Source organism: Roseobacter sp. N2S (assembly GCF_031454055.1).
Classification (GTDB): domain Bacteria; phylum Pseudomonadota; class Alphaproteobacteria; order Rhodobacterales; family Rhodobacteraceae; genus Amylibacter.
This window is the reverse complement of sequence record NZ_JAVDQB010000006.1, coordinates 171,020-227,518: the sequence shown is the minus strand read 5'-3', so window position 1 is coordinate 227,518 and position 56,499 is coordinate 171,020. Positions and strand designations below refer to the sequence as shown.

General features: G+C 56.1%; 54 protein-coding genes (1 of these 54 running past the window's edge). 22 read left to right on the top strand and 32 right to left on the bottom strand.

The window, feature by feature from the left end; translation table 11 throughout:
* The 4 genes from clpA to gloB all read right to left on the bottom strand — a co-directional run.
* Positions 1-2,198, bottom strand: partial view of an ATP-dependent Clp protease ATP-binding subunit ClpA gene (gene clpA, locus GGE09_RS15390; RefSeq protein WP_309747043.1) — the 5' portion only. Its footprint begins 124 nt before the window's first position; only the first 2,198 of its 2,322 coding nucleotides appear in the window; the start codon lies at positions 2,196-2,198; its stop codon lies off the left edge, out of view.
* A gap of 279 nt (positions 2,199-2,477) precedes the next feature.
* Complete coding sequence (locus tag GGE09_RS15385; RefSeq protein ID WP_309747042.1) at positions 2,478-3,254, bottom strand: hypothetical protein; 777 nt, start codon at positions 3,252-3,254, stop codon at positions 2,478-2,480.
* 53 nt (positions 3,255-3,307) lie between these two features.
* Positions 3,308-3,862, bottom strand: a complete 555-nt coding sequence (locus GGE09_RS15380; RefSeq protein ID WP_309747041.1) for a pyridoxamine 5'-phosphate oxidase family protein — start codon at positions 3,860-3,862, stop codon at positions 3,308-3,310.
* Positions 3,863-3,899: 37 nt separating this feature from the next.
* Positions 3,900-4,667: a hydroxyacylglutathione hydrolase gene (gloB, locus tag GGE09_RS15375; protein ID WP_309747040.1), complete on the bottom strand. Its 768-nt coding sequence runs from the start codon at positions 4,665-4,667 to the stop codon at positions 3,900-3,902.
* Positions 4,668-4,732: 65 nt separating this feature from the next.
* On the opposite strand from gloB, the gene GGE09_RS15370 reads away from it, so the two are divergent.
* The 8 genes from GGE09_RS15370 to GGE09_RS15335 all read left to right on the top strand — a co-directional run bounded on the left by GGE09_RS15370 (position 4,733) and on the right by GGE09_RS15335 (position 12,708).
* Positions 4,733-5,500 (top strand): methyltransferase domain-containing protein, encoded by a 768-nt coding sequence (locus GGE09_RS15370; RefSeq protein ID WP_309747039.1) that lies wholly within the window; start codon positions 4,733-4,735, stop codon positions 5,498-5,500.
* Positions 5,501-5,654: 154 nt separating this feature from the next.
* Entirely contained in the window at positions 5,655-6,839 is a 1,185-nt protein-coding gene (locus GGE09_RS15365; RefSeq protein WP_309747038.1) for a multidrug effflux MFS transporter, read from the top strand.
* A 510-nt stretch (positions 6,840-7,349) separates the two neighbouring features.
* The gene (locus tag GGE09_RS15360; protein ID WP_309747037.1) at positions 7,350-7,910 is read left to right on the top strand and encodes a F0F1 ATP synthase subunit delta; all 561 of its coding nucleotides are present in this window, start codon (positions 7,350-7,352) and stop codon (positions 7,908-7,910) included.
* Entirely contained in the window at positions 7,910-9,445 is a 1,536-nt protein-coding gene (atpA, locus tag GGE09_RS15355) for a F0F1 ATP synthase subunit alpha (protein ID WP_309747036.1), read from the top strand. The genes GGE09_RS15360 and atpA overlap by 1 nt, the downstream gene beginning before the upstream one ends.
* Positions 9,446-9,478: 33 nt before the next feature.
* A complete protein-coding gene (locus tag GGE09_RS15350) occupies positions 9,479-10,351 on the top strand; it encodes a F0F1 ATP synthase subunit gamma (RefSeq protein ID WP_309747035.1) in 873 nt (290 codons plus the stop codon).
* A 17-nt stretch (positions 10,352-10,368) separates the two neighbouring features.
* A complete protein-coding gene (gene atpD / locus GGE09_RS15345) occupies positions 10,369-11,793 on the top strand; it encodes a F0F1 ATP synthase subunit beta (protein ID WP_309747034.1) in 1,425 nt (474 codons plus the stop codon).
* A gap of 67 nt (positions 11,794-11,860) precedes the next feature.
* Positions 11,861-12,250, top strand: coding sequence for an ATP synthase F1 subunit epsilon (gene atpC, locus GGE09_RS15340; RefSeq protein WP_309747033.1), 390 nt, complete (start codon positions 11,861-11,863; stop codon positions 12,248-12,250).
* 98 nt (positions 12,251-12,348) lie between these two features.
* Positions 12,349-12,708 (top strand): H-type lectin domain-containing protein, encoded by a 360-nt coding sequence (locus GGE09_RS15335; protein ID WP_309747032.1) that lies wholly within the window; start codon positions 12,349-12,351, stop codon positions 12,706-12,708.
* Positions 12,709-12,735: 27 nt separating this feature from the next.
* Here GGE09_RS15335 and GGE09_RS15330 read toward each other — a convergent pair whose 3' ends face one another.
* Positions 12,736-14,127 carry a PLP-dependent aminotransferase family protein gene (locus GGE09_RS15330; RefSeq protein WP_309747031.1) on the bottom strand — a complete coding sequence of 464 codons (1,392 nt, stop codon included), beginning with the start codon at positions 14,125-14,127 and terminating at the stop codon, positions 12,736-12,738.
* A gap of 92 nt (positions 14,128-14,219) precedes the next feature.
* On the opposite strand from GGE09_RS15330, the gene GGE09_RS15325 reads away from it, so the two are divergent.
* Complete coding sequence (locus GGE09_RS15325) at positions 14,220-14,453, top strand: DUF1127 domain-containing protein (RefSeq protein WP_309747030.1); 234 nt, start codon at positions 14,220-14,222, stop codon at positions 14,451-14,453.
* 66 nt (positions 14,454-14,519) lie between these two features.
* Here GGE09_RS15325 and GGE09_RS15320 read toward each other — a convergent pair whose 3' ends face one another.
* Positions 14,520-15,530, bottom strand: a complete 1,011-nt coding sequence (locus tag GGE09_RS15320) for a ribose-phosphate pyrophosphokinase (RefSeq protein WP_309747029.1) — start codon at positions 15,528-15,530, stop codon at positions 14,520-14,522.
* Between the two features lie 149 nt (positions 15,531-15,679).
* Here GGE09_RS15320 and GGE09_RS15315 point away from each other — a divergent pair, with 149 nt between their 5' ends.
* On the top strand, positions 15,680-16,276 hold the full coding sequence (locus tag GGE09_RS15315; protein ID WP_309747028.1) for a 2-hydroxychromene-2-carboxylate isomerase: 597 nt from the start codon (positions 15,680-15,682) through the stop codon (positions 16,274-16,276).
* A gap of 5 nt (positions 16,277-16,281) precedes the next feature.
* On the top strand, positions 16,282-17,073 hold the full coding sequence (locus GGE09_RS15310) for an alpha/beta hydrolase (RefSeq protein WP_309747027.1): 792 nt from the start codon (positions 16,282-16,284) through the stop codon (positions 17,071-17,073).
* An 87-nt stretch (positions 17,074-17,160) separates the two neighbouring features.
* On the opposite strand, the gene GGE09_RS15305 is transcribed toward GGE09_RS15310, so the two are convergent.
* Positions 17,161-18,213, bottom strand: a complete 1,053-nt coding sequence (locus tag GGE09_RS15305; RefSeq protein ID WP_309747026.1) for a low specificity L-threonine aldolase — start codon at positions 18,211-18,213, stop codon at positions 17,161-17,163.
* Positions 18,213-18,683, bottom strand: coding sequence for a YcgN family cysteine cluster protein (locus GGE09_RS15300; protein WP_309747025.1), 471 nt, complete (start codon positions 18,681-18,683; stop codon positions 18,213-18,215). Before GGE09_RS15300 ends, GGE09_RS15305 begins: the two co-directional genes overlap by 1 nt.
* 62 nt (positions 18,684-18,745) lie before the next feature.
* Between GGE09_RS15300 and GGE09_RS15295 the strand changes: the two genes are divergently transcribed.
* The gene (locus tag GGE09_RS15295; RefSeq protein WP_309747024.1) at positions 18,746-19,417 is read left to right on the top strand and encodes a DUF2161 family putative PD-(D/E)XK-type phosphodiesterase; all 672 of its coding nucleotides are present in this window, start codon (positions 18,746-18,748) and stop codon (positions 19,415-19,417) included.
* A gap of 38 nt (positions 19,418-19,455) precedes the next feature.
* Here the strand turns inward: GGE09_RS15295 and GGE09_RS15290 are convergent, their stop codons facing one another.
* The 3 genes from GGE09_RS15290 to GGE09_RS15280 all read right to left on the bottom strand — a co-directional run bounded on the left by GGE09_RS15290 (position 19,456) and on the right by GGE09_RS15280 (position 21,898).
* Entirely contained in the window at positions 19,456-20,400 is a 945-nt protein-coding gene (locus tag GGE09_RS15290) for a bifunctional riboflavin kinase/FAD synthetase (RefSeq protein ID WP_309747023.1), read from the bottom strand.
* Positions 20,401-20,425: 25 nt separating this feature from the next.
* Positions 20,426-20,881, bottom strand: coding sequence for a MaoC family dehydratase (locus tag GGE09_RS15285; RefSeq protein ID WP_309747022.1), 456 nt, complete (start codon positions 20,879-20,881; stop codon positions 20,426-20,428).
* A gap of 138 nt (positions 20,882-21,019) precedes the next feature.
* Entirely contained in the window at positions 21,020-21,898 is an 879-nt protein-coding gene (locus GGE09_RS15280; RefSeq protein ID WP_309747021.1) for a TIGR01459 family HAD-type hydrolase, read from the bottom strand.
* Between GGE09_RS15280 and GGE09_RS15275 the strand changes: the two genes are divergently transcribed.
* The gene (locus tag GGE09_RS15275; protein ID WP_309747020.1) at positions 21,897-22,853 is read left to right on the top strand and encodes an enoyl-CoA hydratase; all 957 of its coding nucleotides are present in this window, start codon (positions 21,897-21,899) and stop codon (positions 22,851-22,853) included. The two genes, GGE09_RS15280 and GGE09_RS15275, sit on opposite strands and share 2 nt — an antisense overlap.
* Positions 22,854-23,018: 165 nt before the next feature.
* Here the strand turns inward: GGE09_RS15275 and GGE09_RS15270 are convergent, their stop codons facing one another.
* From GGE09_RS15270 to GGE09_RS15250, 5 genes are all read right to left on the bottom strand, one after another.
* On the bottom strand, positions 23,019-26,153 hold the full coding sequence (locus GGE09_RS15270; protein ID WP_309747019.1) for a Hint domain-containing protein: 3,135 nt from the start codon (positions 26,151-26,153) through the stop codon (positions 23,019-23,021).
* Between the two features lie 471 nt (positions 26,154-26,624).
* The gene (locus GGE09_RS15265; protein WP_309747018.1) at positions 26,625-29,315 is read right to left on the bottom strand and encodes a sensor histidine kinase; all 2,691 of its coding nucleotides are present in this window, start codon (positions 29,313-29,315) and stop codon (positions 26,625-26,627) included.
* Positions 29,312-29,560, bottom strand: a complete 249-nt coding sequence (locus tag GGE09_RS15260) for a hypothetical protein (protein WP_309747017.1) — start codon at positions 29,558-29,560, stop codon at positions 29,312-29,314. The genes GGE09_RS15265 and GGE09_RS15260 overlap by 4 nt, the downstream gene beginning before the upstream one ends.
* A gap of 9 nt (positions 29,561-29,569) precedes the next feature.
* Positions 29,570-29,935, bottom strand: coding sequence for a response regulator (locus GGE09_RS15255; RefSeq protein WP_309747016.1), 366 nt, complete (start codon positions 29,933-29,935; stop codon positions 29,570-29,572).
* Between the two features lie 49 nt (positions 29,936-29,984).
* Entirely contained in the window at positions 29,985-31,241 is a 1,257-nt protein-coding gene (locus GGE09_RS15250; protein ID WP_309747015.1) for a short-chain fatty acyl-CoA regulator family protein, read from the bottom strand.
* Between the two features lie 233 nt (positions 31,242-31,474).
* Between GGE09_RS15250 and GGE09_RS15245 the strand changes: the two genes are divergently transcribed.
* From GGE09_RS15245 to GGE09_RS15225, 5 genes are all read left to right on the top strand, one after another.
* A complete protein-coding gene (locus tag GGE09_RS15245) occupies positions 31,475-32,833 on the top strand; it encodes a substrate-binding protein (RefSeq protein WP_309747014.1) in 1,359 nt (452 codons plus the stop codon).
* 87 nt (positions 32,834-32,920) lie between these two features.
* Entirely contained in the window at positions 32,921-33,967 is a 1,047-nt protein-coding gene (locus tag GGE09_RS15240; protein WP_309747013.1) for a branched-chain amino acid ABC transporter permease, read from the top strand.
* Between the two features lie 4 nt (positions 33,968-33,971).
* Positions 33,972-35,159 carry a branched-chain amino acid ABC transporter permease gene (locus GGE09_RS15235; RefSeq protein WP_309747012.1) on the top strand — a complete coding sequence of 396 codons (1,188 nt, stop codon included), beginning with the start codon at positions 33,972-33,974 and terminating at the stop codon, positions 35,157-35,159.
* A gap of 14 nt (positions 35,160-35,173) precedes the next feature.
* On the top strand, positions 35,174-35,929 hold the full coding sequence (locus GGE09_RS15230) for an ABC transporter ATP-binding protein (protein ID WP_309747011.1): 756 nt from the start codon (positions 35,174-35,176) through the stop codon (positions 35,927-35,929).
* Positions 35,930-35,941: 12 nt separating this feature from the next.
* Complete coding sequence (locus GGE09_RS15225) at positions 35,942-36,682, top strand: ABC transporter ATP-binding protein (RefSeq protein WP_309747010.1); 741 nt, start codon at positions 35,942-35,944, stop codon at positions 36,680-36,682.
* A 136-nt stretch (positions 36,683-36,818) separates the two neighbouring features.
* On the opposite strand, the gene GGE09_RS15220 is transcribed toward GGE09_RS15225, so the two are convergent.
* The 14 genes from GGE09_RS15220 to GGE09_RS15155 all read right to left on the bottom strand — a co-directional run bounded on the left by GGE09_RS15220 (position 36,819) and on the right by GGE09_RS15155 (position 50,045).
* Positions 36,819-37,202, bottom strand: coding sequence for a VOC family protein (locus tag GGE09_RS15220; RefSeq protein ID WP_309747009.1), 384 nt, complete (start codon positions 37,200-37,202; stop codon positions 36,819-36,821).
* 173 nt (positions 37,203-37,375) lie between these two features.
* A complete protein-coding gene (locus tag GGE09_RS15215) occupies positions 37,376-37,810 on the bottom strand; it encodes a universal stress protein (protein WP_309747007.1) in 435 nt (144 codons plus the stop codon).
* Positions 37,811-37,949: 139 nt separating this feature from the next.
* A complete protein-coding gene (locus GGE09_RS15210; RefSeq protein ID WP_309747006.1) occupies positions 37,950-38,351 on the bottom strand; it encodes a RidA family protein in 402 nt (133 codons plus the stop codon).
* Between the two features lie 30 nt (positions 38,352-38,381).
* Positions 38,382-39,071: an ABC transporter ATP-binding protein gene (locus GGE09_RS15205; RefSeq protein ID WP_309747005.1), complete on the bottom strand. Its 690-nt coding sequence runs from the start codon at positions 39,069-39,071 to the stop codon at positions 38,382-38,384.
* Entirely contained in the window at positions 39,068-39,826 is a 759-nt protein-coding gene (locus tag GGE09_RS15200) for an ABC transporter ATP-binding protein (protein ID WP_309747004.1), read from the bottom strand. Before GGE09_RS15200 ends, GGE09_RS15205 begins: the two co-directional genes overlap by 4 nt.
* Positions 39,819-40,802 (bottom strand): branched-chain amino acid ABC transporter permease, encoded by a 984-nt coding sequence (locus tag GGE09_RS15195; RefSeq protein ID WP_309747003.1) that lies wholly within the window; start codon positions 40,800-40,802, stop codon positions 39,819-39,821. Before GGE09_RS15195 ends, GGE09_RS15200 begins: the two co-directional genes overlap by 8 nt.
* Positions 40,799-41,719, bottom strand: coding sequence for a branched-chain amino acid ABC transporter permease (locus GGE09_RS15190; RefSeq protein WP_309747002.1), 921 nt, complete (start codon positions 41,717-41,719; stop codon positions 40,799-40,801). Before GGE09_RS15190 ends, GGE09_RS15195 begins: the two co-directional genes overlap by 4 nt.
* Before the next feature lie 55 nt (positions 41,720-41,774).
* On the bottom strand, positions 41,775-42,923 hold the full coding sequence (locus tag GGE09_RS15185) for an ABC transporter substrate-binding protein (RefSeq protein WP_309747001.1): 1,149 nt from the start codon (positions 42,921-42,923) through the stop codon (positions 41,775-41,777).
* A 47-nt stretch (positions 42,924-42,970) separates the two neighbouring features.
* Positions 42,971-44,593, bottom strand: coding sequence for an AMP-binding protein (locus GGE09_RS15180; RefSeq protein ID WP_309747000.1), 1,623 nt, complete (start codon positions 44,591-44,593; stop codon positions 42,971-42,973).
* Positions 44,594-44,607: 14 nt separating this feature from the next.
* Positions 44,608-45,759, bottom strand: coding sequence for an acyl-CoA dehydrogenase family protein (locus GGE09_RS15175; protein ID WP_309746999.1), 1,152 nt, complete (start codon positions 45,757-45,759; stop codon positions 44,608-44,610).
* On the bottom strand, positions 45,759-46,559 hold the full coding sequence (locus GGE09_RS15170) for an enoyl-CoA hydratase family protein (protein WP_405048562.1): 801 nt from the start codon (positions 46,557-46,559) through the stop codon (positions 45,759-45,761). Before GGE09_RS15170 ends, GGE09_RS15175 begins: the two co-directional genes overlap by 1 nt.
* A gap of 2 nt (positions 46,560-46,561) precedes the next feature.
* On the bottom strand, positions 46,562-47,017 hold the full coding sequence (locus GGE09_RS15165) for a MarR family transcriptional regulator (protein WP_309746997.1): 456 nt from the start codon (positions 47,015-47,017) through the stop codon (positions 46,562-46,564).
* Complete coding sequence (locus GGE09_RS15160; RefSeq protein ID WP_309746996.1) at positions 47,014-47,754, bottom strand: SDR family NAD(P)-dependent oxidoreductase; 741 nt, start codon at positions 47,752-47,754, stop codon at positions 47,014-47,016. Before GGE09_RS15160 ends, GGE09_RS15165 begins: the two co-directional genes overlap by 4 nt.
* Positions 47,751-50,045 (bottom strand): bifunctional salicylyl-CoA 5-hydroxylase/oxidoreductase, encoded by a 2,295-nt coding sequence (locus GGE09_RS15155; protein ID WP_309746995.1) that lies wholly within the window; start codon positions 50,043-50,045, stop codon positions 47,751-47,753. The genes GGE09_RS15160 and GGE09_RS15155 overlap by 4 nt, the downstream gene beginning before the upstream one ends.
* Positions 50,046-50,161: 116 nt before the next feature.
* On the opposite strand from GGE09_RS15155, the gene GGE09_RS15150 reads away from it, so the two are divergent.
* On the top strand, positions 50,162-50,710 hold the full coding sequence (locus GGE09_RS15150; RefSeq protein WP_309746994.1) for an REP-associated tyrosine transposase: 549 nt from the start codon (positions 50,162-50,164) through the stop codon (positions 50,708-50,710).
* 60 nt (positions 50,711-50,770) lie between these two features.
* Here GGE09_RS15150 and ettA read toward each other — a convergent pair whose 3' ends face one another.
* Complete coding sequence (gene ettA, locus GGE09_RS15145; RefSeq protein WP_309746993.1) at positions 50,771-52,426, bottom strand: energy-dependent translational throttle protein EttA; 1,656 nt, start codon at positions 52,424-52,426, stop codon at positions 50,771-50,773.
* Between the two features lie 157 nt (positions 52,427-52,583).
* On the opposite strand from ettA, the gene GGE09_RS15140 reads away from it, so the two are divergent.
* The 3 genes from GGE09_RS15140 to dacB all read left to right on the top strand — a co-directional run bounded on the left by GGE09_RS15140 (position 52,584) and on the right by dacB (position 55,213).
* Positions 52,584-52,994, top strand: a complete 411-nt coding sequence (locus GGE09_RS15140; protein WP_309746992.1) for a hypothetical protein — start codon at positions 52,584-52,586, stop codon at positions 52,992-52,994.
* Positions 52,994-53,644, top strand: coding sequence for a nicotinate-nucleotide adenylyltransferase (locus tag GGE09_RS15135; protein ID WP_309747109.1), 651 nt, complete (start codon positions 52,994-52,996; stop codon positions 53,642-53,644). The genes GGE09_RS15140 and GGE09_RS15135 overlap by 1 nt, the downstream gene beginning before the upstream one ends.
* Positions 53,645-53,719: 75 nt before the next feature.
* Positions 53,720-55,213, top strand: a complete 1,494-nt coding sequence (gene dacB, locus GGE09_RS15130; RefSeq protein ID WP_309746991.1) for a D-alanyl-D-alanine carboxypeptidase/D-alanyl-D-alanine-endopeptidase — start codon at positions 53,720-53,722, stop codon at positions 55,211-55,213.
* 41 nt (positions 55,214-55,254) lie between these two features.
* Here dacB and rsgA read toward each other — a convergent pair whose 3' ends face one another.
* Positions 55,255-56,340 (bottom strand): ribosome small subunit-dependent GTPase A, encoded by a 1,086-nt coding sequence (rsgA, locus tag GGE09_RS15125; RefSeq protein ID WP_309746990.1) that lies wholly within the window; start codon positions 56,338-56,340, stop codon positions 55,255-55,257.
* Positions 56,341-56,499: the final 159 nt, after the last annotated feature.

Below are 56,499 nucleotides of genomic sequence, written 5' to 3'. Positions count from 1 at the left end.
CCAAACAACAATTCCTCGGCCAGCGGTTTTTTGACGTGTTCTTGAATGACACGGGCCAGCGGGCGTGCGCCCATCTTGTCGTCATAGCCTTTTTCACCCAGCCAAGCGGATGCAGCAGGGGTCAGTTCAAAGACTACGTTGCGGTCCATCAGCTGTGCTTCCAGTTGCAGGATGAACTTATCGACCACTTTGGAAATGGTTTTCTTACCCAGCGGTGCAAAGGAAATAATCGCATCCAGACGGTTGCGGAATTCTGGCGTGAACAGCTTTTCAATCGCTGCGGTGTCTTCGCCTTCGCGACGCCCCCGTCCAAAGCCGATGGATTCCTTCGCCGCATCCGCAGCACCGGCATTCGAGGTCATGATCAGCACCACATTGCGGAAATCCGTTGTGCGCCCGTTGTGATCTGTCAGCTTGCCGTGATCCATCACCTGCAACAGGATGTTGAACACATCTGGGTGGGCTTTTTCGACTTCATCCAGCAACAGCACGCAGTGGGGGGTCTTATCCACGCCATCCGTTAGCAGGCCGCCCTGATCGAACCCCACATAGCCCGGAGGGGCGCCGATCAGTCGGGAAATCGCGTGTTTCTCCATGTATTCCGACATATCAAAGCGCAGCAGCTCTACACCCAGCGTATCAGCCAGTTGTTTTGCTACTTCGGTTTTACCTACACCGGTTGGACCTGCGAACAGGTAGTTGCCGATGGGTTTTTCCGGCTCGCGCAGACCGGCGCGGGACAGTTTAATCGCCGAGGTCAAAGCCTCGATTGCGGGGTCTTGGCCGAAGACAACCCGTTTCAGGCTGGCATCCAGATCCCGCAGCACTTCGGCATCATCCTTGGAAATGGTTTTCGGCGGAATACGTGCGATTTTGGCGACCACGGCCTCGATCTGCGGCACGTCGATGACTTTGGTGCGTTTTTCCTCCGCGATGATGTGCTGATGGGCACCTGCCTCGTCGATTACGTCGATGGCTTTGTCTGGCAGCTTGCGGTCGTGGATATAACGCGCGGCCAGTTCCACGGCAGTACGGATCGCCTCGGGGGTGTAGGTAATCTGGTGGTGCTCTTCAAAATGCGGCTTCAACCCTTGCAGGATTTGCACAGCATCTTCGACAGAAGGTTCATTCACGTCGATTTTCTGGAACCGGCGGGACAGGGCGCGGTCTTTTTCAAAGTGCTGGCGATACTCTTTATAGGTGGTGGACCCCATGCAGCGCAGTTTGCCACCCTGTAGGGCTGGTTTCAGCAGGTTCGACGCATCCATCGCCCCGCCAGATGTGGCACCAGCACCAATAACCGTGTGGATCTCGTCGATGAACAGAACGGCGTCTTCATGCTCTTCCATTTCATTCATCACCGCTTTCAGGCGCTCTTCAAAGTCGCCGCGATAGCGGGTGCCTGCCAGCAATGCGCCCATATCAAGGGAATAGATTGTGGCACCGGACAGAATTTCAGGGGTCTCACCCTTGATGATCTTATTGGCCAGACCTTCGGCGATGGCGGTTTTGCCGACACCGGGATCGCCTACAAGGATCGGGTTGTTTTTACGGCGGCGGCACAGCACCTGGATGCAGCGTTCAACTTCGTGGTCGCGGCCGATCAGCGGGTCGATATCACCTGCTGCGGCTTTGGCGTTCAGGTCCACACAGTATTTTTGCAGCGCGGTTTCTTCTTTGGCTGGCTCGTCGCCGTCAAAGTTCAAATCCTCGATGTCATCGGACCCTGTGATCGGGCGGCTGTCGCCGAAGCTGGGGTCTTTGGCAACGCCGTGGGAAATATAGTTCACCGCGTCATAGCGGGTCATGTCCTGTTCTTGCAGGAAATACGCCGCGTGGCTTTCCCGTTCGGCAAAGATCGCGACCAGCACGTTTGCGCCTGTCACTTCGTTGCGCCCTGAAGATTGCACATGGATTGCAGCGCGCTGGATGACCCGCTGAAAGGCGGTGGTCGGCGCGGCTTCTGATCCGTCAATTTCGGAAATCAAACTGTCCAGTTCGGTATCCAGAAATTGCGTTACGGTGGTGCGCAATCCAACCAGATCCACCTCGCAAGCGCGCATCACCTGCGCGGCGTCGGTTTCATCAATCAGCGCCAGAAGCAGATGTTCCAGCGTGGCAAGTTCGTGTTTGCGCTCGTTGGCATGGGCCAAGGCTGCGTGGATTGCATTTTCTAGGCTGCTCGAAAAAGATGGCATACGATCTAGACTTTCATTTTTGCAGCGCTCTGCGAAACGCTGATTACCCCATTGCCCTAGACTTCGGCGAGAATACAAAACCTTCAAGGGTTTTTTGTAAAATTAACCGTAAAAGTTTCGTAACAGAGTCTTTTTAGCCGCGTTTGCGGGCTGTCGGGCCTGTTTGCGTGACACAAAAATCTAGGGTGCGCGTTGCACGGGGCAAGGCGCAATTTGCCGATTTTAACGAACGGTGACGCTGCTGGGTACCGTTCGGTAATAGTTCGGGGCCAGTCAGCCCTAGCGTTTCACAGGCACCAGCAAGGTTTCGGGGCGCACGCGTTCGGCGTCTTTGAACAGCGAAAACGATTGGTTCACATAGTTCACTGCGGCGGATGTATGGTCGATGAAACCTTCCAACTCGGGGGTGAGCTGGGCTTCGACCATAGAGACCGACCGGTCCTGCGGATTTGTTTCAAATTGTACATAGAACCAAGGCTGCCCCCGTTTCAGGATCAGGTCCTGCGCGGTGTCATGCCATTCAAAGGCCCACATCAAGGGGCGTGGCCAGTTGTTAATGGCAAAGCGCCCGCCAAAGATGGTGCCGGGCAGGGGCGTTTTGGTGTAATGCATAAAAGCCGAAAGCTGGGTCATGTAGACAGGTTCATCTGCGATAAACGTATAGGGCAGGGAAATCTGCACTGTCGGGCGATCCGGATAGCGCCATTCGTGTTCGGCCGTCAGATGCAGTTTCTTGGACAGCACATTGCCACGCACGGGGCTGGCGTCACCGTTCATATTGCGCAGACCGGGTTTGCCTTTGTCATCCCGCACAAATCGCAGGTGCAGATCATAGGGCACGCGGATCATAAAGTAGCGGCTTTCCATGTTGATGATCGCAGGACAGCGCGAGGCGGATTTGGCGTGGTTGCGGTTCACTTCAGCCGATCTGATCCGTTCGGGCGGGGCATAGACAACCCCCGAGCGTTGCTCGTTCAACAGCCAGCCCACACGGACAGGGCCAGAGCGGGGGGCGGGATGGGCGTCTTTGGGGTCGAACCAGTCTTTAAGGGCCAAAGCGGTGTGTCTTTCTGTTCAATCGGGCTGTTGAGCAGGCAGTCTAAACAGGGTCAGGCCCCTGTCAAACCTGTATCAAACCCGTCAATGCTGGTTGTGTTTTTAAGGCGGCGGTAGTCTGCCAGTTCGGCGTCGGATTTATGATCGGCCCAACGGGTCAGGTTTTCCCGTTCCCCCTGATAATCAAACAAGGGCACGCCGTAACCGCAGGAGGTTTGCACCAAGTCGATGTCCAGCACAACAATCTGGCGGGCGTTTCGCGGGGCGGTGCCATCGTAGTGGGCATCCAGCAGGGCGTTATATTCAGGGGTGTCGCGCTGATGCACGCTTCCCTGCCCATACAGGCGCAAAATGCGCGGCGGCCCGTCAAAGGCACAGGTCATGATGGTCATGCGCGGCGACAGACGTGTCAGCGCGGCGGTTTCATTGCCAGAGCCGATGTAATCCAGATAGGCCACCTGATTTGCGTTTATAATGCGAAACACATCTGTCGGGCGGGGGGAAATATTCACCCGTCCCGTAGGCGCTGCGGCCCCTGTGAAAAAGATGTTCTGACGGCTCAGGAAATCCTGATGCTTGTCAGACAGGCAGTCAAATTGTTCAGCCATGAAATGCTCGTGTTTAAAGGGTCGGTTTAAAAGTCGGTTAAAAATTGTCTTTGCGGGTGCGGATTTCGGCGAATACCTGTGCGTCTGTCGCGGTTTCCATGCCAAGGGCGGCTTTGACCTTGGGGTGGTTGGCGCGCAGGAACGGGTTGGTCGCCAGTTCCAGCCCCAGATTGGACGGCACCGTGGGTTCACCTTTGGCGCGGGCTTCTTCGGTCGCTTTCATCCGTGCGATATAGCTTTCGTTGTCGGGTTCAATGGTCATGGCGAATTTACCGTTGCTGGTGGTATATTCATGGCCGGAATAAATGGTCATGGCGCGGGGCAGGGCGTGGAATTTATGCAATGTGGCCCATTGCTGATCCATCGTGCCTTCAAACACGCGACCACAGCCCCAAGCCATCAGACTGTCGGCAGTGAAGGCGGCCAAGGCCTCGTCAAAGATAAAGGCGATATGGCCAAGAGTATGACCCGACACATCCATCACGCGGCAGGTTTCTGCGCCCAGTTGAAATGTATCCCCGTCTGACAGCTGCGATTCCAGCGGTGGCAGGCGATAGGCATCAGGCGCGCCCCCTGAAACAGAGGCACCGGTGGCCGTGCGCAATTCTTCGACGCCCATGATGTGATCGTCGTGGTGGTGGGTCAGCAAAATGTGATCCAGCGACCAGCCTTTTGCATCCAGAACCGCCAGAATGGGTTTGGCGTCTGGTACGTCTACAACTGCAACCTGATCGGTTTCGGTTTCGCGCAGGATAAAAGCGTAATTATCCGACAGACAAGGAACGGTAATGATCTCTAAGGGCATGGCGTTTTGTTCCTCATCATGATTTAACTTCGAGTTTAGTCTGGCCGAACTTGCAGGGCGATGCAATGCACTTGGATGTGGTTGATCTTCATTCCTTCTATTACCGCACCAAACTGGGGCGGATCGCGCAGCGTGCCTTGCGTGAACGTATTGTGGCGCTCTGGCCCAATACCAAGGGGCAAACCGTGGCGGGATTCGGGTTTGCGGGGCCGATGTTGCGCCCGTTTCTGGTGGACAGCCGGCGGGTGATGAACCTGATGCCGGGGCAACAGGGTGTGATGCCCTGGCCCGACGGTCTGCCCAATCATTCGGTGATGATTGAAGAAACCCAATGGCCTGTGGCCACTGGCCAGATCGACCGTCTGATCGTGCTGCACGGCTTGGAAACCTGCGAGCGGCAGGCGGAGCTGTTAGACGAAATCTGGCGTGTGCTTGGACCGGGGGGGCGGGCTTTGTTTGTGGTGCCCAATCGTACGGGGCTGTGGGCGCGGCGGGACAAGACGCCGTTCGGCTTTGGGCGGCCTTATAGTTTCAGCCAGTTGGAATCCCAGTTGCGCAAACACGGGTTTGTTCCGGGTCGACAGATTTCAGCGCTGTTTTCGCCGCCCAGCCACCGCGCATCCGTGGTGCGTTCGGCGCAGGTGTTTGAACGGTTCGGCGCGAAATTGTCGTGGATTTTACCCGCAGGTGCGGTGATGGTCGAGGTGACGAAACAGGTCCACGCTCCCACACGCCCCGGTTTGGGCGAAGCCGTGCGTAAACCCCTAGAGGCACTTGAAGGGATCACCAAACCTGTCGGTAAACCTGTGCGCGGCCGCGACGGCTTGATCTAACCCCGTCCTGAACAAACTGTCCCGAACAGGCGCCACTGCTGACAAACTGGGTCAGTAGGGTCTGGCATCGGACCTTTCACTGTCTGTTTGCGGTTGGCAATCGCGGGGGGCTTTGTATAGGTGGGGCAACTCTAAAAATACACTGGATGATAAGATGTTCCGGATTGCTCTGATCCTCGGCCTGATGTCGGCCGTTGGCCCGTTTGCCATTGATATGTACCTGCCTGCCTTGCCGCTGATTGCGCAGGATCTGAATGCCTCTGTTGCGGCGGTGCAAGGCACAATTACCGCGTTTTTTCTGGCCTTCGGCCTGTCGCAACTGATCTATGGGCCGTGGTCCGATCAGGTGGGGCGCAAACTGCCGATCTATTTCGGCATGGTGATTTTTGTTCTGGGGTCGCTTGGCTGTATTTGGGCCCCGACCATCGAATTGCTGACTGGTTTCCGCTTTATGCAAGGCTTGGGGGCTGCGGTTGTGATGGTGCTGCCCCGCGCGATTATCCGTGATCTGTATACTGGCAATGATGGCACCAAAATGATGGCGATGATTATGCTGGTGATCAGCGTCTCGCCGATGCTGGCACCTTTGGCGGGCAGTCTGCTGCTGTTGATGTCTGGCTGGCGTCTGTTGTTTGGCGTTTTTGTGATTGCCGCTTTGTCCAGTCTGGCGATGGCCCGCTTTGCGCTGCCCGAAACCCTGCCCCCTGAAAAACGCGTGGCAGTGAACGGGGCGAATCTGCTGCGGGGCTGTAAGACCCTGCTGACAGACCGCAGCTTTATGGCGCTGACCTTCGTGGGGGCCTTTGGCATGGGGTCGTTCTTTGTGTTCATCGCTAGCGGATCGTTTGTTTATACGGGGGAATTCGGCCTGTCGCCCATCGGGTTCAGCATCGCTTTTGCGGTCAATGCGATCGGCTTTTTCGGGGCATCCCAACTGGCCGCACCAATCGGTGCGCGTTTGGGGATGCTGCGGGTGGTGCGCATCGGGGTCTTTGGTTTTGCCGCTGTGACGGTGATGTTGTTGGCGCTTGGGCTGGCAGGTTTGGTGAACCTTTACGTTCTGGTCGCCATGCTGTTTTGCGCTAATGCCTTTCTGGGGGTGGTCATCCCCACAACCATGGTTCTTGCACTGGAAGAGCACGGCGACATTGCCGGGCTGGCGTCATCCTTGGGGGGGATGTTGCAGATGCTGACTGGGGGATTGATGGTGACGTTGGTGGGGCCGTTTTTCGACGGAACCTCGCTGCCAATGATCGCAGCGATTGCAGTCTGTGGCGTAATGGCGCTGGTGATTTGTCTGGCGATGATCCGGCCCCAGCGGATGCCCGCTGCAACCTGACTTTACGCGCAAACTGAACGCTCTGCGGGCGGAGTTGATTCCGCCTGCAGATAGTGTCCTTGGCATCTGGCCGTAATCGGCAAATTTTCTACAGAATTGACGGATCAAATCTGGGCCCCATATCCCTTTGATCGAACGAAAAGCACCGATGTGGATTTGATCTGCTGCATGGGATACAGGCCTCCGGTACTGCGCAGGTACGGTGCAGGTACGGTGCTTACCATGATTTCCGTCGGATAAGATTCGACAAATAACCGACTAAATGCGTCCAAAATCGTCAAAGACGGCGCAAAAAATGCTCAAAATCGGGCGCAGATTGTCGCGTTTTTGGTTAAGTTGTTGAAAGGTAACGATATTCCATCGGATGGGGTGCGCAATGGGTTGTTGCGCCAAGAGGATACCTTTGCTATCACCGCGCTGATTTGAAGGGGTAGGCATTTGCTTGCCTCTGACTTGTGCAAATCTGATGTCGCCGATGAGCGGTGGCAAGACAAAATCGGAAGGGTTTTCGTGTCTGACAAAGGTTCGATATCGTCAGGGATTGCTGTGCGCTACGCCACAGCCGTTTTTGAGCTGGCTAAAGAGGCCAAAAAACTCCCCGCTTTGGAAACTGATCTTGACGCGTTGACAGCAGCGTTGGAAGACAGCACCGACTTTGTCGAGCTGATTTCCAATCCCGTCTACACGCGCGACGAGATGGCCGCTGCGGTTGCCGCCATTGGCAAAAAAATGAAACTGACACCAATTGTTGTGAACACACTGGGCTTGATGGCGCAAAAACGCCGTCTGTTTGTGTTGCCCGCATTGGTTACTGCCGTAAAAGGCATGATCGCTGACGAAAAAGGCGAAGTCAGTGCCGAGGTAACAGCTGCCAAAAAGCTGACCAAAGCACAGGAAGACAAACTGACCAAGACGCTGAAAGCGTCTATTGGTAAGGAAGTAATCGTAAATGTAACCGTCGATGAAGGTCTTATCGGCGGTTTGATCGTTAAAGTGGGCTCAAAGTTGATTGATACATCGATCAAATCCAAGCTCTCCAATCTTCAAAATGCAATGAAAGAGGTCGGATAATGGGTATCCAAGCTGCAGAAATCTCTGCGATCCTCAAGGACCAGATCAAAGGCTTTGGTAAAGACGCCGAAGTGGCCGAAGTTGGCCGTGTTCTGTCCGTGGGTGATGGTATCGCGCGTGTACACGGGCTGGACAATGTTCAGGCTGGTGAGATGGTTGAGTTCCCCGGTGGTATCCGCGGAATGGCGCTGAACCTTGAAAGCGACAACGTTGGTGTTGTTATCTTCGGGTCCGACCGCGACATTAAAGAAGGCGATATCGTCAAGCGCACGAACTCTATTGTGGACGTGCCTGTTGGTCCGGAACTGCTGGGTCGTGTTGTTGACGGTCTTGGCAATCCTATTGACGGCAAAGGCCCGATCAAAACCAAGAAGCGTATGCAGGCGGAAATCAAAGCGCCGGGTATTATCCCGCGTAAATCGGTTCACGAGCCGATGCTGACAGGTCTGAAATCTGTAGACGCCCTGATCCCCGTTGGCCGTGGCCAGCGCGAATTGATCATTGGGGACCGTCAAACAGGTAAAACAGCCATCGCGCTGGACACAATCCTGAACCAAAAATCCTACAACGACGCAGCAAAAGACGATTCAGAAAAACTGTTCTGTATCTATGTTGCGATCGGTCAAAAGCGTTCAACTGTTGCCCAGCTGGTTAAAAAGCTGGAAGAAACAGGCGCGATTGAATACACAATCGTTGTTGCTGCTACCGCGTCCGATCCTGCACCTATGCAGTTCCTGGCCCCTTATGCAGCCACATCCATGGGCGAGTATTTCCGTGAAAACGGTATGCACGGCCTGATGATCTATGATGACCTTACAAAACAAGCTGTGGCCTATCGTCAGATGTCCCTGCTGCTGCGTCGTCCACCCGGACGTGAAGCCTACCCAGGGGATGTTTTCTACCTGCACTCTCGCTTGCTGGAACGCTCTGCGAAAATGAACGAAGAAAACGGCTCCGGCTCGCTGACAGCTTTGCCAGTGATCGAAACCCAAGGCGGCGACGTTTCTGCGTTTATTCCAACCAACGTGATTTCCATCACCGACGGTCAGATCTTCCTGGAAACCGAACTGTTCTACCAAGGCATCCGCCCTGCGTTGAACACAGGTCTGTCCGTTTCCCGTGTGGGGTCTTCTGCACAAACAAACGCGATGAAATCTGTTGCGGGTTCGATCAAACTGGAATTGGCCCAGTATCGTGAAATGGCTGCCTTCGCGCAGTTCGGTTCCGATCTGGACGCATCCACACAGCAATTGCTGAGCCGTGGTGCCCGCCTGACCGAACTGTTGAAACAAGCGCAATATTCGCCGCTGACCAACGCAGAGCAAGTTGTTGTTCTGTATGCTGGTACAAACGGGTTCCTCGACAAAATCGCCGTAAGCGATGTGGGTCGTTTCGAATCCGGTTTGTTGGCGCATATGCGTGGCGCTGCCAAAGATGTTCTGGACTTCATCGCGAATGAAGACCCGAAAATCAAAGGCGAAGCCGCTGACAGAGTGAAAGCCGCCGTCGAAGCCTTTGCAAAAGACTTCGCTTAAACATTGGCCCCTTAGGAACAAGGAGTTTGCTGGATGGCAAACCTTAAAGACCTAAAAATGCGGATCGAGAGTGTCAAAGGCACTCGGAAGATCACCAAGGCCATGCAGATGGTTGCGGCTGCAAAGCTGCGCCGTGCCCAAGAAGCTGCCGAAGCGGCCCGCCCTTATGCGGAACGTATGAACGCAGTGATGGGAAATCTGGCTGGTGCCGCGGCGGGCTCTGAGAGCGCGCCACGGCTGCTGGCAGGCACTGGTAAAGACGATGTGCATTTGCTGATCGTTGCAACCTCCGAACGGGGGTTGTGCGGTGGGTTCAACGCGTCGATTGTTAAAAAAGCCCGTCAGGATGCTCAAAAGCTGATCGCCGCTGGTAAAACCGTTAAAATTCTGACCGTTGGCAAAAAAGGCCGCGAGCAGTTGAAACGGGACAATGCTGACAAGATGATCAATCACGTCGATATGTCTGAAGTGAAACGTCTGGGGTATGTGAATGCCCTGGATATCGCCAATGACGTAATGGCCCGTTTCCAAGCGGGTGAATTCGACGTAGCGACGATCTATTTCAGTGAATTCCAGTCGGTTGTGACGCAAGTCCCAACAGCCTTGCAGCTGATCCCGGCCAAGTTCGAAGTGGACGAGTCTGCCGAGAAACCGTTTTACGATTACGAACCCAGTGAAGAAGAAATTCTTGCTGATCTGCTGCCTCGTGCTTTGACAACGTCGGTATTTGCCGCGCTGTTGGAAAACGCTGCATCAGAGCAGGGCGCACGGATGTCCGCTATGGACAACGCGACGCGCAATGCGGGTGAAATGATCGACAAACTGACAATTCAGTACAACCGTAGCCGCCAAGCCGCGATTACGAACGAACTGATCGAGATTATCTCGGGCGCTGAAGCGCTCTAAGAACGGAGAAACACATTATGGCAAATGCTGTAGGTAAAATTACTCAGGTGATCGGGGCGGTTGTTGACGTTCAGTTCTCTGACGAACTGCCACAAATCCTGAACGCGCTGACCTGCGACAACCACGGGAACACATTGGTTCTCGAAGTTGCGCAGCACCTTGGCGAAAACACCGTACGGACTGTTGCGATGGACGCGACCGAAGGTCTGGTCCGCGGTCAAGACGTTACAGACACCGGCGGTCCGATCATGGTTCCGGTTGGAACGGCCACTTTGGGCCGCATCCTGAACGTTGTTGGGGAACCAGTGGACGAACAAGGTCCGGTGAAAACCAAAACAACACGTTCGATCCACCAACCTGCACCAGACTTTGCAGAGCAGTCCACTGCTTCTGAAATTCTGGTAACAGGCATCAAAGTTGTAGACCTGCTGGCTCCTTACACAAAAGGTGGTAAAATTGGTCTGTTCGGTGGTGCGGGTGTTGGTAAAACAGTTTTGATCATGGAATTGATCAACAACATCGCGAAAGTGCACTCTGGTCTGTCCGTATTTGCGGGTGTGGGCGAGCGGACACGTGAAGGGAACGATCTGTATCACGAGATGATCGAATCCGGCGTTATTGTTCCTGACGATCTGGAAAAATCCAAAATTGCGCTGGTTTACGGCCAAATGAACGAACCTCCGGGTGCGCGTATGCGGGTTGCCCTGTCCGGTCTGACACTGGCTGAACAGTTCCGTGACGAAACCGGTGCTGACGTTCTGTTCTTCGTGGACAACATCTTCCGCTTCACACAAGCGGGTTCCGAGGTGTCTGCGCTTCTGGGTCGTATCCCGTCTGCTGTGGGCTATCAGCCGACACTGGCAACCGACATGGGCGCCATGCAGGAACGGATTACATCCACCAAATCCGGTTCGATTACTTCCGTACAAGCGGTTTACGTGCCTGCGGATGACCTTACCGACCCTGCGCCTGCGACATCGTTTGCCCACCTTGATGCGACAACCGTTCTGGACCGTTCGATTTCGGAAAAGGGTATCTACCCTGCTGTGGACCCGCTGGGTTCCACATCCCGTCTGCTCGATCCCCTGATCATCGGCGAAGAGCACTACAAAGTTGCGACCGACGTTCAGCAAGTTCTGCAACGCTACAAGTCCCTGCAAGACATCATCGCCATCCTTGGGATGGACGAGCTGTCCGAAGACGATAAACTGGCTGTGGCCCGTGCGCGTAAGATTGAACGCTTCTTGTCCCAACCGTTTGACGTTGCGAAAGTATTTACTGGCGCAGACGGCAAACAGGTTCCACTAGAAGACACGATTTCTTCGTTCAAAGCTGTTGTTGCTGGTGAATATGATCACCTTCCAGAAGCAGCCTTCTACATGGTTGGCGGCATCGACGAAGTGATTGCCAAAGCCGAGAAAATGGCTGCGGCTGCTGCTTAAGGCGACGCGAAACCCGTCTGACCGGAACGATTTCGGTCAGACGCTTTAAACAAAGGATTGGTTCCTAATGGCTACCATGCAATTTGATCTGGTTTCCCCAGAACGCAAGCTGGCCTCGCTTGAAGCATCCGAGGTTGAAATCCCTGGCGCTGATGGCGATTTTACAGCCATGCCGGATCACTCGCCCTTGCTGACTACCCTGCGCCCTGGTGTGCTAAAGGTTAAGGCCGGGTCTGACGTGACTGAATATGTTGTCACTGGCGGCTTCGTTGAAGTTTCTCCTACGGCGACATCGGTTTTGGCTGAAATGGCGGTGCCAAAGGCAGATGCGTCGGCTGATTTTATCAACGGCTTGGTTGACGACGCCCAAAAGGCGGCTGAAATACTGACAGGTCCTGAACGGGATGTGGCAAACAAACGTGTTTCAGATACAAAGGCTTTGTTGGATTTGATCTAAATCCTGACAAAATCTTGCCTAAAACACCAGTTAAACCCCGCCCTTGACGCGGGGTTTTCTTGTTTTAAGCTTCGCCAATTATTGAAGTGAAGCCTGTAATGAAAAAGCTATACGCCTCGGTGACGGGAATCGATCAAGGATCGGTGCAATTGTTTTCAGATTTTGAAGACGACGGAGAGATGTGGTCAGGCCAAGGTGATCGGGAACGTTGGATGCCTGTGTTGTTTTCCGAACCATTCAAATCGATTCCGGCTGTTTTCATTTCCCTTGAGTTGCTGGACCTGCATTCCGGTGCCAACCACCGCACAGTTACTTTGGCGGAAAACGTCACAAAAACCGGTTTTGATGCCGTGCTGCGCACATGGGGTGACACCCGTATCGCACGGGCCAGCGCCGCGTGGATGGCCATAGGCGAGGTGAAGGGCGATGAGGACTGGGATATAGACTACGGCAGTTAACGGCGGGTTAAACGTCCTCTGTGCCGCCTAAGACTGGTTCACCGCAGGCGGGCTTTGCAAGATACCCGCAATCGTGTGCAAGGCTGCCTCGAATTCCGCATCTGTCAGTTTCGCGCCAAATGTTATCCGCGCCGCATTGGGGGCTTTGCCGTCAATCAACGCAAATTCATCCGCAGGGCGCACCAGTACATTTAGCAGTTCGCACGCCCGTTGAAACGACGAAGAGCGCCAGCCAGAGGGCATATTCAGCCAGACAAACGGCACTTTGGGATGCCAGTTCAGCCGCCATTGTCCCAATATATTTGCCGCCATTTTCGCCCGTCGATCAATATATGCCAACATACGGGTGCGGATCGCCTCGGCGTCACCGCTGGTGATCAACTCGGTGGCAAGGTCGCAGATGATTTGCGACACCCCATAACAATTTGACAGCACAGTGGCGCGGGCTTCGGCCCCGAACCCCGGGGGCGTCACCAGATAACCAATGCGCAGGCCGGTGGACACTGATTTGGACATGGCACCAATATACCAAACCCGATCCGGCGCGATGGAATACATCGACGGCACATCGGAGGAAAAGATGCCAAACGCATCATCGTCGATGATTTTCAGGTCATATTTTGCGGCCACCCGCGACAGGGTAATCCGCCGTTGTAGCGTTGTGATCTGGGTCGTCGGGCTGTGCACTGCAAAGGAGCTTACCAGCACTTGAGGCCCATGTTTGCGGCAAATTTGTTCCAGTTGCTCGGGGATGATTCCTTCGTCGTCCCGCTCGACAGATACAATCACAGCGCGCAGCATATTGGCGGCGTGGCGCAGACCGGGGAAGACCAGTTCATCGGCCACAATCACGGGGGAGGGGCCGACGAGAAGGGTTTGCAGCGCAATCAACATGGCGTTCTGCGCGCCGTATGTGATGGCGATATCATCGGGCGCGGGCTGCACATCGGTGTAAGATAACCATTGGGCGATTGCCTCAAATGTGCTGTGTCCCCGTGCGGGATCGGGGTAATCGGCCAGATCATTCACACCGCTGGTGGCAATTTTGGCCAATGTGGCACGAATGATCGCATCTTGCCCCAGATCAGGGCTTTTGGTGCCGCGCAGATCCATTTTCAGGTTCGACGCGCCAAGATGCAACGAATCATGGTTCAGATTGCGCAGGGCATTGCGGGACTGTGCCACAAAGGTTCCCCGCCCCACAGCGGCATCCAGCAATCCATCATCCGTAGCACGGCGATAGGCGCGGGCCACGGTGCCCGGAGTGATTTGCAATTCCCATGCCAAATCCCGTACAGGCGGCAGTTTTTGGCCCGGATCAAGTTCGCCAGCCGCAATCGCTTCGCGCAGGGAATGCACAAGGGCGAGATATTTGGGTCCAGTGGATTGTGTTAAGGATGGGGGCCAAATTGTACCCATTACAATGTTTTCCTAGCTTTCGTTTTGCAGTGATTGTATCAATATATTGTACAGTAAGTACGAATTGTATCAACACAAAAATGGAGCGCGATATGCCACTAGCACATACAAGTCACATCGCGCTGGCAGAGGATCTCTGTTCGCGCGCAACCATTCCTTTCACCGCCGGAGTCGCCCTTAAAGTGGCGCATCTGGTGCTGACATGGGCGGATCGCAAACAGGCACGAACGATCCTGCGAAATATGGAACAACACCGTTTGGATGATCTGGGGCTGTCACGCGATCAGGTCTATCTAGAGGCGTGCAAACCGTTCTGGCGTCGTTAAGACTGGCCGGAACTGGGCTGCCCGAAATGTCCTTTACCTCGGCATTTCGGGCAGAATAACAATAACTTACTTATAGTGACCGTCGTAGATCGGGCCCAATGTGTCTTCGTCAAAAAGCGACGAAACGCTGGTTCCGTTTGAAATATTCATGATGGCTTGGGCCAGCATCGGCGCGGTTGGGACGATGCGGATTTTGTCGCAGGCCGCCACTTGCGGGGTGGCTTGGATGCTGTCTGTGATGACCAGTTGTTTCATGGACGAATTGGTGATCCGTTCCACAGCAGGGCCGGACAGAACGCCGTGGGTGATGTAGGAATGAACCTCTTTCGCGCCCATTTCGATCAATGTATCAGCGGCTTTGCACAATGTACCAGCGGTGTCGCAGATGTCGTCTACAATGATACATTTCTTACCAGTCACATCACCGATCACTGTCATTTCAGCGATCTCACCCGGTGCATTGCGGCGTTTGTCCACGATGGCCAGCGGTGCGTCGATCCGTTTGGCCAGCTCGCGGGCCCGTGCAACACCCCCTACATCCGGTGAAATGACCATGACTTCGGACAGATCTTCGAAGTTGTGTTTCACATCCAGCGCAAAAACCGGCGCGGCATAAAGGTTATCTACGGGAATGTCGAAAAAGCCTTGGATCTGTGTGGCGTGCAGGTCCATGGTCAAAACCCGCTCAATCCCGGCTTCGGCGATCAGATTGGCCACCAGTTTGGCAGAAATCGGCGTGCGCGCTTTGGTGCGGCGGTCTTGGCGGGCGTATCCGAAATAGGGGATCACAGCGGTGATGCGGGCGGCTGACGACCGGCGCAAGGCGTCGGAAATAATCAGCAATTCCATCAGGTTGTCATTGGCAGGATTGGACGTGGACTGGATAATGAACATATCCTCGCCGCGCACGTTTTCGTAAACTTCGACGAAAATTTCCTGATCGTTGAACCGTTCTATCCGCGCATCCACGGGTTTGACCGCTTTGCCACGGTGCATGGACATACGTCGTGCAATGGCCTCGGACAGGGTTTTGTTGGAATTGCCGGCGATCAGCTTCGGCTCGATTATGGATTTCATGGCAGAGAGTCCCTAGCAGCGGATTGGACCGTTACAGTCAGGCTGTTCTGTAACAGTTCTGTTAGGCGTGGCCATAACAAAGCGCGGGGGGTTTGCATAGGGAATATGGCAGGCTAATCAGGGTTAAATCAAACAAAGGACGACCGGCCATGGCCCATATTGATTATTTCACCATCACACTTTCCCCTTTTGCCTATCTGGCAGGGCAGGGATTAGAAGAGGTCGCCAAAAAACATGGGGCGACCATCACCTACAAGCCGTTCAACCTGATGCAGGTGTTTGAACAAACCGGCGGCACCCCGCCCGCCAAACGCCATCCCGCCCGTCAAGCTTACCGCATGCAGGAACTGGCACGGATCGCAAAGCGGAACAATCTGCCGATCAACCTGAAGCCGGCGTATTTCCCTGCAAACCCTGCCCCAAGTTGTTATGCTTTGATCGCAGCCCAAGATGCGGGTGGCGGTGATCTGGGCGGTTTGTGCCAGGGGTTTATGAGCGCGTGTTGGGCTGAAGACAAAGACCTGGCGGATGATGCCGTTATCCGCGCCTGTCTGGAAGCGAATGGGTTTGATCCGAAACTGGCAGACAGCGGGCTGTTAAGCGGCGCGCAGACTTTTGAAAAGAACACAGAAGAAGCTTTGCAACGCAACGTCTTTGGTGCGCCCAGCTACGTTGTGGGCGATCAAGTGTTCTGGGGCCAAGATCGTCTAAGCTATCTGGACGATTACCTGTCAGAAATAGGATAAGTTACGTGCCGGATTGTTTTACCAGACACGCGGGTCACGGCCCGCGTAAAGCGCTTTTTGTTCACTGTTCTTTATCGTCGGGCAAAAGCCTGATTCCCTTGATGGAGCATTTCAGCGATGAAATGACCATGGTTGCGGTGGATTTGCCCGGCCAGGGGAAGTCGCCGATGCCCGATATGACGCGGGACTATCAGACCCAATGTGTCGAAAATTGTATTGCTTTGATCGAGGACAGCGGTGGGCCGCAGGATCTGGTCGGCCATTCGTTTGGGGCCACAGTTGCGCTGCGTCTGGCCGCGCTGCGCCCTGATCTGGTGCGCTCTCTGGTCCTGTTCGAGCCTGTATACTTTGGGCTACTTGGGGATGCAGGGCATTCGTCTTACGACGAATTACAATCCGAGGAAGGCCCGATCAACCAAGCGGTTACGGCTGGGGATATGGTGACGGCGGCCAAGCTGTTTCTGACCCGTTGGGGCCTGCCCGGTGAATGGGATCGTTTGCCCGAGGCGGCCCGTCAGGGCATGGCGCAACGCATGTGGGTTATCCCCGCGCAGCATGATGCAATCATTGCAGATAATGACATTCGGATGCGGCTTTCAGCACTTAGTGATGTGACTTGTCCCACATTGGTGATGCGCGGGGGGGACAGTCCTGATGTAATGACGGCTGTGACCGAAGTGATCAGGGACGCGATGCCAAACGCAGCTTTGGATGTGTTGGCGGGGGCGGGGCATATGCTGCCGATCACCCATGCCGACGCCTGCGCTACGCGGTTGCGGGCGTTTTGGCAGCTGTAGGGTTTTGGGATTGTAGCGGCGGCCCCTCCCGTTGGGAGGGGGCCTGCGGCGCGGATATTTGCCCCAAAAAGAGGATGGGCGGTCCGTTTATCCTTGGACGAAGGCGACAAACGCGTCGATTTCGGCGTCTGTGGTGGACCAGCTGCACACAAGGCGGCAGGTCAGGAATTCATCGTCGGGGCCGGTTTCGGGGTGATCGCCCGGCCAAGGGTGATACATGGCCCCGCCGGCTTTGGCCCGTGCATGCGCGGCGCGGGACATGCCGCAGAACAGCATGTTTGCTTGGCGCGGATGCAGCAGTTTGAAGCTGTTGATTTTGGTTAATCCTGCTTCCAGTCTGGCCCCTGCGTCATTGGCTTGTTTGGCCAGTTTCAGCCACAGATCATCTGTCAGATAAGCCTCCATCTGGGCGGAAAGATAGCGGTGTTTGGAAAACAGATGCCCGCCCCGTTTGCGGCGCAGCTCGAATTCCCAGGCTTTGGCGGGGTCAAAGATGATCACTGCTTCAACCCCGAGCAGGCCGTTTTTTGTGCCGCCAAAGGACACCACGTCAATGCCTGCTTTCCACGTCATTTCCGCAGGGGTACAGCCAAGCGCCACCAAAGCGTTGGTGAAACGCGCGCCATCAAGGTGGGTGCCAATGCCAAGGTCATGGGCGGTTTTGCACAGTTCGGTGATTTCGGGCACGGTATAGAGCGTGCCCATTTCGGTCACATTGGTGATCGACAGGGCACCACGCTGGATGTTGTGAACCCCCAGAACGCCGGTGCTGTTGGCGCGGGCGCGGAATTCTGCGGGGTGGATTTTCGCGTCAGCCCCTTCGAGCAGGGTCAGTTTGGCCCCGCCTGTGAAAAATTCCGGCGCGCCGCATTCGTCTTCTTCGATATGGGAATGGCGGTGGCAAAAGACGGTCTGCCAAGGGGCTGTCAGCACAGATAGGGACAGGGCGTTGGCGGTGGTTCCGGTGGACACAAGGTAAACGGCGGCGTCGGGGGCTTCGAATATATCGCGGATTTTGGCGGTGACCCGGTCCATGATTTCGTCGTTGCCGTAAGATTGGGCATAGCCTGTGTTGGCTTTGCTCAGGGCCTCCATCACCTCGGGGGCGGCGGGGGCGGCGTTGTCAGAGGCGAAATACATTATTGAAATCCTTCCACAATATAATCTTCATAGTCGTCTTCTTCTACGTCATATTCAGGCACTGTCTGACCTGCAACCGAATTGCCGCTTTTGGCTGTGCTGTCTGGATCACCCGTCAACAGCGGGTGCCACGCAGGCAGGCGCTTGCCCTCATGTAGCAGGCGATAGGCGCAGGTGCTGGGCATCCAATGGGCGTTGCGTTCAATGTTTTCAGGGGTCAGCACCACGCAGCCCGCCACCATCTGTTTGCGCAAAGGATAGTTGCCGCAGGAACAGGTTTTATCGTCAAAGAGGCGGCAGGCGATATTCGTATAGGCCACGCCGCCCGTGTCTTCGTCTTCCAGTTTCAGCAGGCAGCATTTGCCACAGCCATCGCACAGTGCTTCCCATTCCGGTCTGCTCATGTCGGCCAGATCGGTGGTGCGCCAGTAATTCTTGGCCAATTGGCCGCGTTTGATATGTTCGCTCATGGTGCAGTTCTTGAGCCGTTGGACGGGATTGTCTAGGGTAAAGACAAAAAACGGAGCAGATGATGCGGGAAACGGATCTCTACGGGCCAGTAAAAAGTTTTCTAGAGGCGCAGGGCTACACGGTGAAAGCCGAGGTGCAGGATTGTGACGTGGTGGCGGTGCGCGGCGAGGAAGACCCCGTGGTGGTGGAATTGAAGCTGCAATTGTCGCTGGCGTTATTGTTGCAAGGTGTGGACCGGCAATCCATCACCGATGCGGTTTATGTGGCTGTTCCTGCCGGGAAAACTGCGCGGTGGAAAGGGCAGGTCAAAGACGCGGTGCGCCTGTGTCGGAGGCTGGGGTTGGGGCTGCTAAGTGTGCGCAACGGGGCGGTACTGGTGCATGTGGACCCCGGTCCTTATGCACCACGCAAGTATAAACGGCGGCGGGAGTTGTTGCTGAAAGAGTTCCAGAACCGTGTGGGCGATCCGAATGTGGGGGGGCAAACAAAGCGCAAGATTATCACCGCCTATCGGCAGGATGCACTGCGTTTGGCGATGTATCTGGCGGATGCGGGGACGGTGAAGCCTGCTTTGGCGCGCAAGGAATTGGGCGTAGTCAAAGCGGCAGCGATTTTGCAATCGGATTATTATGGCTGGTTTGAACGGGTAGAGCGGGGGGTTTACGGGTTGCGGCCCCACGGGGTTGCGGCGTTGGAAACCTATGCGGATGTGGTGGCTTTGTTAAGGGCCTGATGTTTTTTGAGTATTTTTAGAACATTGAAGTTGGAATGTTATGTGTAATCTGCGAGGATTTCGCGGGCTTTGATACAGTCGTCTTGCATGGCGGTGATCAGGGCGTCGAGGCTTTCGAATTTAAGTTCGGGGCGCAGGTATTCCACCAAGGCTGTGGACAGGGTTGCGTCGTAAAGATCGCCTTCAAAATCAAACAGGAAGACTTCAAGGTTGGGGATGTCATTGTCTGCAAATGTCGGGCGGTCGCCAAGTGAGGCTGCGCCAAAATAATGGCCTTTATTCGGGCCGTCGAGCACATCCACAAGCACCGCATAGACGCCGTATTTGGGTAGGTGCAGGTCTGTTAGGGGGATGTTTGCGGTGGGGAAGCCCAGCTCGCGGCCCCGTTGGAAACCTTTTTCTACGGTGCCTTCGATGCGGTGCCAGTGGCCCAGCATACGGGTGGCGTCTTGGGGACGGCCCTCGGACAGGGCTTGGCGGATGGCGGTAGAGGAAAAATCGCCCTTTGCGTCATTGACCAGTGGGGCGATTGTGGTGCCAAAGCCGTGGGTCTTGCCCATTTCAGCCAGCAGATTGACATCGCCGCTGCGGCCCTTGCCAAAGCGGAAATCGGCCCCCACCACCAGATGTTTGATGCCAAGTCCGTTGACCAGCACGTCTGTCACAAAGGTTTCGGCGGGCAGGGCGGCAAGCGCGGTGTTGAACGGGATTTCGTAAAGGCGATCCAGCCCCAGCTTTTCAAACCTGTTGGCGCGGGTTTGGGCCGACATCAGGCGAAAGGCGGGGGCGTCTGGTTGGAACAGGCGGCGGGGGTGGGGTTCAAAGGTGACCACCCCCAAAGGAGCGCCGATTTCGGCTGCTGCTGCGCGGGCCAGTGCCAGCACGGATTGATGGCCCAAATGCACCCCGTCGAAATTGCCCATGGCAACAGAGGCGCCTTTTGCGGTGTCTGGCAGGTCTATATAAGTTTGATATCGTTGCATCTGGCCCGTGTCGGGCCTTGGCCCGTTAGTCTGTTGTGCGGCTTGGTGCTAGAACCAGCGCCGTGCCTTTCAGGACCACCGTATCGCCGACTGTGCAGACACAATCAAGGGTGACGCGCCGTTTTGCACTGTCAATTGCGGCGACTGTGACTGTGGCTTCTACATAGGCGTCAGGGCGCACGGGGGCGGTGAATTTCAGATCCTGTTTCATATAGATCGTGCCATGGCCCGGAAGTTGTTCCCCGATCACTGCGGAAATCAGCGAAGCGGACAACATGCCGTGGGCGATGCGGCCTTGGAACAGGGTGTTTTGGGCGTAATCGTCATCCAGATGCACCGGATTATGGTCGGTGCTGAGTTCCGCAAACAGCGCGATTTCGCGGTCGCCGATGACTTTGGCAATAGAGCGGGACATGCCGACTTCCATATCTTCGATGAAGATTGTGCCTTTTTGCGGGGCGAGGGTCAGTGTATCTGGCATGAGAGGCGTCCTGTGGCTGCGCGTGTGCCTTGGCTAATGGGAAAACGGGGTAGAAGCAAGCCTGTTGCGCAACATTACATCAAAAAATGACAATTTGTCGCAACAATCTTGCTTTGGTGATTGCCGTTGCTGTGTGCCTTAGCGCAAGTGGCCGATGGTGGCTGTTGGGCTAAGGCTATGTTTTTGAAGGAATGCTTCCAGTTTCTGCGGGTCGGGCTGTGGTCGGGTCGCGGTGTCTTCGGCAGCCAGCCCGCCAGAGATAAACAAAACGTCCATATTTTCGTTAATTGCGCCCAGAACATCCGTCATGATGCCGTCCCCGATGCACAGGATGCGGCTTTGGTCAATGTCGCGCCCTGCGGCGGCGGCCAGTCGGGTGCGGGCCAGATCATAGATCGGCGGGTGCGGTTTGCCGAAATAATGGGAAACGCCGCCCCGTTCGGTATAGGCGGCGGCCAAGGCACCTGCGCAATAAATACGTTTGTCGCCGTGATCCACTACGATATCGGGATTGGCACAGAGCAGTTCCAGCCCGTTGTTCTTGGCCTCTAGGAAGATCGCGGCGTAATCGGCAGGGGTCTCGGTTTGATCGTCGAACAGGCCGGTGCAGACGATGGCCTCTGCTTGATCCAGTGGCACACGGTTTATATTTTCCAGCCCCGGAATATCGGGGTCAGGGGCGAAAAACGGCAGATCCCGTTCGGGGCCGATGTGAAAGACGTTTTTGCCATAAGACCCTGACGCCAATGCCGCGCGCGCACTGTCACCACTGGTGGCGACCTCGTGGTATAAATCACGGGCGACGCCGATGCCGTCCAGTTGTATTTCAACAGAGGCTTTGGGACGGGGGGAATTGGTCAGCAACAGCACAAGTCCGCCGCTATCGCGAAACAGTTCAAGGGCGCGCACGGCTTCGGCAAAGGGGCGTTGACCGTTGTGCAAACAGCCCCAAAGATCGCAATAGACCGCGTCGTAATTGGCGGAAATTTCCGAGAAATGTTCGATGATGCGTGTCATGACGGCCCCTTGCGTGTTTGCGCGCGATCATTGCGAGTTTGGCGTGCTTGGCAAGGGCTATCCTGCGGGGCGGGGCAAAATCGCACTGGTGTATGGAAATTGGCGTAAGGGAATTGGCGGTGACGTGCGGTCATACGGGTTGTCCGGAAAAATGAATTCGCCTACCACTTTAGACGCATCAACGCAGGAAAGCCTTATGACAGATCACATCACCGTTCACACAGCCGAGCGCGTTACGACCGTGACCATAACACGCCCTGAAAAGCGCAACGCGATCACGCAGGCCATGTACGCCAAGATGGCGGATGCGCTGGCAGACTATGCCGCATCAGATGATGCGCGGGCTTTGGTTCTGACAGGCGCAGAGGATTATTTCACCGCGGGCAATGATCTAAAGGATTTTTCCACTGCTAATCGTTCGGATGAATTGCCCCCCGTGGCGCGGTTTCTGAACGGGATTTCCACCTGTCCGAAACCTGTGATTGCCGCGGTGAACGGCCCTGCGATTGGGGTCGGGCTGACCATGTTGCTGCACTGCGATCTGGTTTATGCCGCCCAATCCGCCACTTTTGATGCGCCGTTTGTCAAGCTGGGTTTGGTGCCAGAGGCGGCGTCTTCGATGTTGCTGGCGGGCTCGGTCGGGATGGCGGTAGCCAATGATGTGTTGCTGGCGGGGCGCAAGTTGACGGCGGCCGAGGCCCATGACTACGGGTTGGTGTCGCGGGTGTTTGCCGATGGGGATCTGATGGGGGAAGTCGCTGGCATCGCCCAGCATGTGGCGCGCTGTGCGCCTGTGTCCATGCAGCGGTCCAAATCCCTGATCCGCAACCAACGCGAACAGGTTGCGGCGCAAATGGCGGCTGAAAGTGTTCTGTTTGTAGAGCAGTTGAAATCGCCGGAATTCGCCGAAACCGTTGCGGCGATGATGCAAAAACGGGCGCCGGTTTATTCCTGAGCTAGTGTCGAAAACCGAATTTGACGACACAAAACAACGATGGCCCGCGCAAATACACTGCGCGGGCCCACGCATAAGTGAGCCAAGTCGAATCCCCTGAAAAACAGGGAAAACGGGTCACAAAAAACCCGCCTAAGTCTCAGACCTAGACGGGTTATTCCAATGTTATTTAAGCATTTTCGCTTCGAACGCTTTCAGCGACAGGCGTGAAGACGCATAGGCTTCGCGGCCTTTGGAATTCGCCAGTTCCGGGAATAGTTCAGTGATTTCGTCGCGTTGTGCGGCGGAAACGCTGGCCATTGCCTGATCCCCGGGTTGGAAGCTTTCGGTCCATGTGCCGTCTGACAGAACAACCTCGTGGTGGTTGAACATGAAGTGCACATAGGTGGTTTGTGATGCGCTGACCAAGGAAATGCCTTTGTCTGCGTTGACCAGATGTTTTGCCGCCACCAGAACCTCTGGTTCGTTGAACAGCAGGCCAACTTCGGCGTTGTTCACCAGAATGCGGTGGTTTTGGCTGACCAGCATATCCCTTTCCGGCAGACCTTTTCCAAGAGCCCCTTTGCGGATCAGGATTGGTTGCAGGTGCGGATTGGCTTGCAGTTCTGCGCCTGTCATGGCTTTGGAGCCCATCCAGCGGATTTCCTGTGCGCCGTTGTCCCTTGTGATGATCCGATCACCAACCTTCAGAGCCTCAACCCGCTTTTCGCCTTCCATCGTCGCAATCAAAGTGCCCGGTGTAAAGCAAGGCGGAGGTGTCGGGTCTAGGATGTTCTCAATTTCAGAGAAGTGCAATTCGCCAGTGATCGACCCGTCTGTGTCATCAATGAACTGAACCGTCCCAGACGTAGAGTCTCCATCCGCATCAACAGTCTGGTTGATGATCTGATAGTTGCCTACATTGGTCAGATCCAACGTATCATAGTCATCGCCACCTGAACCGCCGTCAACCGTGTCGCCGATGGCATCCTCAGCCGAATTGTAGGTGAAGGTATCTTGATCCGCGCCGCCGTAGGCTACGTCATTGCCGTCGCCACCACCGAACAGGTCATTGCCTTTGTCGCCATACATAGTGTCGTCGTCAATGCCGCCGTAGATCACGTCATCATCCGCGCCGCCATAGATCAGATCGTCGTCGTCGCGGCCATAGATCGTGTCATTGCCCGCCCCGCCATAGATTGTGTCCAGTCCGTTATCAGGGCGCAGATCGGTTTCGTCGGGGATATCCAGCACATCTGTGGTTTCCAGACCGCCGTAGATCACGTCGTTGCCTTGGCCGCCTTCGATGATGTCATTGCCTTCGCCGCCAACGATCAAGTCATCGCCTTTGCCGCCGTCAACCGTATCATCGTCGATGCCGGAATAGATCGTGTCGTTGCCGTCGCCGCCATCAATGCTGTCTGCATCATCGCCGGTTGTGATGATGTCGTTGCCGCCACCGCCATAGACAGTGTCCATGTCGTTGGTCGGGTCAGCGTCGTCGCCGTAAAGGCCAGGATAGCCGCGATCCGGTGTGCCGATGTTGTTTGCCAAGTCTACAGGGCCGGATGTGTCAATCACATCGTCGCCCGCGCCGCCAGTAGCTGTGTCCGACCCGTCGCCGCCGTATAGTGTGTCGCTGGTGCTGTCGCCGCCGCCAAACAGTTGGTCGTCGCCGTCACCGCCAAACAATGTGTCATCGCCAGCGCGACCGCGCAGGATGTCATCGCCATCTTCGCCGTAGATCGTGTCATTGCCGTTGCCGCCGTCAACACTGTCGTCGCCAGCGCCTGCATAAACCAGATCGTCGCCTTCGCCAGCGCGCACTTGATCGTTGCCGTCGCCAGCTTCGATGATGTCGTCGTCGCCATCTGCGCCGTCAATAGTGTCGCCTTGGGCGTCCACAAAGCCAGGGTTCATCATGTCATCGCCAGCCGTACCGTGGACGGTGCCATCGGGCATGCTACGGTCGCCAAGGATGGTTTCGATTTCACTGAAATCCATAGACCCAAGCACTGCGCCCGAAGTGGGGTCAAGGAATTCAACCGTGCCGGATGTAGAGTCACCATCTGCGTCCACGGTTTCATTCACAACGCGGAAGGGGCCTGCGTTTGTCAGGTCCAGAACGTCGTTGTCATCCCCGTCTGTACCGCCATCAACGATATCGCCGATGCCGTCTGCCGCACTGGTTACAACGATGCGGTCGGCATCTGCGCCACCGCTGATCACGTCAACACCTGCGCCACCGTCGATGCTGTCTGCACCGGCGCCGCCGTAGATTTCGTCGTTGTCATCCCCGCCGAAAAGCCGGTCGTCGCCGTCTTTGCCTTCGATATAGTCGTTGCCTTTGCCACCGAAGAATTCGTTGGTAAAGGTGTCTTCTGCGCTGCTGCCTTCTTCGTCAAAGCCGATCAGCGTATCGTCATAGTCAGACCCGATCGCGCCGTCGATACCGCTAAGGATATAGTCGTTGTCTGCATCGCCGCCCGACAGTTCATATGTAGACAGGTTTACGGTCACAGCCGCATCGCTATTGGAATAATCCAGATTGTCCTGACCAGAGCCACCGTGGAATTGATCGGACCCCGCGCCCCCGATGAATACATCGTCGCCAGAGCCGCCAAACAGGGTATTAGACCCTTCGCCGCCCGCAATAACATCGTCACCGTCATAGCCGTAAACCGTGTCGTCGTCGCCGTCAGCACCGTCAATGGTGTCACCCTGCGCATCTACATAACCTGGCAACATCAGGTCGTCGCCATCGGTGCCGTCAACGGGTTCTGCAATGTCATCGGCCAGATCAAAGGTCATATCGCTGATGCCAACAGTGCCTGCTGTGCCGGCGCTATCGCCGTTGTCGTGGTAAATTGTGATGGATTGCACAGGGCCTGCAATGGAAACGGTAACTGAGTCCGCTGCGCCAGAACCTTCAACACCAGGGTTTGTGTTGCCGTTGCCTTCAACGCTGTTGCCATCCACTGTGTGGTTCGCGAGGTCGGAAAAGACCACAGGGATTTCGTTGCCGTCTGCATCCAAGGCAACAATAGTGATTTTATCGTCCCAGCCAGAACCTGAATCCACGTCGTATAGTTCAAAGCTGACGTTTTCGACCGGATCTGTGAAGCCCAGTTGAACCTTGGTCGGGTCATCAACACCGCTGGATTTCAGCGTGGTGTCGCCGCCAACTTTACCAATGTCCCAGCTGTCACAATCCCAGTTTTCGGGGGTGGAAATTGTTACGCCAACGGTTTCGCCACCGCCGCTTAATGTATTTGCGCCGTCAATATTTACGGACTGCCAGTCGAGTGTAAAATCAGTCATCTCGTTACCCTTACATTTCCCTATGTGTGCGTCTTGGAACACACCAAACAGCGACTCCGCACGGAGCCAAATAAGAGTAGAGTTCAGGAAAGCTGGAATGAAACGCGACTAAGCGACGTTGATTACTGCGTTACTGGTTACTCTACATGCCGGCACCCTGATGTCAGGAAGTCAGCGTAATCTTTAAAATTCGAAGCATTTGGAGCGGTTTTAACTAATAAACCAGTCTGCTGCTTTCCCCCGCGTCCAATTACGCACAGGGAAATGTGCAAAACAAGCAAAAACCATCAATATGGTCCAAAATGGGCCCGATTTTGCCACAAAATCGCCCGAATTGGTTAAAAATGGAAACACTGTTTTCGTGGGTGTTGCTTTGTATCAAAAAGGGCAACAATTGAAATTAACCATGAAAAATATCGACAATTTGATTCGAATCTCCAAATCGATTGAAGTGGTTGCTGTTGGGCTGGGCTACTGGGCCGCAAAAGGTTCAGCTGCGACAACAGGCAGGGTAATTCTAAAAACCGCGCCTTTGTCAGTACCTGCATAAGACAGGGTGCCGCCTAAATTCTTAACAATCTCGCGGCTGATCGGCAGTCCCAGTCCTGCGCTGCCCGATGAAAACTTGTTGGACAGTTTCGAAAACTTTTCAAAGATCAGATCAATGTCATCATCGCTGATACCTTTGCCGTTATCTGCCACCGCGATCACCAACTGGTCCTCATGGATGCCGCTTAGCACACTGACCTCTGGTGGAGAGGTGTCGCAATGTTTCAGCGCATTTGTCACAAGATTGATTAATACCTGCGAAAGCCGGTCTGAATCCGTATAAAGCATCACCCGCTCTGCGGTTTTGTCCCGCAGGATTTTCGCCCCAAGTTCAGTGGCTTGTGCCTGTGTGGTGGTCAACGCACGATCAATCACACGGCTAAGGGGCACGGTTTCAAGGTTTAACTGCACCCGTCCGTTTTCCATAAAGCTGAGGTCCAGAATATCATCCAACAGGCGGGTCAGGCGGATGCTCTCGTCGTGGATGATGGTGGCAAAATGGTTCAGCTGATCCGGATCCAGCGTGTCATTGTCCTGCAAGATTTCGGAAAATGTGCGGATCGACGTCATCGGCGTGCGTAACTCGTGGCTGACCTGACTAAGGAATGTGTCTTTCTGCGCGCCCAGTTCGGTCAGCTTGGCATTGGCGTGGCGCAATTGAACAGCGGCCTGCTCTAGCTCTTTGGATTGGGTTTCAAGGCGGGCGGAATATTCCATGATCTGGGCGGTTTCATCGGCCACGGCGATCATATCTTCAAACGAAATTTCGGCCCCGCCCGTGACCTGTGCCATCATCGCATGGGCCGCTGCCGCCCCGACGGACCCCGCGATTTCCCGTTCCAACGTTGCGACCAACTCGTTGGTGGCATCGGGAAGCGGTGAATCCTTACCTTGATGGCGGGCTTGGGTTTTGAACAGGGCCATGGCTTCATCCCGCCCCAAAATCCGCTGGGCGAGGATCAGCAAATCTTCAATCGCGGTACTGCGGGTGATCCCGCGCCTTGGGGACATCTGGCCAAAGACATTGATGAATTGCACCGATTGCAACCGCTCGATGGCGCTGGGGGTGGTCAGCAAGGACACCAGTACAAAGACAATTGTGTTTAATCCCAGGGACCAGAATACCGCATGGACCAGCGGGTCATTGATCCCTACACCCATCAGGTTTTGCGGGATCAGCGCTGCCACCCCAAAGAGGCCAAGAGCCAGGGTTTCCGCGCTAAGCAGGACAGAACTGCCAAAGCTGGGGAAGAATAACGTATAGGCCCAGATGAAAAATCCGGTGCAAATGCTGGCGATAGCGGCAGGGCGGGTGGCGCTGGACCAGAACAATCCGCCCAGCAGCGCAGGCAGCACCTGCGCCACGCCCAAAAAGGCGATCAACCCGATGGATGCCAGCGCCCCCGTGCCCCCTGTGAACTGGAAATACAAAAAGCCAAGCGCCACAACCACCGCAATGCTGACACGGCGCGAGCGTAACAAAAGGTCTCGAACATCGTCACTGGCAGGGTTGCGATTGGCGTTTTTGCGCAGCCACAGGGGCAGGACAATATGGTTGGATACCATTGTGGACAGCGCAATAGAAGCCACGATCACCATTGACGTGGCCGATGAGAACCCGCCCAAAAATGCAAGCGTGGCAAGGGTTTGATAGCCTTGATCCAGCGGTACGGTCAGCACAAACAGGTCTGGATTGGCATCCGCTGGCAAAATGGATTGGCCCGCGATGGCGATGGGCAGAACAAACAGGCTCATCAAAAACAGATACAGCGGAAAGGCCCAGCTGGCAGTGGCAAGGTGGCGTTCATTGGCGTTTTCAACCACGATCACCTGAAACATGCGGGGCAGGCAGATGATGGCGCAGGCGGACAAGAAATTCAGCGTCATCCAGCGGGCATTAAAGACCTGACTGCTTTGCAACAACTCGGGATCCATGCGGGAAAAAATATCGACGGGGCCACTGGCGACCCCCCAAACCACAAAAATCCCGACGGATAACAGGGCGGCCAGTTTGACCACCGCTTCGACGGCAATGGCGGTGACGACGCCGTGATGGCGTTCATTGGCATCCAGATTTCGGGTGCCAAAAATGATGGTAAACACCGCCAGACCTGCCGCCACATAAAATGCTGTGACCGTGGGCGAGGGTGCAGGCGCCCCCGTGGCGGTGGTGAACACCGCAAAGCTAAGGGTCATGGATTGCAGTTGCAGCGCGATATAAGGCGTGGTGCCGACCACCGCCAGCACCGTCACGATCACCGCCAGACCACCGCTTTTACCATAGCGCGAAGACAGTAAATCCGCGATCGAGGTGATGCGCTGCACCCGCCCGATCCGCACCAGTTTGCGCAGCAACCACCACCAGCCGACAAAGACCAAAGTCGGCCCCAAATAGATCGTCACAAATTCCAACCCGCTGCGCGCCGCAGACCCCACAGCGCCGTAAAAAGTCCAGGCTGTGCAATAGACCGAAATGGACAAAGTATAGACCAGCGGAGAGCGCAACAGCTTGAAACGGCCGTTCTCGGCCCCCCGTTCGGCGGCGTAAGCGACCACAAACAGGCCCACCACATAGAGCAGGCAGATGGATACAAGGATGTTAAAGCTGATCATCGGGGCGGGGTGTCTCTGGTTGCACGCCGCGCCAGAAAAAAGGTCAGAATGATCAACCCCGCCCAGACGCTGAACACGTAAACAAAGGGCGCGGGTAGGCCCAAAATGCTGCCGGACTGGGTGAAGACAACCATCAAAGGCGTCATCAATAACAGGATACCAGTGACGGGTAACAATGTGGCCACATCGCGAAAACGGCGGCCCGGTCGGCTGGGCAATGTGGGGCGCGTCTGGCGGTTAGTCATCCGCGAAACTCATTTCAAAAGCGACTTGATGTTTGCGATTATTTCCTTGTTTGAAAAGGGCTTAGTCATAAACATCGACGCCCCTGCCGCCTGTGCTGCTGCGCGGTCGCGGGACTGGCCTTTGGCGGTCAACATCAAAACTGGCGTGTCTGCCATGCCCGCTGTGCCGCGAATTTCATTCAGGATTTCAAAGCCGCTTTTGCCCGGCAACATCACATCCAGTATCACCAGATCTGGGGTCAGCCGCGCGGCTGTTTCTGCGGCGCTGATGCCCTCGGAATGGGTGCTGACAGACAGGCCTTCGCGGGTCAGCAAAAAGCTGAGCGCCTCTACTATGTGGGGTTCATCCTCGATCAATAACACGCGTTCGTGCATTCCAGCCTCCCAACCGATTGCGTTGTGAAACTAGGGCAAGGGTGCGGTTCTAGGCAAGGATGTAATCTACGCGGCGCGCAGTACAGTGTTTTCGCGGGCAGACGCTGCAATGCAGACCGGCCAGAATCGGGGTCGGCAAATCCTTGGACAACACACGCGGATCAGAGCTGAATATCATCGTCGAACGCAGCAAGGCGGGCAGGCCGTAGCTGCCAAATCCGCTGGGCTCTGACAGGGCATACACCAGCACCCGATCCCCCGAGGGCATTTCAAGGGCAGAGCGGAGTATCTGCCCTGGCTGGGCGAAAGCGCGATAGACGGGCCAGAGCGGGCAGGCGGATGAATAAAGCGGCAGCGCCAGTTCGGGGGTGGGTTTGCGCATCAGAACGGCGCCTGACATATCCACCTCGATCAAACCAAAGCTCGGAAAACCCGCATCGGGGGGCATCTGCGCCATGCGGAACAGGATGGTCATCAGGCTGGTGTCAAAGTGATCCGCCAAAACAATCGGATCATAACCGAGCTTGGCTGCTGTGCGGGCAAACAGATCGGCGGGCATGGAGTTTTCGATGGATTTGTAACGCTCCAACGTGGTGTGTAGCACGGGTGCGGCATGGGGGCCGCTGTCCAGTTCGGGTGCGGCATGGGCAGGCGGAACGTGGTCATGGGCCGCCCAGAAATCATGCACCACCGCAGTTGACGGCGCGCCCGGTTCGCTTTTGTCGTCATGGTCAAAGAAATCCACCATCTTTTGAGCGGTTTCTGACAGGCGCTGGCTGTCCGCGTGCAGATTGTTCACAAAACGGCTGTGCATATCGGCGGGTATGTCGCCTGCCGTTGCTAGAATACTGGCGGTGGACCGGATGGCGGTAATGTTGGACAGGATTTGATGCATGGTCTCTGACACAAACGGGTCATGGGCCATTTGGTCTGTCATGGCGGTCAGGGTTTCGCGCTGTTCCAGTGTGGTGCGGGCCAGCCCGCTGAGCAGTTTTGCCCAGCCGGGGTAGCGGCCCACGAATTCTTCGATCCGGTCCATTTCGGGTTGGGACAACTGGTTCGCCTTAGCGGTTTCGGTCAGTGTATTGATCAGTGTGGCATCCGCGCCCTCGGTCAGGTCGGATGGCTGTAGGCCCAGTTCGCGGGCTATAGACAGCAAGGTCCGCCCCGCGATTCCCCGTCGGTTGTGTTCGATCAGGTTAAGATAGCTGGCGGAAATCCCTACAGACTTGGCCAGCGCTGTCTGGGTCAGTTTCTGGGTTTGCCGCCTCTCGCGTATCCGTGTTCCGATCAGCGTTTTGGGCAAGGCTTTTTTCCTTTGATTGCGTTACGTTGCGGGTATTTCGTTAATAAGTTTACAGATTGCTGCGTTGCGTCGAGAAAATATTTACAAAAAAATCATTGCAAAGCAAGAGTTTATTGCGTTTTTAACAGATAAGCAGGAACATGCCTATGTCAATTATATGACGAGGTGTCCGGGCGCGTGTCCATGGGAGGATGCACGGACCGGTCAAAATTGAGTTCATTGGGAGGAAATCTATGACTCTGATTAAACCAACACGGCGTGGTGTTATTAAAGGCGGCGCATTGGCGGGTGCTGGCATGGCAATGCCAACGATCCTGACAGCTGCAAGCCACGCAGGTTATCGGAACGCGCCGCAAGGTGGGTCCGTAACGCTGGGCTTTAACGTTCCGCAATCTGGTCCCTACGCGGATGAAGGCGCCGACGAACTACGCGCTTATGAATTGGCTGTTGAACACCTGAACGGCGGTGGCGACGGCGGCATGATGAATACATTCATGGCCAATGGCAGCAAATCCAGCCTGAAAGGCAACGGTATTCTGGGTAAGAAGGTGGAATATGTCACCGGCGATACACAGACCAAATCCGATGCGGCGCGGGCTTCTGCGAAATCCATGATCGAAAAAGACGGTGCAATCATGATCACGGGCGGGTCTTCGTCTGGTGTGGCGGTTGCGGTGCAAGGCCTGTGTCAGGAAGCTGGCGTTATTTTCATGGCCGGTTTGACACACTCGAATGACACCACCGGCAAAGACAAGAAAGCCAACGGGTTCCGTCACTTCTTTAACGGGTATATGTCCGCGGCGGCTTTGGCTCCTGTTCTGGCGAAAATGTATGGGACAGACCGTAAGGCCTATCACCTGACAGCCGACTATACTTGGGGTTGGACGCAACAGGAATCCATCGCAGCGGCCACCGAAGCCAAGGGTTGGGAAACGGTTAAGAACGTTCTGACGCCATTGGCCACGACGGATTTCTCGGCCTATGTGGCACCGGTTCTGAATTCTGGCGCGGATGTACTGGTTCTGAACCACTACGGCGGGAACATGGTGAACTCCTTGACCTCTGCTGTGCAGTTCGGTCTGCGCGACAAACAGGTGAACGGTAAGAACTTCGAAATCGTTGTGCCGCTGTATTCGCGTTTGATGGCGCGTGGTGCGGGTGAAAATGTGAAGGGGATCTTCGGGTCCACAAACTGGCATTGGTCGCTACAGGACGAGGCGTCAAAAGCCTTTGTTAAATCCTTTGGCACCAAATACGGCTTCCCGCCGTCACAGGCAGCCCACACAGTTTACTGTCAAACGCTGCTCTATGCGAATGCTTGTGAAACCGCTGGTACGTTCAACCCTTGCGGCGTTGGCGAAGCACTGGAAGGCTTGCAGTTCGACGGTCTGGGCAACGGCCCAACCGAGTATCGCGCCGAGGACCACCAGTGCTTTAAAGACGTGCTGGTTGTGAAGGGTAAAGACAACCCGACATCCGAGTTCGATTTGCTGGAAGTGGTCGAAGTTACACCACGTGCGCAAGTGGAATATGCACCGGATCACCCGATGTTTGCCGGTGGCGATTTGGGCAAATGTAATCCGGGCGCGTAAGTGAACCGACCCTAAATCCTGGCCGCGGCGACCTGTTTGCCGTGGCCTTTATTATGCAACCCTTATCAAAGAAGAAGGGGCGGGACTATGGACGCAATCCTCCTGCAAATTCTAAACGGTCTGGACAAAGGCTCCGCTTATGCGTTGATCGCCCTTGGCCTGACGCTGATCTTCGGCACCTTGGGCGTGGTCAATTTTGCCCATGGCGCATTGTTCATGATCGGCGCGTTTTGTGCTGTAACTTTACAAAAAATTCTGAACCTCAGCACGATCAGCATTGACCCTGAAAAGAAAGATTTTCTGGGCAATCCGATGCAGGTGAAAACCCCTTATGTGGAATCTTGGTTCGGCGAGGCGACGGGGCAGATGATCATCAACTGGTCGGTGCCACTCGCCATTCTATTCGCGATTCCGGTGATGTTGGCCATTGGCTACATTATGGAACGTGGATTGATCAAACATTTCTACAAGCGTCCTCATGCGGATCAGATTCTGGTGACCTTTGGTCTGGCAATTGTGATTCAGGAAGTTGTGAAACACTATTACGGTGCCAATCCGATCCCGACCCCGGCACCGGATGCGCTGCGCGGATCGTTTGATTTTGGCGTCTTGCTGGGATTTGACCCCAATGCGGTGATCTATCCTTTGTGGCGGCTGGTGTATTTCGGGTTCTCGGCCCTAGTGATCGGGGCGGTGTTTGCCTTTTTGCAATTCACCACCTTTGGCATGGTTGTGCGCGCTGGCATGGCGGATCGGGAAACCGTTGGCTTGTTGGGCATCAATATTGACCGTCGCTTCACCATCACCTTTGGCATTGCCGCTGCGGTGGCAGGGCTGGCGGGTGTGATGTACACGCCGATCAACAGCCCGAACTATCACATGGGTATGGATTTCCTTGTGCTTAGCTTTGTGGTTGTGGTGGTTGGCGGCATGGGCAGCCTGCCCGGTGCGGTGCTGGCGGGGTTCCTTTTGGGCATCCTCGAAAGTTTTGCCGCAATGAATGAGGTCAAAGGCTTCTTTGAAGCGATCTACCTGCCTTCTATCGACCAAATCATCATCTATCTTGTTGCGATTATCGTTCTGTTGACCCGTCCGCGGGGCCTGATGGGGCGCAAAGGCGTGATGGAGGAATAACCCTATGTTCGGACTGAATAAAAAAGACGCAGGCCTGTTGGTTTTTGTGATCTGTGTAACCCTGCTGGCGCCGTTCATCATGAACCCGTTTCCCGCAGATAGCGCCATGGCGCAGTTTAACGCGGGCTATCCCGACCTGATGCAACGCTTTGTGATCTTTGGCATCTTTGCTATCGGGTTTAACATCCTGTTCGGGCTGACCGGATATCTGTCCTTTGGCCACGCGGCCTTTCTGGGGGCGGGGTCTTATGCGGCGGTTTGGATGTTCAAGCTGCTCAGCTACAACATCCTGCCAGCGATTGTGCTGTCGGTGATTGTGGCGGGGCTGTTTTCGGTGGTGATCGGATTTATCTCGCTGCGCCGCTCTGGCATCTACTTCTCGATCCTGACGCTGGCTTTTGCGCAGATGTCTTTTGCCATGGCCTATTCGGTGCTGACGCCGCTGACAAACGGGGAAACCGGTTTGCAGGTCTATAACGACGATCCCCAATGGCTGAAAGGCAACGGGCCGGATGCGACCCATTTCTTCGGGCTGGAAATGCGATCCACCTATGAATTGGTTCTGGGCGGCTGGTCGTTTTCGTTCAACGTGGGCTATTACTTTTGCGCGGCCTTGATGCTGGTGGCGTTTTATCTGGCCATTCGCATCTTCCGCTCTCCGTTTGGGCTGATGCTGCGGGCGATTAAAACCAACCAGACCCGTCTGAATTATACGGGCTTGAATTCACGTCCCTATACGCTGGCGGCCTTTGTGATTTCGGGCATGTACGCAGGTCTTGCGGGTGGTTTGATGGCGTCAATGGATCCACTGGCAGGGGCCGAGCGGATGCAATGGACCGCATCTGGCGAGGTGGTTTTGATGACCATTCTTGGCGGATCGGGCACGTTGCTCGGGCCATTGTTGGGGGCTGGTTTCATCAAATACTTTGAAAACATCTTTTCCAAAATCAACGAAAGCGTGTTGCACAGCTGGTTCGGGTTTCTGCCGGATGGGTTGGAAAACAGCTTGATCTGGGTGGTCGAACATTTTGTCGGGCCGGGCTGGCACCTGACGCTGGGGTTGTTGTTCATGCTGATCGTGATCTTCCTGCCCGGTGGCCTGATGGAAGGCGCGACCCGTATTCGCAACCGCTTTAAAGGCGGCAAAGACAAAAAAGACACCGAGGGCAAATACGCCCCGGCTGGCGAATAGGGAAGGTTGGATTTATGGGAATTCTTGAAATCCAGAATGTGAACAAATCTTTTGGTGGTCTGAAAGCGTTGCAAAACGTCAATCTGAACATCGAGGAAGGCACAATCCACGCAATTATCGGCCCGAACGGGGCCGGTAAATCTACGCTGCTGAACTGTTTTGTCGGGAAACTGATGCCAGACACGGGCACTGTCACCTTTGACGGGCACTCTTTGCTGGGTAAAAAACCCCACGAGATTAACCAGATCGGGGTCAGCCGTGTGTTCCAGACGCCAGAAATCTTTTCCGACCTCAGCGTGTTTGAAAACGTGATGATCCCCTGCTTTGCCAAACGGGACGGTGCGTTTGAAATGAATGCATGGTCCCGTGTGCTGGGCCAAAGCGACATTCAGGAAAAAGCCGAACAGATGCTGATCGACGTGAATATGATCGACAAACGGCATATGATCGCCTCGTCCATGTCGCGTGGCGATAAACGGCGGTTGGAAATGGCTATGTGTCTGGCCCAAGACCCCAAACTGTTGTTGCTGGACGAACCCACTGCCGGTATGGCGCGGGCGGATACCAACAACACAATTGAGCTGTTGGCCCAAATTCAGGACAAGCGGCACATCACGATGGCAGTGATTGAACATGACATGCATGTGGTGTTTTCGCTGGCGCAAAAAATCTCGGTTCTGGCGCAAGGCACTGTGATCGTTGAAGACCTGCCCGAGAACATCAAAGGCCACCCCAAAGTCCAAGAAGCCTATCTTGGCACGGCGCATTAAAAGGTGAACGCTATGATCGAAAAGAATGCAAATCACGCGGCCACCGCACCTGCCTATTTCTCGGCCCATGATATTCACGCCTATTACGGTGAAAGTTACATCGTGCAAGGCGTGTCCCTGAACATCCATGAGGGCGAGATTCTGGCCCTGCTGGGGCGCAACGGGGCGGGGAAAACATCGACCCTGCGGGCATTGGCGCGGCTGGATGATCCGATGGTGACCCACGGTGAAATCTGGCTGGATCACCAGCCCTTGCATGACATGAAAGCATGGCAGGCCGCGCAGGCGGGAATCGGGCTGGTGCCTGAAGATCGGCGAATCATTCAGGGATTGACGGTTGAGGAGAACATCCAGCTTGCCCAGATCGAAAAACCCATCGGCTGGTCGATCGAGCGCATCTATGAATTGTTCCCCCGTCTGGGTGAACGCCGCAAGCAAGAAGGCACAACACTGTCCGGTGGCGAGCAGCAGATGCTGGCGATCGGTCGCGCTTTAGCCCGTGATATCAAGCTGTTACTGCTGGATGAGCCCTATGAGGGTCTGGCCCCTGTGATCGTGCAGGAAATCGAAAAGACCCTGCATCACATTCGCGAACAGGGGATGACGACAATAATTGTTGAACAAAACGCCGTAGCTGCGTTAAATCTGGCGGATCGGGCGGTTATTCTGGATACAGGGCAAATTGTATTCGATGGAACCGCCAAGGAAGTGTTAGACAATGAACAACTGCGCCATGAATATCTGGCGATTTAGCCCAGACGGCTAGACTGTACCGAGGTTGGGAGGAGGGGATGTTCGCATCCCCAAAGCGGAAAGGGCGGCCTATAGGGGCTGCCCTTTTTGTTTGAGTATTTTAGGAACATTGAAGTAATTGAAGGGCGTGATGCTTTTACCGTTGGAGAATTTCGCCCACGTCGACCCGGTTCCCATCAGGATCTGCAAAGACAAAGGCGCGCAAACCGTAGTCTTTATCCTCGATCCGCCGGATGATCCGTAACTCATGGTGTTGGCATGATCGATACGCGGCGTTTGCGTCTGACACCAGCAAATGCGCTACATTGTAAGGGGGGGCTTTGTGGTTTGGATTGCGGGTTAAATGTAGTTCTGCGGCGTCTTTTTTGAGGATCATAAAGCCCACAGGGGCACCGTTCTCAAAGGCTTTCTGGAAGCCGAAGACATCGCGGTACAGTTTGTAAGCGGCATGGATATCGCGCACTGCGAGTGTGGGGGCAATTCGCCCCAAGTGAAATTCTGGGATATGTTCAAGTGTCATGGCAAAACCCTTTAATCAGTCGTTCGCGGAATGGTCAGGCCAGTCGGTGCTGGGTGTATGAGCCATAGATCGCAGTACAGGGCAGTGCCTGAGGGTATTTTAGAGCAAATAAAGGGCAGTTCAAGAGATTTTGCCGAAAGCCAAAGACGCTTGTGGCTTTCGGCGTTGGGTCGTTATTTGACTGTCAGCACCGCGCAAGTGGCGTCATGGGTGATCTTGGAAGATGTGCTGCCAAGGAAAATTGCGGCAAGGTTTCCAAGGCCGCGCCGTCCACAAACGATCAGGTCTGCGGATTTGGCTGTGGCGACGGAGAGCACTTCGTCTGCGGGAATACCGCTGCCGATATAGGTGCTTTTGGGTTCCGTTCCGTACCCTTCGCAGGCGGTTTTTGCTTCGGCCATAACGGTGCGACCCGCTTCGGCGATTTGCTCAAACGAGGCTTCCAGAACATAGGTTCCAGCCCCGACTGCAACGGCAGTGGTGTCCACTTGCGGGGTGTGGACCAGATGCAGATCGGCGTTGTAATGGGCGGCAATATCACAAGCCGCTTTCAACGCGTGTTTGGACGGCTCTGATCCATCTACGGCGGCGACGATTGTGGTGAACATGACGAGACTCCTGTTTTTGCGACGGGTTCATTATACCATGAACGCGCAAAGATTGCTTTGACATAGATTAAGCTAGCTTACTTCCGGTCAAGTTCCACTGGGACGTATTGACCTGATTTCAACCTTTTACTTGCGCGTTTCAGGATTTCCCAAGATAAGCCGTCGCCTCTATTTCCAGCAGGGCTTCGTCTTCGATCAGGCCTGCGACCACCAACATGGACATGGCGGGGAAGTGACGGCCCAGCACTGCGCGATAGACAGCGCCGATTTCGCTTTGGCGGGCCATATACTCGGTTTTATCCAGAATGAACCACGTCAGGCGGGTGATGTCCGTGACTTGACCGCCAGCTGATTCAACCACGGCGACGATATTGCGCAGGGCCTGTTCCATCTGGCCGATGAAATCATGGGTTTCGAATTTCTGTTCGGCGCTCCAGCCGATTTGCCCGCCGATATAAAGCGTGCCATCTGCGGCCAGTATACCGTTGGCATAGCCTTTGGCGGGTGCCCAGCCGTCGGGGGTGATGCTTTGATGTGTCATGGGGTGTCTCCTCCAAGAGAAACGGCGCGGTTACACGCCGAGGAATTGTTGGGTGATATCCGCGTCCAGCGCGGTGATGTTTCCGGTCCAGACCGTGCTGCCCCGTTCAAGGATTGTGGCGCGGTCGGCGATCTGGGACAGTTCTTTCAGGGATTTATCCACCACCAGAATGGCAAGCCCCGTGTCCCGTTTCAGGCTTGCGATGGCGGCCCAGATTTCCTGGCGCACAATGGGGGCGAGCCCTTCTGTGGCCTCGTCCAAAATCAGCAGGCGCGGGTTGGTCATTAAGGCGCGGCCGATGGCCAGCATCTGTTGTTCGCCCCCTGACAGGGATGCTGCAGACTGGTTGCGGCGTTCTTCCAGACGTGGGAACAGGCTGGCAACGCGGGGCAGATCCCAATGGCCTGCGCGGGCGGCGGCGGTCAGGTTTTCCGCAACGCTGAGGTTGGGAAAACAGCGGCGGCCTTCGGGGACAAGACCAAGCCCAAGGCGTGCGGCTTTAAAGGCGGGCAGGCGGGTCAGGTCATGGCCGTCAAAACTTATGCTTCCGGCGCTGGTGGGCAGTAGGCGGCACAGGGTTTTGACGGTGGTGGATTTGCCCATGCCGTTGCGCCCCATCAGGGCCAGAACCTCGCCCTCGGCAATATCCAGCGACACATCAAACAAGGCTTGGGTTGCTCCGTAGGATGCGGCGATATTGGTGATCGACAAAAGGGTCATGCGTCCTCTCCCAGATAGGCGCGGCGCACTTCGGGGTGGGCGCGGATGTCTGCCACACTGCCCGTGGCGATGATCTGGCCGTAGACCAGCACGCTGATCCGGTCGGCCAGCGCAAAGACCGCGTCCATGTCATGTTCAACCATCAGGATCGGGGCCTGCGCGCGCAACCCGTCCAGAAATCCGGTCAGGGTTTTCGAACCACTTGCACCCAGTCCAGCCATGGGTTCATCCATCACAAAGGCTTTGGGCTTCAGGGTCAAAGCCACGGCCACCTCTAGCTGGCGGCGCTGACCGTGGGATAATTCGGCGGTGCGGGTGCGGGCGTGGTCTTGCAGGCCGACCCGTTCCAGCGCCTGTTCTGCGGTCTGGCGCAGGGCGGTGTTGTTCAGGGCGGATCGGAACAGGCGAAACGGGCGGCCAGCCGCGCCGAGCGCGCCAAGCACGGCGTTTTGCAAAACCGTGTCTTCCATTGCCAAGGCTGACACCTGAAACGTGCGCCCCAGTCCCAGTTGCGCCCGTTTGGCGGTGGGCAGGGCGGTTACATCGCGCCCGTTCAGCAGGACCTGTCCGCTGTCGGGCTTCAATCCACCTGCGATCTGGGCGATCAGGGTGGATTTGCCTGCGCCATTCGGCCCGATCAGCGCATGAATTTCGCCCGCCCGCAGATCAAGCGAGATGTCCTGACTGGCCTTCAACGCGTCAAAGGATTTGCAGATGTTGCGGGTTTCAAGGATCGGGGTTTGGGCATCAGTCATGGGTTTTCTCCTGCCCTGCCAATGTGCCGATGACACCGCCTTTGGCGAACAGCACCACCAACAGCAACAGCAGGCCAAGGTAGATGTGCCAGAACTCGCTTAGCCCGCCAAGGATGTGTTCAAGGATGATAAACAGGGCGGCACCTGCGATGGGGCCGAACAGACGCGCGGTGCCGCCGAGGATAATAAAAACCATGATTTCACCGCTGGTTTGCCAGCTGAACATGGTGGGGCTGACAAAGCGGTTCAGGTCGGCGAACAGTGCCCCTGCCAAGCCTGTAATCATGCCCGAAATCACAAAGGCTACAAGGCGCAGGCGATAGGGGGACAGGCCGATAGTTTCCACCCGCTGGGGCGATTGGCGCGCCGCGTTCAGGGCAAGGCCGAAGGGGGATTTGGCAAGCCGCGCAGAAAACAGCACTGCGGCCATCAGCAGGGTAAAGGTGATGGCGAAGAACTGGATCGGGTCCAGCGTGTTAAGCCCTGCAAAGTCGTTGCGCACATAGATCAGCAGGCCGTCCTCACCGCCATAGGCGGGCCAGCTGATGGTGAAATAATACAGCATTTGCCCAAAGGCGAGGGTGATCATGATGAAGTAAACGCCAGATGTCCGCAGGCTTAGCGCGCCGATCAAAAGGGCGGTCAGGCCGGATGCAAGGATCGCCACAACCCAGATGACCGGCATGGATTTGGTGCCCTCGATCAGGATCGGCCAGTCGGTGATGGCGGTATAGCTTTGGGCATGGCTTGCAAGGATGCCCATAGCATAGCCGCCGATGCCAAAAAACGCCGCATGGCCAAGGCTGACCAAGCCCCCAAGCCCCAGCGCGATGTTCAGCCCGACCCCTGCCAGCGCAAGGATCGCCACTTTGGTCGTCAGTGTGATGATAAAGGGTTCATCCACCATATAGGCCCAAAGCGGCACTAGCAGCAAAGCCAGCCCGAGGGCGGTGTTTATCAGGGTCTCGCGCGTCATTGTTTCACCCCGAACAGGCCCGAAGGTTTCACCACCAGCACCAGTGCCATCAGGATGTAAATTGACATAGAGGCCAGCGCCGAGCCTGCGGCGGTGGCAGCGGAATTATCCATGAACAGGCCAAACAACAGGGGCAGTAACAACCGGCCCAGCGTATCGGTCAGCCCCACCAGAATGGCCCCGACCAAAGCGCCTTTGATCGACCCGATGCCGCCGATCACAATCACCACAAAGGCAAGGATCAGCACGGGTTCGCCCATGCCCACCTGAACCGATTGGATCGCCCCCACCAATGCGCCCGCCAGCCCTGCGAGGGCCGCACCAAGGGCAAAGACGATGGTGTAAAGCCGCGATATATCGACCCCGAGGGCGGCGATCATTTCACGGTCGCTTTCGCCCGCGCGGATCTGGATGCCCAGGCGGGTGCGCGAAATCAGCAGGAACAGGCCAAAGGCGACCAACAGGCCAATGGCGATCAGGGTCAGGCGATAAAGCGAATACTGGATGCCGCCCGGTAGTGTGACAGGGCCGGACAGGTAATCGGGGATGTTCAGGAACAGCGGAAACGAACCAAACAGCCAGCGCGTGCTTTCGGAAAAGATCAGGATCAGCGCGAATGTGGCCAACACCTGATCCAGATGTTCGCGGGCGTAAAGCCTGCGGATCACAAGGATTTCTACCAGCGCCCCTGCGGCAGCGGCGGCGGCAAGGGCCGCGATCAGCGCCAGCAGGAACGACCCTGTCGCCCCTGCCACAGCAGCGGCGGCAAAGGCTCCGACCATGAACAATGACCCATGGGCCAGATTGATCAGCCCCATGACGCCGAACACCAAGGTCAGGCCAGCAGCCATCAAAAACAGCATGATCCCGAACTGTAACCCGTTCAGAACCTGCTCGGCCAAGAGGAGGAGGGACATAAAAACCGCCTTACGCGTGGGGCAGGCGCGGGATTAACCGCGCCCGCCTGTTGGCTTACATTTTGCAGTCTGCGGCATAAACATCCGCGTGATCTTTCAGGGCTACGCCAACGATTTTATTGGTGTAGATATCGCCCTCTTTGATCACTTCACGCACGTAAATGTCTTGGATCGGGTGGTGGTTGTTGCCAAATTTGAAAGCCCCGCGGGTGCTGGCAAAATCGGCTTCTTCCAAAGCGGCGCGGAAGGCGTCTGCATCCGAAACGCTGGCTTTGGACATAGCACTTAGCAGCAGATTGGCGGTGTCAAACCCTTGACTTGCATAAAGCGAGGGCAGACGGCCGTATTCAGCCTGAAAGGTCTCGACAAAGGCTTTGTTGGCTGCGTTGTCCAGATCTTTGCTCCATTGGGATGTGTTGCGCACACCCAAGGCTGCATCACCAACAGCTTGCAGGATGCCTTGGTCAAAGCTGAAGGCAGGGCCAACCACGGGCAGGCCGATGCCGCTGTCTGCATATTGTTTCAGGAAAGAAATCCCCATGCCACCCGGCAGGAAGAAAAATACGCTATCTGCGCCGGATGCACGGATTTGCGCGATTTCTGATGCGTAGTCTGTTTGGCCCAGTTTTGTCAGCAATTCGCCTGACAATTCGCCTTTGTACTGGCTTTTGTATCCGGTCAGCGCATCCACACCCGCAGGGTAGTTTGGTGCAAGGATGAAGGAGTTCTTATAGCCTTCCGATGTTGCATAAGCGCCCGCAGCTTCGTGCAGGTTGTCGTTCTGCCATGCCACGTTGAAATAGTTTGGATGACAGCCTTTACCAGCCAGCGCAGATGGGCCCGCATTCGGTGAGAGGTAGAATTTACCCTGCGCGGTCACGCTGGGGATCACGGCCATTGCGAGGTTGGACCAGATGATCCCGGTCATCACGTCAACCTTGTCGGACTGGATCATCTTGTCGGCCAGTTGCACAGCCACATCCGGCTTGCGCTGGTCGTCTTCGATCACCACTTCGATGTCGGTATTGCCGGATTGTTTCACCGCCAGCATAAAGCCGTCGCGGGCATCAATGCCAAGCCCCGCACCGCCGCCCGAAAGGGTGGTGATCATGCCCACTTTCAGCGGGTCGGCAAAGCTGGCGGTGCTTAGGGCGGCCAGTGCAGTTGTCAGCGCAGTTGCCTGTGCCAATGTCTTGAGTTTCATTATATTTCTCCCGTGTTGATTATTATAGTTGCGATGTTTTCGGTGGGTTATGAATCCACATCCTGCTTCAAAAGGAAACGCTGAATTTTACCTGTTTGGGTTTTTGGCAACCCTTCTGTAAAAATGATCCGTCGCGGATATTTATAAGGTGCGATGGTGGCCTTTACAAAATCCTGTAGGATTTTGGCTGTTGCGGCCGATGGGTCGGCCCCTTGTAAAACCACATGGGCCTCGACGATGGTGCCCCGTTCGGCATCCGGTGCGCCAACGACCGCACATTCCGCCACATATTCATGAGACAGCAACACGGCTTCGACCTCGGGTCCGGCGATGTTATAACCCGAAGATACGATCATATCGTCATTCCGAGCGGCGAAATGCAGGGCGCCGTTTTCATCCATGGAAAACGCATCCCCTGTGATGTTCCAGCCGTCTTGCACATATTTCGCCTGACGCGGGTCCGCCAGATAGCGGCATCCCGTCGGCCCGCGCACGGCTAGCCGACCCACGGTGCCAAAGGCCACTTCGGCCCCCGCATCGTCAATGATCTTGGCCTGATAGCCGGTCACAGGTTTGCCGGTGCAGGCGGGGGCATGATCGTCAAAGCGGTTGGACACAAAAATATGCAACATTTCCGTCGCGCCAATCCCGTCGAGCATGGGCTTGCCCGTCTTGGCGATCCAGTCCTGATAGACCGGCGCGGGCAGGGTTTCCCCCGCTGATACGGCAGCCCGCAGGCTGGACAGATCCGCGCCTTTGTCCATTGCGGCCAACATGGCACGGTAAGCTGTGGGGGCCGTAAAACAAACAGTTGCGCGATATTTTTCAATGATTTCAATCATATTCGGCGGTGATGCGGTTTCCAGCAGGGTTGCCGCCGCCCCAAACCGCAGCGGAAAAATCGCCAAGCCGCCCAGCCCGAAGGTAAAGGCCAAGGGCGGCGAGCCGATGAAAATGTCATCGGGGGTGACGTTCAGAACCTCGCGGGCATAGCCGTCCGCAATGATCAGCAGGTCGCGGTGAAAATGCATGGTGGCTTTGGGCGAACCCGTGGTGCCAGATGTAAATCCCAGCAAAGCCACATCATCCCGCCCCGTTTGAACCGCATCAAAACGCACGGATTTTTCCAGCGCCAGACGGTCCAGTTCGGCATCATGGTTGGATGTTCCGTCAAAGCCCACAACATGGGTCAGCGTGTCGGTTTCTTTGGCGCAGGACACCATTTCATCCATCAACCGCGTATCGCACAATGCGTGGGTGACCTGCGCCTTTTCAACGATTTTCGCCAGTTCACCGCCGCGCAGCATGGGCATGGTGTTCACCACAACCGCCCCCGCTTTGGTCGCCGCCAGCCAGCAGGCTACCATTGCGGGGTTGTTGGCAGAGCGGATCAACACGCGGTTTCCCGGCTTGACGCCCATATCTTCGACCAGCACATGGGCAAGACGATTGGTCCAATCCGCCAGCTCTTTATAAGTCCGTCTGCGCCCGTTGCCGATCAGGGCGGTGTGATCGCCAAAGCCTTTTTGCACCATGGCGTCGGTCAGTTCGACGCCCACATTCAGTTGGTCGGGATAGTCGAATCCATCCAGCAAAAACACGGGCCAAGTGTCTACCGGCGGAAGGTTGTCGCGGGTGAAACTGTCGGTATGTGCGCTTGGCCCTAGCATGATCGGTCTTTCCTTTATGCGCCCAATGTCTGGCGGGCAATGATGACTTTTTGCACGTCAGAGGCACCTTCATAGATGCGTAACGCCCTGATTTCGCGGTATAGTTTTTCGACGGTCTGGCCTGATCGCACCCCGTCGCCTCCGTGTAACTGAACGGCGGTGTCGATAACCTTTTGCGCCTGATCGGTGGAAAACAGCTTTGCCATTGCCGCCTCGCGGGTGATGCGGGGCGCGCCGCTGTCTTTGGTCCATGCGGCGCGGTAGATCAGCAATGCGCTGGCATCCACATCCACGGCCATATCGGCGATATGACCCTGTACCATTTGCAAATCGAACAATGGCGCACCCTGCACATGGCGGCTGGTGACACGGTGCAAGGATTCATCAAGGGCGCGGCGGGCAAAGCCCAAAGCGGCGGCGGCCACAGTAGAGCGGAACACATCCAGCACCGCCATAGCAATTTTGAACCCCGCGCCGCTGGTGCCAATCAGCGCGGATTTCGGGATGCGGCAATCGGTGAACCGCAGGGTGGCCAAAGGGTGCGGTGCAATGGTTTCCAGCCGCTCTGCAATGTCAAAGCCTTCTGTGTTTGCAGGAACGATAAAGGCAGACAGACCCTTGGCCCCCGCCCCTTCGTCGGTGCGGGCAAAGACAGTGTACACATCCGCGATGCCGCCGTTGGAAATCCACGTCTTTTCCCCGTTCAGGATATAATCATCGCCGTCCAGCGTGGCGGTCATGGTGGAATTGGCCACGTCTGAACCCGATTGCGGTTCGGTCAGGGCAAAGGCGGAAATCGCTTCTCCCTTGCGGGTTTTGGTCAGCCATTGTGCCTTTTGCGCGTCTGATCCGAACAGCGAGATCGCCCCTGTGCCAAGCCCTTGCATGGCAAAGGCAAAGTCGGCCAGCCCGTCGTGGCGGGCCAGTGTTTCACGGATCAAACACAGGCTGCGCACATCCAGTGGGGCATCGCTGTCAGGGGCAACCGCGGAATGGGTCAGCCAGCCGCCTTTGCCCAAAGCCTTGACGATATTCCGACAGGCGGCATCTGTGTCACTATGGTCAATCGTTGCCAGATTTTGCGTAGCCCAAACATCCAGATCCGCTGCCAATGTGCGGTGGCGGTCTTCAAAGAATGGCCAGTTGAGGAAGGTTTTATCAGCCATCAGTTGCCCTCGAACACGGGTTTTTCTTTGGCGACAAAGGCGTTGAAGGCCCGTTCAAAATCGGCGGTCTGCATGCAGATGGCTTGGGCTTGGGCCTCGGCCTCGATCGCTTGTTCGATGGACATGTTCCATTCCTGCGCCAGCATGGTTTTTGTCATCATATTACCGAAATTCGGCCCCGCTGCGATGCGGCTGGCCATTGTTTGCGCGGCAGTATCCAGTTCATCCGCGGCCACCACTGAATTGTAAAACCCCCAAGCCGCGCCTTCATCCGCGCTCATGGATCGCCCAGTGTACAACAGTTCCGCTGCGCGGCCTTGGCCAATGATGCGGGGCAGAATTGCACAAGCCCCCATGTCACAACCCGCCAAACCAACGCGGGTGAATAAAAATGCGCATTTGGCTTCGGGGGTGGCGATGCGCAGGTCGGATGCCATAGCAATAATTGCGCCAGCACCCACACAAACCCCGTCAATCGCCGCGATCACAGGCTTGCCGCAATTCACGATGGCCTTGACCAGATCACCGGTCATGCGGGTAAAGGCCAGCAGTTCCTTCATGGTCATTTGCGTCAAAGGCCCGATGATGTCATGCACATCGCCGCCCGATGAAAAATTGCCACCGTTTGAAGCAAAAACAACCGCATTTACATCATCCGCATAGACCAGATCGCGGAACCAGTCGCGCAGTTCGGCGTAGCTGTCAAAGGTCAGCGGGTTTTTGCGTTCAGGGCGGTCCAAGGCAATGGTGGCGATGCCGTCCTCAATTTTACATAGAAAGTGTTTTACGTCTGTACGCATGGTCATGGTGTTCTCTCCCGCAAGCTTTGTTCTAAATGTTCCAGTCGGTTGGCGATATTGGCCGCGTCTTTGGGGCCAAATTCCACCAGCATTTCGTTGATCCAGCTTTCATGGGCTGCCGCCTGAGTGGCGAATTCCTGTTCGCCCCGTGGTGTCAGTTGCACCAGCCAGGCGCGGCGGTCATTCGGCACAGCAACCCGCACCAGAATACCGTCTTCCACAAGCCGATCCACGATGCCTGTGACATTGCCGTTTGACACTCGCAAAACTTCGGACAGTTGGCTCATCTTCAGCCCGTCGGAATAGCGCGACAAGGCGGCCATCACATCAAAACGGGGCAGGGTAGAGCCAAATTCGCGGCGCAGATTATCCCTGATCTGGGCCTCAATCGCGCGGCTGGCTTTCAAAAACCGCAACCACAGGCGCAGACGTTCCTTAGAGGCGGAATCCTCAATCATATTTCGCCCCCCGACAGGTTAAGCGTATGGCCGTTCACGGATTTCGCCCCGTCCGAGCACAGCCAAAGCGCGGCACTGGCGACCTCATCGGTCTGAATGAACCGGCGCTGGGGGTTGCTCTTTTGCAGGGATTTTACGGCCTGCCCGTGATCCATTCCCGTGCTGTCCATGATGGTCTGGATTGACCGATCCAGCAGCGGCGTTTCCACAAAGCCCGGGCAAATCGCATTGACCGTGATCCCCGTGCTGGCCAGTTCCAGCGCCAGCGCGCGGGTCAGGCCCACCACCCCGTGTTTGGCCGCGCAATACCCTGCCACGTAAGGATAGCCTTTCAACCCCGCAGTAGACGCAATCGCGATCATCCGACCCGTTCCAGCGGCCTTCATATCGGGCAAAACGGCCTGCCACAGATGGAACACGCCACCCAGATTGACATCGGTCATGGCCCGCAAATCGGCGCCGGTCATTTTGGCGAACGGCTTGCTTAACGCTGCCCCTGCATTGGCGATTGCCACGGTTATGGGGCCGTTTTCAGCCCGTGCGGCCTTGATAGCCTGCGCCACGGATGTTTCATCGGTCACGTCACAAATCTGATAGGGCAGCCCCTGTTCGCGCAGCGGTGCCGCGCTGCGGCCCAGAATGGTGACTTTCGCACCGGCTTTGGCAAAAGCCTGCGCGATTTCCGCACCCACACCTGTGCCGCCGCCGGTGACGATGACATGCTGATGCGGGGTCATACCTTGCCCACCATTTCGGCCTGTCGATCCGCCAGCCGCCAGAACTGATCGCGCCCCGCGTCATAGGGTTGCGGCCAGTGTTCCTGCCTGTCACCGATTTGCGTCGCGGCGTGCAGGGTCCAATAGGGGTCGGCCAGATGGGGCCGCGCCAGACAGACCAGATCGGCCCGCCCCGCCATCAGGATGGAATTCACGTGATCCGGTTCAAAAATATTGCCCACCGCCATGGTTTTGATCCCCGCTTCATTGCGAATGCGATCGGAAAACGGGGTTTGGAACATGCGCCCATAAACGGGTTGCGCCTCGGTCGAGGTTTGCCCAGCCGACACGTCAATAATATCTGCGCCTGCAATTTCAAACAGTTGTGAGATCAAAACCGCCTCGGCTGGGGTGACGCCGTCATCCCCGGCCCAGTCGTTTGCCGAAATCCGCACGGCCATGGGTTTCTCCGTGGGCCAGACGGCGCGCATGGCGGAAAACACCTCTAGCGGATAGCGCATACGATTTTCCAGCGTGCCGCCATAGGCATCAGTGCGGCTGTTGGACAGCGGAGAGATAAAGGACGAGATCAGATAGCCGTGGGCCGCGTGCAATTCAACCATGTCAAAGCCAGCCGCCAGCGCCATTTTTGCAGCGGCGACGAACTGATCCCGCACCAGATCCATATCTTCGCGGGTCATGGCGGTGGGCGTCGCATTCCCGTCTGACCAAGGGATCGCCGAGGCTGACAGTATCGGCCAGTTGTCAGTTTCAAGCGGCTGATCCATACCCTCCCATCCCACGCGGGTTGATCCTTTGCGCCCCGAATGACCGATTTGGCAGCAGGTTTTTGCGTCTGTTTCGGTATGGATGAAATCGTTCAAACGCTGCCATGCGGCCTGATGGTCCGGCGCATAAAGCCCGGGACACCCCGGTGTGATCCGCCCTTCAGGGGACACGCAGGTCATTTCGGTATAAACCAGCCCCGCGCCCCCCTTGGCCCGTTCGCCGTAGTGGATCAGATGCCAGTCCGTGGGGCAGCCGTCCACGGCTTTATATTGCGCCATGGGTGACACAACGATGCGGTTTTTAAGGGTCATGTCGCGCAGTTTGAACGGCGCAAACATCGGTGCGCGGGGCGGGGTGGTTTCCGGTGCGCCCGCTTGTTTCTGGAACCATGCCTCGGCCGAGGCAAGCCATGCCCCATCCCGTTCCCGCAGGTTTTCATGGCTGATCCGCTGGGACCGTGTCAGCAGGGAATAATTCAACTGCACAGGGTCCAGATGCAGGTAGCGTTCCACGTCTTCGAACCATTCAACCGAGTTGCGGGCGGCAGATTGCAGGCGCAACACCTCGACGCGGCGCTGGTCCTGGTATTTGCCAAACGCGGCGTCCAGGTTGGGTTCTGTAGCGATGTATTCGGCCAGTTCTATGGCACTTTCCAGCGCCAGTTTGGTGCCAGACCCGATGGAAAAATGCGCGGTGGCGGATGCGTCGCCCAGCAGCACAACATTTTCATGGCTCCAGTTTTCGCACAACACGCGGGGAAAACGAATCCAGGCCGAGCCGCGAATGTGGTTCGCGTTGGTCATCAACGCATGGCCGCCCAAGTGATCCTTGAACACATCCTCGCAGATTTTGATGCTGGCCTGCTGGTCGATTTCGCCAAACCCGTAGGCGTCAAAGGTGGCTTGGCTGCATTCTACAATAAACGTCGCGGTGTCGTCGTTGAATTGATAGGCATGGGCCCAAAGCCAACCTTTGTCTGTGTTTTCAAAGATAAAGGTGAAGGCATCGTCGAATTTCTGGTGGGTCCCAAGCCAGACAAACTGGCATGTGCGCAGGTCGATGTCGGGCTGGAAGGTATCGGCAAATTCCATGCGGGTTTTGGAATTCAACCCGTCTGCCGCCACAACCACATCATACTCGGACTGGTATGCGGCGGCGGTTTTTGCTTCGGTTTCAAAGCGCATGTCAACGCCAAGCGCGCGGGCCCGTTCCTGAAGGATCAACAACAACCGCTGCCGCCCGATGCCACAAAAACCATGGCCCGTGGACAGCATTTTCTGTCCCTGATGGTGGACGGCAATGTCATCCCAATAGGCAAAATGCTGGCGGATTTCGGCGGCGGATTCGGGGTCGTTGCGGTGCAGATTGTCGAGCGTTTCATCCGACAGAACCACACCCCAGCCAAAGGTATCATCGGGTTTGTTGCGTTCAATCAAGATCACCTGCGCGCTGGGCTGGCGCAGCTTCATTGAAATCGCAAAATACAGACCGGCGGGACCACCACCCAAAACAGCTATACGCATCAGTCGTCCGTTCCTCTTTGAGTGCCAGCACAATCGGCTGGTTTAGAAGAGGCTAGGCTGAGTCGTGAATTCGTTCAAGTAAAAATATTTTAGGGTTGAAGTAAGTGGGTGAGGGGATGTTAACCATTTTACGGTTTTGTCGTTGGATGGTGAACTATCGAAGACCGAAAATCGCCGGAGCGACCGTGTTCTTTACCGTGGTGCTCGCCCGTCGCGGCGATGATCTGTTGCTGCGCTATGTGGATGTGCTACGGGGTGCCGTTGCGAGGACGCAGGCGGAGCGCCCTTTCGTCATTAACGCTTTTGTTGTGCTGCCGGACCACTTTCATTGTGTGTTAACCCTGCCCGTCAGGGATGCGGATTATTCGCGGCGGATCGGTGCCATAAAGGCGCGGTTTGTTATGGGGATTCGCAGGAAAGGGTATTTGCTGCCGTTGGAATTGCCGGTTGTGTCGCGGGGGCGGTTTGCCGGGCTGAAGCCCGGTCTACGGCTTGAAAAGCGCGAAGTCGGCGTTTGGCAGAGGCGTTTTTGGGAGCATCATATCCGTGATGCGCGCGATTATGACAACCACTTGCTGTATTGTTGGAACAATCCGGTCAAGCACGGCTATGTGACGCGGGCAAAGGATTGGCCGTATTCGTCGTACCACCGCGACAATGCGTAGGTCGGGCTTCAGCCCGACACTACTTTTACGGGTGGTCGGGCTGAAGCCCGACCTACGGTTTTACCGCGTAAACTTTTTATACTTCACCCGTGTCGGTTCCAGCGCATTTGGTCCCAAGCGACGTACTTTATCTTCTTCGTAATCGGCAAAGTTGCCTTCAAACCATTCCACATGGGCCTCGCCCTCAAACGCCAGAATATGTGTACAAATCCGGTCAAGGAAGAAGCGGTCGTGAGAGATGACCACGGCGCAGCCTGCGAAGTTTACCAAAGCGTCTTCAAGGGCACGCAGGGTTTCAACGTCAAGGTCGTTGGTCGGTTCATCAAGCAGCAGCACGTTGCCGCCTTCGCGCAGCAGTTTGGCCAAATGGACGCGGTTACGCTCCCCGCCAGACAGCAGGTTCATGGTCTTTTGCTGGTCGCCGCCTTTGAAGTTAAAGGCAGAACAATAGGCCCGCGCGTTCATTTCCGCATCGCCCAGTTTGATAATATCCTGACTGTCGGAAATTTCCGCCCAGACGGTTTTTGTATCGTCCAGATTGTCACGGGACTGATCCACGTAAGACAGTTTCACAGTGTCGCCGTAGGTGACCTCGCCACTGTCAGGCTGTTCCTGTCCTGTCAGCATTTTGAACAGGGTGGATTTACCCGCGCCGTTGGGACCGATTACGCCGACAATGCCCCCCGGTGGCAGGGAAAACGACAGGTTTTCCACCAGCAATTTTTCGCCGTAAGCTTTGGTGAGGCCTTCGACCTCAATCACCTTACCGCCCAGACGGGGGCCGTTTGGAATGACGATTTGGGCGGAGGTGATTTTCTCACGCTCGGATTGGTTGGCCAGATCATTATAGGCGTTGATCCGTGCTTTTTGCTTGGCTTGGCGGGCTTTGGCACCCTGACGAATCCAGTCAAGTTCCCGCTCCAGCGTTTTCTGGCGGGTCTTGTCGTCTTTGGCTTCATGGGCCAGACGTTTAGCTTTTTGCTCCAGCCATGCGGAATAGTTGCCCTCGTAAGGAATGCCGCGGCCACGGTCCAGTTCCAGAATCCAGCTGGTGATGTCATCGAGGAAATAACGGTCGTGGGTGACGATCAGGATGGTGCCTTTGTAATCCATCAGGTGCTTTTGCAGCCAAGCGATGGTTTCCGCGTCAAGGTGGTTGGTCGGCTCGTCAAGCAGCAGCATTTCCGGTGCTTCAAGCAGCAGTTTACACAGGGCGACGCGGCGGGCTTCACCACCAGACAGGCTGGTCACATCGGCGTCATCGGGCGGGCAGCGCAGGGCTTCCATCGCGATGTCGATGCTGGCGTCCAGATTCCACAGGTCTTGGGCGTCGATGATGTCTTGCAATTCGCCCATCCGCTCTGCGGTTTCCTCGGAATAGTTCATCGCAAGGTCGTTGTATTCGTCCAGAACCGCCTTTTTATCGGCCACGGCCAACATAACGTTTTCACGCACATTCAGGCTGGCGTCCAGTTTTGGTTCCTGTGGCAGGTAGCCGACTTTGGCGCCTTCGGCAGACCATGCCTCGCCAGTGAATTCCTTGTCGATTCCGGCCATGATCCGCATCAGGGTGGATTTACCCGAGCCATTCACGCCCACGACGCCGATTTTTACACCGGGCAGAAAGGACAGCCGGATATTTTCAAAGCATTTCTTGCCGCCGGGATAGGTCTTGGACACGCCGTCCATGTGGTAAACATATTGGTAAGATGCCATTGGGAAGCCCCTATTTCTGGTGTGTGCCGTTTTGGTGTTCATATCGAAGCTGGGCATAGGGGGCAATGGGTTGGGCAGGGGCTTTCTGCGGCTTCATTGGTGTTTCGCTGGATTAGCGCTGAATAATCCCTTAACCACGCAAGGAATGAAGATACTTATGCAAAATATCATCCGGCTTTTCGTGGCCCTTTTGGTGCTTGGCGCAGGCGCTAGCGCTATGGCGGACGGGGCGCGGCGGGTTGAACAAGCGATCTGGAACAAGGTGCACACCAAGGCGATCACTGGAGACAGGATATTGTTCAACGGGGCGGAATTGTTGTTGGAAAACCTGACTTGCCCTGATGCGACCACGGAAAAAGGGCGCGAAGCCAAGGCGTTGATGAATACCTTTCTGCGCCGTGCAGGTCACTTCGAATGCGAGGTCGAATTGCTGCCCGATGACCGTCTGCGCGGCCATTGTACCGTGGCCGAGCGGCGCGGGCTAAAACCCAGTGCGAACCTGTCCACAGGGATGGTCAAAAGCGGGTTATGCCATAGCGGCGATCAGACCAAGGGAATTGCTGCGTGATTGGACAGGGGCAGTTTCCGCTGGCCACAGCAGGCCAGCGCATCGGCTTGCTTGGAGGGTCGTTTGACCCGCCCCATGGGGGGCATTTGCATATTTCGCGCTGGGCGTTGAAATCTTTCGGGCTGGATCGGGTCTGGTGGATGGTGTCCCCGGGAAATCCGCTGAAAACACGGGGGCCTGCGCCCATGGATCGCCGTCTTGCGGCTTGCCGCGCGCTGGCCAGCGATCCCCGTATGGTGGTCACGGATATTGAGACACATTTGGGCACGCGCTATACCGCCGCCACCTTGCAGGCGCTGCTGCCGCGCTACAAAGGGGTGCGGTTTGTCTGGTTGATGGGCGCGGATAATCTGGCGGATTTCCACCGCTGGAAAGACTGGGACTGGATCATGGAAACCCTGCCTATCGGGGTTTTAGGGCGCCCCGGGGAGCAACTGGCCGCAGGCTGTTCGCCCGCCGCGCGGCGGTATAGTAAATACCGCCTGCAAGCTCGCCGCGCCGAGGCTTTGCCTTTTCGACAGGCCCCCAGTTGGTCTTTGTTGACAGGACCGATGGTGGATCAGTCCAGCACGCAAATCCGTGCCAGCGGGGCGTGGCCGTCCAGCCGCCTGCCCAAAGCAGCTGACAGCGACACAACGCCGACAGGCTGACGACTTGACCTTGTGGCAACCGCGCCAAAGATTTAAGCTTCGCTGCAAACAGCCATTATTCAGCGTGATTTCACAATGTTAACCAGACGTTTCCTTTTGGCCGCGATGATGGCCTCTGTTGCAGTCCCCGCCAGTGCAGGCGCCCCCCTTACATCGCCCCGCCCGCAAGCGCGCCCCTTGCAAGGCGCGCAAAAGATCAAGGCGGCAGTGCCAAAGGTCAGTCTGAAAGATATTGTCGAAGGTTCGGGCCTGTCGGGGGAGGTTAGCATCCTTTTGGCCGATAGCAGTGGACGGGTACTTGAATCCTATACGGCGGATAATTCCTTGCCCCCTGCCAGCGTGACCAAAACTGTCACGGCCCTATATGCGTTGCAACATCTGGGCTCGGATTATCATTTTGCCACCAGCCTGATAGCCACGGGCCCCGTATCCGGCGGGGTTGTTCAAGGTGATTTGGTTCTTGCGGGGGGCGGCGATCCCCATCTGGATACGGACGGGCTGGCCAATCTGGCCGCCAAATTGCGCAGCGCCGGTATCACGGGGATCACGGGGCGGTTTCGGGTTTATGGCGGCGCGCTGCCCTATCAAGAAAGCATTGACCCCCAGCAGCCCGACTACGTGGGGTATAATCCTGCGGTGTCAGGGCTGAACCTGAATTTCAACCGCGTCTATTTTGAATGGAAACGCACGGCGAACGGTTATGCCACTACGATGGATGCCCGCACCAATCACTTCCGTCCTGCCATTCACGGTATCGAAGTGGGGATTGTGGATCGCAAAGCGCCGCTGTTTACCTATAAGAAATCCACCAAAAACGAACAATGGACCGTGATGCGTGGAGCGCTCGGCAAGGGCGGCGGGCGTTGGTTGCCAGTGCGTGAAATTGATGCCTATGTGGGCGAAGTGTTTCGGGATCTGGCGGCGAAAAAGGGTGTGCGGCTGCCAAGCGCTACATCAACGGATGGCCTGTCAAACGGCACGCTTGTGGCCCAAGAGGTCAGCGCCAGCCTGTATTCACAAGTCAAATCCATGCTGAAATATTCAACCAACCTAACAGCCGAAGTGACAGGCCTGACCACCACCCGCCACCGCGGGGCATCCGTGCGCAATCTGGCAGGATCAGCGCGGGAAATGACCAATTGGGTGGAAAAAGCCTACGGGGTCAACGGGATAAAATTTGTGGATCATTCAGGGCTGGGGGACGACTCTCGGGTCAGCGCCAGCCAGATGGTGCAAATTCTGGCGCGGTCTGGATGGAATGGCCCGCTGCGTCCTGCGTTAAAAGAGATCAAACTGGTGAATTCCAAAGGCCGCGCTGCGCCGATTGACGGGGTGAGCGTTGTGGCCAAGACGGGCACGTTGAACTTCGCCAGTGCGTTGGCAGGATATATTGATGCACCCAACGGCAAAAAACTGACCTTCGCGATTTTCACGGCGGATATGGGCAAGCGGGCGAAAATCACGCGGGCCAATCGCGAACGTCCCGAGGGCGGCGCTGCATGGCGCAGGCGGTCTAAAAACATGCAGCAGGTTTTATTGCGGCATTGGGCGTTGGACTATGGGGTTTAAGCCATCCCCCTAAAGCCGCGCCAAAGGCTTGCAGCCCTGTGTTACTTGCGCTGCTTTTTCAGCTTTTTCGCCTGACGGATCACCTTGGCCAAGGCTTTGTCCGATGCTTTGTGCTGGGCCAAAGCGGCAGTGTTGAACTGGTCTTCGGCGTGCAATTTGCGCCAGCGTTCCAGCCGTGGCACATCTAATTCGCCCCGCTCTAACGCGGCACGAATGGCGCATCCGGGTTCGGTTTCATGTTTGCAATCGCGGAATTTACACTGTGTGGTCAGGTCGTGAATATCCGCAAATAAATCCGCCACGCCGGATGCGGCCTCGGTCAGTTGCAGTTCGCGCATGCCGGGTGTGTCCAGCACCGCGCACCCGTTCGGCATGAAATGCAGATGGCGTTTTGTGGTGGTGTGTCGGCCCTTTGCATCATCCTCGCGGATGGCTTTGGTTGCGATGGCCAATGTCTCGGACAGGGCATTGGTCAGGGTGGATTTGCCCACGCCCGATGATCCCAGAAAGGCCACGGTGCGGCCCGTTTTGCACCATTGCGCCAGTTTTTCGGCAGGCTCGCCGCCGCGCGCATCCAGCACCACAACAGGCACCAGATCGGAAATGGCTTTGGCGGCTTCAACATAAGTTTCAGGCGTGTCACACAGGTCCAGTTTGGTCAACACCAGCACCGGATCAACGCCCGCTTCCAGCGTCAGCGCGATATAGCGTTCCAGCCGCGCCACGTTGAAATCCTGATTGCACGATGTGACGATAAACGCCGTATCCAGATTGGCCGCAATCAACTGGGCCGAACGATCATGCCCCGCAGCCCGCCGTTTCACCAGGCTTTTGCGATCCAGAACCGCGCTGGCGGTGGGCAGAACCGTGTCAAACAACAGCCAATCGCCCACCGTTGCCTCTATCCCCGGGGGGATCAGCGCGTCTATGGTCTCGCCGCGCACCCGCAGGCCGTTGCGATGCACTTCAATCACCCGCACGGGGGGTGTTTCAGCCATTTCATCCATGTCGGTTTGTTGGGCAAAGAAATTCTGCCAGCCAAGCATTTCAAGCGTGGTTTCGTCAGAATGATCGCCAGTAGATTCAGCGGTAGGATTTAAAGGAATTTCAGGGGGTTCCCGTGTCATTAGATGTCTTTCATGATCTGTTTTGAGGGTGATCCCCCGTGTGACAGCGCGCAAGCTGTGGATACTCTCGCACCTTAGCAGGACATGAAATCTCCGTTGTTTGTTGAATGGATTTTAGAAGGGCGCGACCCGCTTAGCAAGCCTGTAGGCGAGTTGACA

What these genes read in the sequence shown, in the direction of transcription:
- GGE09_RS15275 (WP_309747020.1), top strand. Translation starts at nt 21,897, where the DNA reads ATGACGGCCCCTTGCGTGTTTGCGCGCGATCATTGCGAGTTTGGCGTG.
- GGE09_RS15365 (WP_309747038.1), top strand. Translation starts at nt 5,655, where the DNA reads ATGTTCCGGATTGCTCTGATCCTCGGCCTGATGTCGGCCGTTGGCCCG.
- GGE09_RS15235 (WP_309747012.1), top strand. Translation starts at nt 33,972, where the DNA reads ATGTTCGGACTGAATAAAAAAGACGCAGGCCTGTTGGTTTTTGTGATC.
- GGE09_RS15225 (WP_309747010.1), top strand. Translation starts at nt 35,942, where the DNA reads ATGATCGAAAAGAATGCAAATCACGCGGCCACCGCACCTGCCTATTTC.
- rsgA (WP_309746990.1), bottom strand. Translation starts at nt 56,340, where the DNA reads ATGACACGGGAACCCCCTGAAATTCCTTTAAATCCTACCGCTGAATCT.
- GGE09_RS15335 (WP_309747032.1), top strand. Translation starts at nt 12,349, where the DNA reads ATGAAAAAGCTATACGCCTCGGTGACGGGAATCGATCAAGGATCGGTG.
- GGE09_RS15160 (WP_309746996.1), bottom strand. Translation starts at nt 47,754, where the DNA reads ATGACCCCGCATCAGCATGTCATCGTCACCGGCGGCGGCACAGGTGTG.
- GGE09_RS15330 (WP_309747031.1), bottom strand. Translation starts at nt 14,127, where the DNA reads ATGGGTACAATTTGGCCCCCATCCTTAACACAATCCACTGGACCCAAA.
- GGE09_RS15295 (WP_309747024.1), top strand. Translation starts at nt 18,746, where the DNA reads ATGCGGGAAACGGATCTCTACGGGCCAGTAAAAAGTTTTCTAGAGGCG.
- GGE09_RS15270 (WP_309747019.1), bottom strand. Translation starts at nt 26,153, where the DNA reads ATGACTGATTTTACACTCGACTGGCAGTCCGTAAATATTGACGGCGCA.
- GGE09_RS15170 (WP_405048562.1), bottom strand. Translation starts at nt 46,559, where the DNA reads ATGCGTACAGACGTAAAACACTTTCTATGTAAAATTGAGGACGGCATC.
- GGE09_RS15195 (WP_309747003.1), bottom strand. Translation starts at nt 40,802, where the DNA reads ATGACGCGCGAGACCCTGATAAACACCGCCCTCGGGCTGGCTTTGCTG.
- atpD (WP_309747034.1), top strand. Translation starts at nt 10,369, where the DNA reads ATGGCAAATGCTGTAGGTAAAATTACTCAGGTGATCGGGGCGGTTGTT.
- GGE09_RS15230 (WP_309747011.1), top strand. Translation starts at nt 35,174, where the DNA reads ATGGGAATTCTTGAAATCCAGAATGTGAACAAATCTTTTGGTGGTCTG.
- GGE09_RS15285 (WP_309747022.1), bottom strand. Translation starts at nt 20,881, where the DNA reads ATGCCAGATACACTGACCCTCGCCCCGCAAAAAGGCACAATCTTCATC.
- GGE09_RS15315 (WP_309747028.1), top strand. Translation starts at nt 15,680, where the DNA reads ATGGCCCATATTGATTATTTCACCATCACACTTTCCCCTTTTGCCTAT.
- atpC (WP_309747033.1), top strand. Translation starts at nt 11,861, where the DNA reads ATGGCTACCATGCAATTTGATCTGGTTTCCCCAGAACGCAAGCTGGCC.
- GGE09_RS15175 (WP_309746999.1), bottom strand. Translation starts at nt 45,759, where the DNA reads ATGGCTGATAAAACCTTCCTCAACTGGCCATTCTTTGAAGACCGCCAC.
- GGE09_RS15210 (WP_309747006.1), bottom strand. Translation starts at nt 38,351, where the DNA reads ATGACACATCAAAGCATCACCCCCGACGGCTGGGCACCCGCCAAAGGC.
- GGE09_RS15140 (WP_309746992.1), top strand. Translation starts at nt 52,584, where the DNA reads ATGCAAAATATCATCCGGCTTTTCGTGGCCCTTTTGGTGCTTGGCGCA.
- GGE09_RS15150 (WP_309746994.1), top strand. Translation starts at nt 50,162, where the DNA reads ATGTTAACCATTTTACGGTTTTGTCGTTGGATGGTGAACTATCGAAGA.
- GGE09_RS15215 (WP_309747007.1), bottom strand. Translation starts at nt 37,810, where the DNA reads ATGTTCACCACAATCGTCGCCGCCGTAGATGGATCAGAGCCGTCCAAA.
- GGE09_RS15240 (WP_309747013.1), top strand. Translation starts at nt 32,921, where the DNA reads ATGGACGCAATCCTCCTGCAAATTCTAAACGGTCTGGACAAAGGCTCC.
- GGE09_RS15290 (WP_309747023.1), bottom strand. Translation starts at nt 20,400, where the DNA reads ATGCAACGATATCAAACTTATATAGACCTGCCAGACACCGCAAAAGGC.
- GGE09_RS15205 (WP_309747005.1), bottom strand. Translation starts at nt 39,071, where the DNA reads ATGACCCTTTTGTCGATCACCAATATCGCCGCATCCTACGGAGCAACC.
- atpA (WP_309747036.1), top strand. Translation starts at nt 7,910, where the DNA reads ATGGGTATCCAAGCTGCAGAAATCTCTGCGATCCTCAAGGACCAGATC.
- GGE09_RS15200 (WP_309747004.1), bottom strand. Translation starts at nt 39,826, where the DNA reads ATGACTGATGCCCAAACCCCGATCCTTGAAACCCGCAACATCTGCAAA.
- GGE09_RS15260 (WP_309747017.1), bottom strand. Translation starts at nt 29,560, where the DNA reads ATGACTAACCGCCAGACGCGCCCCACATTGCCCAGCCGACCGGGCCGC.
- GGE09_RS15255 (WP_309747016.1), bottom strand. Translation starts at nt 29,935, where the DNA reads ATGCACGAACGCGTGTTATTGATCGAGGATGAACCCCACATAGTAGAG.
- GGE09_RS15300 (WP_309747025.1), bottom strand. Translation starts at nt 18,683, where the DNA reads ATGAGCGAACATATCAAACGCGGCCAATTGGCCAAGAATTACTGGCGC.
- GGE09_RS15265 (WP_309747018.1), bottom strand. Translation starts at nt 29,315, where the DNA reads ATGATCAGCTTTAACATCCTTGTATCCATCTGCCTGCTCTATGTGGTG.
- gloB (WP_309747040.1), bottom strand. Translation starts at nt 4,667, where the DNA reads ATGCCCTTAGAGATCATTACCGTTCCTTGTCTGTCGGATAATTACGCT.
- ettA (WP_309746993.1), bottom strand. Translation starts at nt 52,426, where the DNA reads ATGGCATCTTACCAATATGTTTACCACATGGACGGCGTGTCCAAGACC.
- GGE09_RS15350 (WP_309747035.1), top strand. Translation starts at nt 9,479, where the DNA reads ATGGCAAACCTTAAAGACCTAAAAATGCGGATCGAGAGTGTCAAAGGC.
- GGE09_RS15245 (WP_309747014.1), top strand. Translation starts at nt 31,475, where the DNA reads ATGACTCTGATTAAACCAACACGGCGTGGTGTTATTAAAGGCGGCGCA.
- GGE09_RS15380 (WP_309747041.1), bottom strand. Translation starts at nt 3,862, where the DNA reads ATGGCTGAACAATTTGACTGCCTGTCTGACAAGCATCAGGATTTCCTG.
- GGE09_RS15155 (WP_309746995.1), bottom strand. Translation starts at nt 50,045, where the DNA reads ATGCGTATAGCTGTTTTGGGTGGTGGTCCCGCCGGTCTGTATTTTGCG.
- GGE09_RS15190 (WP_309747002.1), bottom strand. Translation starts at nt 41,719, where the DNA reads ATGTCCCTCCTCCTCTTGGCCGAGCAGGTTCTGAACGGGTTACAGTTC.
- GGE09_RS15180 (WP_309747000.1), bottom strand. Translation starts at nt 44,593, where the DNA reads ATGCTAGGGCCAAGCGCACATACCGACAGTTTCACCCGCGACAACCTT.
- GGE09_RS15370 (WP_309747039.1), top strand. Translation starts at nt 4,733, where the DNA reads ATGCACTTGGATGTGGTTGATCTTCATTCCTTCTATTACCGCACCAAA.
- GGE09_RS15325 (WP_309747030.1), top strand. Translation starts at nt 14,220, where the DNA reads ATGCCACTAGCACATACAAGTCACATCGCGCTGGCAGAGGATCTCTGT.
- dacB (WP_309746991.1), top strand. Translation starts at nt 53,720, where the DNA reads ATGTTAACCAGACGTTTCCTTTTGGCCGCGATGATGGCCTCTGTTGCA.
- GGE09_RS15165 (WP_309746997.1), bottom strand. Translation starts at nt 47,017, where the DNA reads ATGATTGAGGATTCCGCCTCTAAGGAACGTCTGCGCCTGTGGTTGCGG.
- GGE09_RS15320 (WP_309747029.1), bottom strand. Translation starts at nt 15,530, where the DNA reads ATGAAATCCATAATCGAGCCGAAGCTGATCGCCGGCAATTCCAACAAA.
- GGE09_RS15185 (WP_309747001.1), bottom strand. Translation starts at nt 42,923, where the DNA reads ATGAAACTCAAGACATTGGCACAGGCAACTGCGCTGACAACTGCACTG.
- GGE09_RS15305 (WP_309747026.1), bottom strand. Translation starts at nt 18,213, where the DNA reads ATGTATTTCGCCTCTGACAACGCCGCCCCCGCCGCCCCCGAGGTGATG.
- GGE09_RS15280 (WP_309747021.1), bottom strand. Translation starts at nt 21,898, where the DNA reads ATGACACGCATCATCGAACATTTCTCGGAAATTTCCGCCAATTACGAC.
- GGE09_RS15220 (WP_309747009.1), bottom strand. Translation starts at nt 37,202, where the DNA reads ATGACACTTGAACATATCCCAGAATTTCACTTGGGGCGAATTGCCCCC.